56 protein-coding genes (1 of these 56 cut by a window edge) are annotated in these 55,983 nt (G+C 62.8%); 35 read left to right on the top strand and 21 right to left on the bottom strand.

Annotated features, from left to right (window positions below):
- Nucleotides 1-8: 8 nt before the first annotated feature.
- The 6 genes from thiS to thiC are packed head-to-tail and all read left to right on the top strand — an operon-like array spanning nt 9 to nt 4,621.
- Nucleotides 9-206 carry a sulfur carrier protein ThiS gene (gene thiS, locus Q362_RS0102790; RefSeq protein WP_028317441.1) on the top strand — a complete coding sequence of 66 codons (198 nt, stop codon included), beginning with the start codon at nt 9-11 and terminating at the stop codon, nt 204-206.
- A 3-nt stretch (nt 207-209) separates the two neighbouring features.
- On the top strand, nt 210-986 hold the full coding sequence (locus tag Q362_RS0102785) for a thiazole synthase (protein WP_028317440.1): 777 nt from the start codon (nt 210-212) through the stop codon (nt 984-986).
- Nucleotides 987-1,012: 26 nt separating this feature from the next.
- Nucleotides 1,013-2,122, top strand: a complete 1,110-nt coding sequence (gene thiH / locus Q362_RS0102780) for a 2-iminoacetate synthase ThiH (RefSeq protein WP_028317439.1) — start codon at nt 1,013-1,015, stop codon at nt 2,120-2,122.
- On the top strand, nt 2,119-2,670 hold the full coding sequence (gene thiF, locus Q362_RS0102775; protein WP_035215324.1) for a sulfur carrier protein ThiS adenylyltransferase ThiF: 552 nt from the start codon (nt 2,119-2,121) through the stop codon (nt 2,668-2,670). Before thiH ends, thiF begins: the two co-directional genes overlap by 4 nt.
- On the top strand, nt 2,651-3,313 hold the full coding sequence (thiE, locus tag Q362_RS0102770) for a thiamine phosphate synthase (RefSeq protein ID WP_028317437.1): 663 nt from the start codon (nt 2,651-2,653) through the stop codon (nt 3,311-3,313). The genes thiF and thiE overlap by 20 nt, the downstream gene beginning before the upstream one ends.
- A gap of 21 nt (nt 3,314-3,334) precedes the next feature.
- Entirely contained in the window at nt 3,335-4,621 is a 1,287-nt protein-coding gene (gene thiC / locus Q362_RS0102765; protein ID WP_028317436.1) for a phosphomethylpyrimidine synthase ThiC, read from the top strand.
- 42 nt (nt 4,622-4,663) lie between these two features.
- Here thiC and msrB read toward each other — a convergent pair whose 3' ends face one another.
- Complete coding sequence (gene msrB, locus Q362_RS0102760; protein WP_028317435.1) at nt 4,664-5,743, bottom strand: peptide-methionine (R)-S-oxide reductase MsrB; 1,080 nt, start codon at nt 5,741-5,743, stop codon at nt 4,664-4,666.
- A 179-nt stretch (nt 5,744-5,922) separates the two neighbouring features.
- Nucleotides 5,923-7,053 (bottom strand): D-alanyl-D-alanine carboxypeptidase family protein, encoded by a 1,131-nt coding sequence (locus Q362_RS18805; RefSeq protein WP_245590134.1) that lies wholly within the window; start codon nt 7,051-7,053, stop codon nt 5,923-5,925.
- Nucleotides 7,054-7,446: 393 nt separating this feature from the next.
- Between Q362_RS18805 and Q362_RS0102750 the strand changes: the two genes are divergently transcribed.
- Together Q362_RS0102750 and gltA are read left to right on the top strand one after the other, a co-directional pair.
- Nucleotides 7,447-8,307, top strand: a complete 861-nt coding sequence (locus Q362_RS0102750) for a sulfide/dihydroorotate dehydrogenase-like FAD/NAD-binding protein (RefSeq protein ID WP_028317434.1) — start codon at nt 7,447-7,449, stop codon at nt 8,305-8,307.
- A gap of 18 nt (nt 8,308-8,325) precedes the next feature.
- On the top strand, nt 8,326-9,729 hold the full coding sequence (gltA, locus tag Q362_RS0102745) for an NADPH-dependent glutamate synthase (RefSeq protein WP_028317433.1): 1,404 nt from the start codon (nt 8,326-8,328) through the stop codon (nt 9,727-9,729).
- Between the two features lie 87 nt (nt 9,730-9,816).
- Here gltA and Q362_RS0102740 read toward each other — a convergent pair whose 3' ends face one another.
- The 6 genes from Q362_RS0102740 to Q362_RS0102715 all read right to left on the bottom strand — a co-directional run bounded on the left by Q362_RS0102740 (nt 9,817) and on the right by Q362_RS0102715 (nt 16,457).
- Nucleotides 9,817-10,635 (bottom strand): CoA-transferase subunit beta, encoded by an 819-nt coding sequence (locus Q362_RS0102740; RefSeq protein ID WP_028317432.1) that lies wholly within the window; start codon nt 10,633-10,635, stop codon nt 9,817-9,819.
- 15 nt (nt 10,636-10,650) lie between these two features.
- The gene (locus tag Q362_RS0102735; protein WP_028317431.1) at nt 10,651-11,604 is read right to left on the bottom strand and encodes a CoA transferase subunit A; all 954 of its coding nucleotides are present in this window, start codon (nt 11,602-11,604) and stop codon (nt 10,651-10,653) included.
- Between the two features lie 21 nt (nt 11,605-11,625).
- Nucleotides 11,626-12,786 carry an acyl-CoA dehydrogenase family protein gene (locus Q362_RS0102730; protein ID WP_028317430.1) on the bottom strand — a complete coding sequence of 387 codons (1,161 nt, stop codon included), beginning with the start codon at nt 12,784-12,786 and terminating at the stop codon, nt 11,626-11,628.
- Between the two features lie 88 nt (nt 12,787-12,874).
- Nucleotides 12,875-14,122: a hypothetical protein gene (locus Q362_RS0102725; protein ID WP_028317429.1), complete on the bottom strand. Its 1,248-nt coding sequence runs from the start codon at nt 14,120-14,122 to the stop codon at nt 12,875-12,877.
- 281 nt (nt 14,123-14,403) lie between these two features.
- Nucleotides 14,404-15,579, bottom strand: a complete 1,176-nt coding sequence (locus Q362_RS0102720) for an acetyl-CoA C-acetyltransferase (protein ID WP_028317428.1) — start codon at nt 15,577-15,579, stop codon at nt 14,404-14,406.
- Between the two features lie 95 nt (nt 15,580-15,674).
- Nucleotides 15,675-16,457: an enoyl-CoA hydratase/isomerase family protein gene (locus Q362_RS0102715; protein WP_028317427.1), complete on the bottom strand. Its 783-nt coding sequence runs from the start codon at nt 16,455-16,457 to the stop codon at nt 15,675-15,677.
- A gap of 65 nt (nt 16,458-16,522) precedes the next feature.
- Here Q362_RS0102715 and Q362_RS23395 point away from each other — a divergent pair, with 65 nt between their 5' ends.
- On the top strand, nt 16,523-16,717 hold the full coding sequence (locus Q362_RS23395; RefSeq protein WP_157469840.1) for a hypothetical protein: 195 nt from the start codon (nt 16,523-16,525) through the stop codon (nt 16,715-16,717).
- Between the two features lie 439 nt (nt 16,718-17,156).
- On the opposite strand, the gene Q362_RS0102705 is transcribed toward Q362_RS23395, so the two are convergent.
- The 5 genes from Q362_RS0102705 to Q362_RS0102685 form a co-directional block, all read right to left on the bottom strand.
- Nucleotides 17,157-17,525 (bottom strand): MerR family transcriptional regulator, encoded by a 369-nt coding sequence (locus Q362_RS0102705; RefSeq protein ID WP_028317425.1) that lies wholly within the window; start codon nt 17,523-17,525, stop codon nt 17,157-17,159.
- A 77-nt stretch (nt 17,526-17,602) separates the two neighbouring features.
- Entirely contained in the window at nt 17,603-18,787 is a 1,185-nt protein-coding gene (nrfD, locus tag Q362_RS0102700) for an NrfD/PsrC family molybdoenzyme membrane anchor subunit (protein ID WP_028317424.1), read from the bottom strand.
- Nucleotides 18,788-18,832: 45 nt separating this feature from the next.
- Nucleotides 18,833-19,066, bottom strand: coding sequence for a hypothetical protein (locus Q362_RS0102695; protein ID WP_028317423.1), 234 nt, complete (start codon nt 19,064-19,066; stop codon nt 18,833-18,835).
- Between the two features lie 632 nt (nt 19,067-19,698).
- Nucleotides 19,699-20,406 (bottom strand): c(7)-type cytochrome triheme domain-containing protein, encoded by a 708-nt coding sequence (locus Q362_RS21920; protein WP_051553542.1) that lies wholly within the window; start codon nt 20,404-20,406, stop codon nt 19,699-19,701.
- A 21-nt stretch (nt 20,407-20,427) separates the two neighbouring features.
- Nucleotides 20,428-21,195 carry a 4Fe-4S dicluster domain-containing protein gene (locus Q362_RS0102685; RefSeq protein WP_028317422.1) on the bottom strand — a complete coding sequence of 256 codons (768 nt, stop codon included), beginning with the start codon at nt 21,193-21,195 and terminating at the stop codon, nt 20,428-20,430.
- A 336-nt stretch (nt 21,196-21,531) separates the two neighbouring features.
- On the opposite strand from Q362_RS0102685, the gene Q362_RS24705 reads away from it, so the two are divergent.
- Nucleotides 21,532-23,937 (top strand): sigma 54-interacting transcriptional regulator, encoded by a 2,406-nt coding sequence (locus Q362_RS24705; RefSeq protein ID WP_084312213.1) that lies wholly within the window; start codon nt 21,532-21,534, stop codon nt 23,935-23,937.
- Between the two features lie 200 nt (nt 23,938-24,137).
- On the opposite strand, the gene Q362_RS18795 is transcribed toward Q362_RS24705, so the two are convergent.
- Nucleotides 24,138-24,581, bottom strand: coding sequence for a MerR family transcriptional regulator (locus tag Q362_RS18795; protein ID WP_157469838.1), 444 nt, complete (start codon nt 24,579-24,581; stop codon nt 24,138-24,140).
- 81 nt (nt 24,582-24,662) lie between these two features.
- Nucleotides 24,663-25,856, bottom strand: coding sequence for an NrfD/PsrC family molybdoenzyme membrane anchor subunit (nrfD, locus tag Q362_RS0102670; protein ID WP_028317420.1), 1,194 nt, complete (start codon nt 25,854-25,856; stop codon nt 24,663-24,665).
- 1,046 nt (nt 25,857-26,902) lie between these two features.
- Between nrfD (Q362_RS0102670) and ftsH the strand changes: the two genes are divergently transcribed.
- The gene (ftsH, locus tag Q362_RS18790) at nt 26,903-28,702 is read left to right on the top strand and encodes an ATP-dependent zinc metalloprotease FtsH (protein ID WP_035215322.1); all 1,800 of its coding nucleotides are present in this window, start codon (nt 26,903-26,905) and stop codon (nt 28,700-28,702) included.
- A 67-nt stretch (nt 28,703-28,769) separates the two neighbouring features.
- Here the strand turns inward: ftsH and Q362_RS18785 are convergent, their stop codons facing one another.
- The gene (locus Q362_RS18785; protein WP_051553540.1) at nt 28,770-29,258 is read right to left on the bottom strand and encodes a thermonuclease family protein; all 489 of its coding nucleotides are present in this window, start codon (nt 29,256-29,258) and stop codon (nt 28,770-28,772) included.
- Between the two features lie 181 nt (nt 29,259-29,439).
- Here Q362_RS18785 and Q362_RS0102650 point away from each other — a divergent pair, with 181 nt between their 5' ends.
- Both Q362_RS0102650 and Q362_RS0102645 read left to right on the top strand, forming a co-directional pair.
- Nucleotides 29,440-29,952 carry a cyclic nucleotide-binding domain-containing protein gene (locus tag Q362_RS0102650; protein WP_028317419.1) on the top strand — a complete coding sequence of 171 codons (513 nt, stop codon included), beginning with the start codon at nt 29,440-29,442 and terminating at the stop codon, nt 29,950-29,952.
- Complete coding sequence (locus Q362_RS0102645) at nt 29,942-31,033, top strand: sigma-54 interaction domain-containing protein (protein WP_028317418.1); 1,092 nt, start codon at nt 29,942-29,944, stop codon at nt 31,031-31,033. The genes Q362_RS0102650 and Q362_RS0102645 overlap by 11 nt, the downstream gene beginning before the upstream one ends.
- Here Q362_RS0102645 and Q362_RS0102640 read toward each other — a convergent pair whose 3' ends face one another.
- The 5 genes from Q362_RS0102640 to Q362_RS0102620 form a co-directional block, all read right to left on the bottom strand.
- A complete protein-coding gene (locus Q362_RS0102640; protein WP_028317417.1) occupies nt 31,034-32,875 on the bottom strand; it encodes a hypothetical protein in 1,842 nt (613 codons plus the stop codon).
- Nucleotides 32,876-33,055: 180 nt separating this feature from the next.
- On the bottom strand, nt 33,056-33,511 hold the full coding sequence (locus Q362_RS0102635) for a chemotaxis protein CheX (protein ID WP_028317416.1): 456 nt from the start codon (nt 33,509-33,511) through the stop codon (nt 33,056-33,058).
- A gap of 47 nt (nt 33,512-33,558) precedes the next feature.
- A complete protein-coding gene (locus tag Q362_RS0102630; protein WP_051553537.1) occupies nt 33,559-34,026 on the bottom strand; it encodes a chemotaxis protein CheX in 468 nt (155 codons plus the stop codon).
- A 58-nt stretch (nt 34,027-34,084) separates the two neighbouring features.
- Entirely contained in the window at nt 34,085-34,456 is a 372-nt protein-coding gene (locus Q362_RS0102625; RefSeq protein ID WP_028317414.1) for a response regulator, read from the bottom strand.
- Between the two features lie 166 nt (nt 34,457-34,622).
- Nucleotides 34,623-36,398 carry a cyclic di-GMP-binding domain-containing protein, MshE-related gene (locus Q362_RS0102620; RefSeq protein WP_157469836.1) on the bottom strand — a complete coding sequence of 592 codons (1,776 nt, stop codon included), beginning with the start codon at nt 36,396-36,398 and terminating at the stop codon, nt 34,623-34,625.
- A gap of 247 nt (nt 36,399-36,645) precedes the next feature.
- Here Q362_RS0102620 and Q362_RS0102615 point away from each other — a divergent pair, with 247 nt between their 5' ends.
- The 22 genes from Q362_RS0102615 to flhA form a co-directional block, all read left to right on the top strand.
- Entirely contained in the window at nt 36,646-39,078 is a 2,433-nt protein-coding gene (locus Q362_RS0102615; protein ID WP_028317412.1) for a tetratricopeptide repeat protein, read from the top strand.
- Nucleotides 39,079-39,126: 48 nt separating this feature from the next.
- Nucleotides 39,127-39,540, top strand: a complete 414-nt coding sequence (gene flgB / locus Q362_RS0102610) for a flagellar basal body rod protein FlgB (protein WP_028317411.1) — start codon at nt 39,127-39,129, stop codon at nt 39,538-39,540.
- A 45-nt stretch (nt 39,541-39,585) separates the two neighbouring features.
- On the top strand, nt 39,586-40,023 hold the full coding sequence (gene flgC / locus Q362_RS0102605; protein ID WP_028317410.1) for a flagellar basal body rod protein FlgC: 438 nt from the start codon (nt 39,586-39,588) through the stop codon (nt 40,021-40,023).
- A gap of 3 nt (nt 40,024-40,026) precedes the next feature.
- Nucleotides 40,027-40,320: a flagellar hook-basal body complex protein FliE gene (gene fliE / locus Q362_RS0102600; protein WP_028317409.1), complete on the top strand. Its 294-nt coding sequence runs from the start codon at nt 40,027-40,029 to the stop codon at nt 40,318-40,320.
- Between the two features lie 59 nt (nt 40,321-40,379).
- Nucleotides 40,380-42,035, top strand: a complete 1,656-nt coding sequence (fliF, locus tag Q362_RS0102595) for a flagellar basal-body MS-ring/collar protein FliF (protein WP_028317408.1) — start codon at nt 40,380-40,382, stop codon at nt 42,033-42,035.
- A gap of 63 nt (nt 42,036-42,098) precedes the next feature.
- Nucleotides 42,099-43,112, top strand: coding sequence for a flagellar motor switch protein FliG (gene fliG / locus Q362_RS0102590; RefSeq protein WP_028317407.1), 1,014 nt, complete (start codon nt 42,099-42,101; stop codon nt 43,110-43,112).
- Nucleotides 43,099-43,875: a FliH/SctL family protein gene (locus tag Q362_RS0102585; protein ID WP_157469834.1), complete on the top strand. Its 777-nt coding sequence runs from the start codon at nt 43,099-43,101 to the stop codon at nt 43,873-43,875. The genes fliG and Q362_RS0102585 overlap by 14 nt, the downstream gene beginning before the upstream one ends.
- Before the next feature lie 79 nt (nt 43,876-43,954).
- Complete coding sequence (locus Q362_RS0102580) at nt 43,955-45,346, top strand: FliI/YscN family ATPase (RefSeq protein WP_028317405.1); 1,392 nt, start codon at nt 43,955-43,957, stop codon at nt 45,344-45,346.
- Complete coding sequence (gene fliJ / locus Q362_RS0102575) at nt 45,343-45,783, top strand: flagellar export protein FliJ (RefSeq protein WP_028317404.1); 441 nt, start codon at nt 45,343-45,345, stop codon at nt 45,781-45,783. Before Q362_RS0102580 ends, fliJ begins: the two co-directional genes overlap by 4 nt.
- A gap of 48 nt (nt 45,784-45,831) precedes the next feature.
- Nucleotides 45,832-46,347, top strand: a complete 516-nt coding sequence (locus Q362_RS0102570) for a MotE family protein (protein ID WP_028317403.1) — start codon at nt 45,832-45,834, stop codon at nt 46,345-46,347.
- Entirely contained in the window at nt 46,347-48,095 is a 1,749-nt protein-coding gene (locus tag Q362_RS0102565; RefSeq protein ID WP_157469833.1) for a flagellar hook-length control protein FliK, read from the top strand. The genes Q362_RS0102570 and Q362_RS0102565 overlap by 1 nt, the downstream gene beginning before the upstream one ends.
- A 13-nt stretch (nt 48,096-48,108) precedes the next feature.
- On the top strand, nt 48,109-48,798 hold the full coding sequence (locus Q362_RS0102560) for a flagellar hook assembly protein FlgD (RefSeq protein WP_028317401.1): 690 nt from the start codon (nt 48,109-48,111) through the stop codon (nt 48,796-48,798).
- 215 nt (nt 48,799-49,013) lie between these two features.
- The gene (locus tag Q362_RS0102555) at nt 49,014-50,276 is read left to right on the top strand and encodes a flagellar hook protein FlgE (RefSeq protein WP_028317400.1); all 1,263 of its coding nucleotides are present in this window, start codon (nt 49,014-49,016) and stop codon (nt 50,274-50,276) included.
- A 315-nt stretch (nt 50,277-50,591) separates the two neighbouring features.
- Nucleotides 50,592-51,107 (top strand): flagellar basal body-associated FliL family protein, encoded by a 516-nt coding sequence (locus Q362_RS0102550; protein WP_028317399.1) that lies wholly within the window; start codon nt 50,592-50,594, stop codon nt 51,105-51,107.
- A 5-nt stretch (nt 51,108-51,112) separates the two neighbouring features.
- Nucleotides 51,113-52,141 carry a flagellar motor switch protein FliM gene (locus tag Q362_RS0102545; protein ID WP_157469831.1) on the top strand — a complete coding sequence of 343 codons (1,029 nt, stop codon included), beginning with the start codon at nt 51,113-51,115 and terminating at the stop codon, nt 52,139-52,141.
- Entirely contained in the window at nt 52,128-52,508 is a 381-nt protein-coding gene (gene fliN, locus Q362_RS0102540; RefSeq protein ID WP_028317397.1) for a flagellar motor switch protein FliN, read from the top strand. Before Q362_RS0102545 ends, fliN begins: the two co-directional genes overlap by 14 nt.
- A 4-nt stretch (nt 52,509-52,512) precedes the next feature.
- Complete coding sequence (locus Q362_RS0102535) at nt 52,513-52,878, top strand: FliO/MopB family protein (protein WP_028317396.1); 366 nt, start codon at nt 52,513-52,515, stop codon at nt 52,876-52,878.
- Nucleotides 52,875-53,615: a flagellar type III secretion system pore protein FliP gene (gene fliP, locus Q362_RS0102530; RefSeq protein ID WP_028317395.1), complete on the top strand. Its 741-nt coding sequence runs from the start codon at nt 52,875-52,877 to the stop codon at nt 53,613-53,615. Before Q362_RS0102535 ends, fliP begins: the two co-directional genes overlap by 4 nt.
- Before the next feature lie 32 nt (nt 53,616-53,647).
- The gene (gene fliQ, locus Q362_RS0102525; protein ID WP_028317394.1) at nt 53,648-53,917 is read left to right on the top strand and encodes a flagellar biosynthesis protein FliQ; all 270 of its coding nucleotides are present in this window, start codon (nt 53,648-53,650) and stop codon (nt 53,915-53,917) included.
- Nucleotides 53,918-53,937: 20 nt separating this feature from the next.
- A complete protein-coding gene (gene fliR, locus Q362_RS0102520; protein WP_028317393.1) occupies nt 53,938-54,717 on the top strand; it encodes a flagellar biosynthetic protein FliR in 780 nt (259 codons plus the stop codon).
- 163 nt (nt 54,718-54,880) lie between these two features.
- Nucleotides 54,881-55,948 (top strand): flagellar biosynthesis protein FlhB, encoded by a 1,068-nt coding sequence (flhB, locus tag Q362_RS0102515; protein WP_028317392.1) that lies wholly within the window; start codon nt 54,881-54,883, stop codon nt 55,946-55,948.
- A 9-nt stretch (nt 55,949-55,957) separates the two neighbouring features.
- A protein-coding gene (flhA, locus tag Q362_RS0102510) for a flagellar biosynthesis protein FlhA (RefSeq protein ID WP_051553534.1) crosses the window boundary here: on the top strand, nt 55,958-55,983 show its start. The gene runs 2,077 nt beyond the window's last position; the window shows 26 of its 2,103 coding nt (coding positions 1-26); the start codon lies at nt 55,958-55,960; the stop codon falls past the right edge of the window.

Raw genomic sequence — 55,983 nt, 5'->3', positions numbered from 1 at the left:
GAGGCGACATGGAAATCATTGTCAACGGCACGGCGGAAACCGTCCCTGCCCGCACCATTGCCGAGCTGGTGGCATACAAGGGACTGGCGGCCGGAGCGCTGGTGGTGGAACTGAACCAGCGAATCATCAAACAGGAACAGTGGCCGCAGACCCAGCTGCACGCTGGCGACAGGCTGGAACTGCTCAGTTTTGTCGGCGGAGGCTGAATCATGACGACCGATGATGCATTGCAACTGGGAGGCGTGCGCTTTACCAACCGTCTCTTTACCGGCACCGGCAAATTTGCCGCCAATGCCCGGATTCCCGAGATGCTGGCCGCCAGCGGCTCGCAGATGATCACTGTGGCCCTGCGGCGCATCGACGCCCAGGCCGGCCAGGAAAACATCCTGGAATTTATCCCCAAGGGAGTGACCCTCCTGCCCAACACCTCGGGAGCGCGGACCGCCGAGCAGGCGGTGCGCATCGCCCGCATCGCCCGCGAGGCCGGCTGCGGCGACTTCATCAAGATCGAGGTGATCACCGACATGAAGTACCTGATGCCGGATAACTGGGAAACGTTGAAAGCAACCGAGGTGCTGGCCAAGGAGGGATTCGTGGTCCTGCCCTACGTCCTGCCCGACCTGCCGCTGGCCAAGCGGCTGGAAAACGCCGGAGCCGCAGCGGTGATGCCGCTGGGCGCCCCCATCGGCACCAACCGGGGGTTGGAAACCAGGCCGTTGATCGAGCAGCTCATCGAGAACTGCACCGTGCCCGTCGTGGTCGATGCCGGCATCGGCCGGCCGTCCCAGGCCGCCGCCGCCATGGAGATGGGGGCCGATGCGGTGCTGGTCAACACCGCCATCGCCACCGCGGCCGATCCCGAGGCCATGGGTCGGGCCTTCGATCTGGCGGTCAGGGCGGGACGGATCGCCTATCTCGCCCGCCTGGCCGAGGAATCGTCCCTGGCTCGGGCCTCGTCGCCGCTTACCGGCTTTCTCGACGACTGAATCCTGTTGTGATGGAGGAGCAGACCATGTCCTTTTTTTCGATCGTCGAACGCTACCGGGAATTTGATACCGAGCGTTTCTTCGCCCAGGTAACCGATGCCGATGTCGAGCGCGCCCTGGCCAAGGACAAACCAGGCGCCATGGATTTCCTCGCCCTGCTCAGCCCCAGGGCCGCCGGCCACCTGGAGGCCATGGCCCGCAAGGCGCACCAGTTGACCGTGCAGTATTTCGGCCGCACCATCCAGATGTTCATTCCGCTCTACCTCTCCAACCACTGCACCAACCACTGCGCCTACTGCGGCTTCAACCACAAGAATCCGATCCTGCGCCGCAAGCTCAGCCTGGCTGAGATCGAGACCGAGGCCCAAGCCATCGCCGGTACCGGCATGCAGCACATCCTCTTTCTCACCGGCGAGGCGCCGCACCTCACTCCCATGGACTACCTGGTGGAGGCGGCCCGCCTGCTGAAACGGCATTTCGCCTCGGTGGCCATCGAGGTCTACCCACTGGAAGTCGAGGAATATCGCCAGCTCCAGCAGGCCGGCGTCGACGGCATGACGCTCTTTCAGGAAACCTACGACCAGGAAGTGTACAAACGGGTCCACCCGGCGGGCAGAAAACGGGATTATCACTGGCGGCTCAACGCCCCGGAACGGGCGGCCCAGGGCGGCATGCGGGTGGTCAACATCGGCCCCCTGCTCGGCTTGGCCGAACCGCGCCGCGAAATTTTCCTCACCGGCCTGCACGCCCGCTATCTGGACGACACCTATCTGGAAACCGAGGTAGCCGTTTCCCTGCCGCGCTTCAACGCGGCCGAGGGCGATTTCCATCCCGATTTTTACGTGAACGACAAGACCTTCGTCCAGTTCATGACCGCGCTGCGCATCTTCCTGCCCCGCGCCGGGCTCACCATTTCCACCAGGGAGAGCGCCGCCTTCCGCGACCGCATCCTGCCGCTGGGCGCCACCCGCTATTCCGCCGGTTCCAGCACCGGGGTCGGCGGCTATACCGAGATCCGGGTGGAGCAGACGCCGCAGTTCGAGATCACCGACGACCGTAGCGTCGAGGAGGTGGCCGCGGCCATTGTCGCCCGCGGCTATCAGCCGGTCTACAAGGATTGGGACCAGATCGGATGACGGCGATCGGCATCGCCGGCGTGGGCGGCATCGGGTCCAACGTGGCGGTCAACCTGGTGCGCAGCGGCATCGAATATTTGAAAATCGTCGACTTCGACCGGGTGGATGCCGCCAACTTGAACCGCCAGTTTTACTTTGCCGACCAGATCGGCCAGCCCAAGGTGGAGGCGCTGGCGCACAACCTGCGCCGCATCCGGCCGGAGGTGCTGATCGACGCCGTGACCGCCCGGATCGATGCCAGCAACTGCCGCTCGCTCTTCGCCGGCTGCGATCTGGTCGTCGAAGGCTTCGACCGCCAGGAGGACAAAAAAATGCTGCTGGAAACCCTGGGCGCTGACCGGATCGTGGTTTCGGCCTGCGGCATTGCCGGCAGCGATCTGGCCACCATCGGCCTGCGGCGGCTCGGCACCTGTTTCATCGTCGGCGATTTCGCCACCGACTGCGCCGAAGCGCCCCTGTTTGCCCACAAAGTCGGCACCGTCGCCAACCACATGAGCGCGATCGTCCTGCACCACCGAGGTATGGCCCATGACCCTCTCGTCCGCTAAACCCGCTTTTCCCGCCGGCATCTACGGCATCACCGCCGAAAAATTCTCGGCCGGCCGCACCAACGTCGAGGTGGCGCGCGCCATGATCGCCGGCGGCATCCGCCTCATCCAGTACCGGGAGAAACGGCCGGCCAAGAGCTTCGCCGAGATGCTGGCCGAATGCCGGGCCATCCGCGAGCTGACCCGCGCCGCCGGGGTACTGTTCATCGTCAACGATTATCCGGACCTCGCCCTGCTCGCCGATGCGGACGGCGTCCATGTCGGCCAGGACGATTTTCCGGTGCCCGAGGTCCGCCGCCTGCTCGGCCCCGACAAGCTGATCGGGCTTTCCACCCACGAGCCGGCGCAGGCCGCCGCCGCGGTCGAAGCCGGCGCCGACTACATCGGGGTGGGGCCGATTTTCAGCACCCAGACCAAGGAAGACGTCTGCGCCCCGGTGGGGCTCGGCTATCTCGACCATGTGGTCCGCGCCTGCCCCCTGCCCTTCGTGGCCATCGGCGGCATCAAGGAACACAACATCGGCGAAGTGGTGGCGCGGGGGGCTCGCACGGTCTGCCTGGTCACCGAGATCGTCGGCGCCGCCGACATCGCCGCCACCGTCCGCCGGCTGCAGGCGACCTGCCTCGCCGCCGCCGGCGTTTAGCATCCACCCAAGGAGAACGATATGCCTCACGCCACCCAGATGACCGCCGCCCGCCGGGGCGATGTCACCCCGCAGATGCGGCACGTGCTTGCCGAAGAAAAAATCCATGAAGCCGACCTGCTGGCCCGCGTCGCCGAGGGCCGCATCGTCATCCCGGCCAACCGCGAACATAAAAGCCTGGTCGCCAAGGGCATCGGCGCCGGCCTCACCACCAAGATCAACGTCAACTTAGGCGTGTCCGAGGACTGCTGTAACGTCGAGGCCGAGCTAACCAAGGTGCGGCGGTCGATCGAACTCAAGGCGGATGCGATCATGGACCTCAGCACCTTCGGCGATACCCGCGCCTTCCGCCGCCGCACCGTGGAAATCAGCCCGGTGATGATCGGCACGGTGCCGGTCTATGATGCCGTGGCCCGCTACGGCAAGGCGGTGGCGAACATCTCGGTGGACGACTTCTTCGATGTGGTCCGCATCCATGCCGAGGACGGGGTCGACTTCATGACCATCCACGCCGGCCTGACCCTGACGGCAGTGGAGCGGCTGCGCACCAATCCCCGCCTCACCCATGTGGTCAGCCGGGGCGGTTCGCTGCTCCTGGACTGGATGACCACCAACGGCCGGGAAAATCCCTTTTACGAACATTTCGACCGGCTGCTCGAACTCTGCCGGCAATACGACGTCACCCTCAGCCTGGGCGACGGCCTGCGGCCCGGCAGCCTGCACGACGCCACCGACGCGGCCCAGATCCAGGAGCTGATCGTGCTGGGCGAGTTGACCAAGCGCTGCTGGCAGGCCGAGGTGCAGGTGATGATCGAGGGGCCGGGCCATGTGCCGCTCAACGAGGTGGTGGCCAACATGCAGTTGGAGAAGAAGCTCTGCCACGGCGCGCCGTTCTACGTGCTCGGGCCGATCGTCACCGACGTGGCGCCGGGCTACGATCACATCACCTCGGCCATCGGCGGCGCGCTGGCCGCCGCCTCGGGCGCCGACTTTCTCTGCTACGTCACCCCGGCCGAGCATCTGCGCCTGCCGGATGCGGACGACATGAAGGAGGGAATCATCGCCTCGCGCATCGCCGCCCATGCCGCCGACATCGCCAAGGGCATTCCCGGGGCCATCGATTGGGACAACGCCATGAGCGGGGCGCGCAAGGATCTGAACTGGAACCGGATGTTCGAACTGGCCCTGGACCCGGAAAAAGCGAAGGCCTACCGCGCCTCGTCCATGCCCATCGACCAGGAGGTCTGCACCATGTGCGGCGATCTGTGCGCGGTCAAGCGCAGCCGCGCCATCCTCGAGGGCAAGTAAGCCGACAGATTTTCCGGACCGTCGCCTCGGGCGGCAATCGGCTCACTTGGCGAACAGGTGGCTGAACCGCCCCAGTCCTTCCTCCTCCAGCCGCTCCTTGGGCACGAACCGGAGAGCGGCGGAGTTGATGCAGTAGCGCAGGCCGGTGGGCGGCGGTCCGTCGGAAAACACATGGCCGAGGTGGGAATCGCCGCCCCGGCTGCGCACTTCGGTGCGGCGGGCAAAGAGGCTCCAGTCCGATTTTTCGACAATGTTTTTCTCCACCAGGGGCTTGATGAAGCTGGGCCAGCCGGTGCCGGAATCGTATTTGTCGGTCGAGGCGAACAGCGGCTCGCCGGAAACGACATCGACATAGATGCCTTCCTGCTTGTTGTCCCAGTAGGCGTTGTCGAACGGCGGTTCGGTGGCGTTGTTCCGGGTGACCTCGTACTGCAGCGGGGTCAGCCGCTCCTTCAGGTTCTCTGACGAACCGGCCCCGCCGCTCGTTACCTCCTTCCAGGTCCTGCGCAGGAAATCGTCGCGACCGGAGCCGTCGCGATAGTAGGTGTAGCGCAGGGGGTTTTTCTCGTAGAAATTCTGATGATACTCCTCGGCCGGATAGAAGGTCGGAGCGGGCAAGACCGGCGTGACCAGCGGCTGGCTGAAGACACCGCTTGCGGCGAGCGCCTGTTTCGAGGCTTCCGCCTCAAGACGCTGTTCCTCGGTGAAATAAAAGATGGCCGTCGTATAGGCATGGCCCCGGTCGACAAACTGGCCGTCGGCATCGGTCGGATCGATCTGGCGCCAGAAGGTGTCGAGCAGTTGCCGGTAGCCGACCCGGTTGGCATCGTACACCACCTTGATCGCCTCGATGTGGCCGCCGGCAGCGTAATCCTCATACGTTGGCTTGGTGGTGGTGCCGCCGGCATAGCCCGATTCCACGGAAAGCACGCCGGCCAGCTTCTCGAACGGCGATTCCATGCACCAGAAACAGCCGCCCGCGAACAGGGCCGTCTCGCGCCGGATCGCTTCCTGCCCGGCTTCCTGCGGCTGGGCGGCACCGCCGGCCTGAGAGTCGACGACAAACGTCAATCCTGCGGCCATGCAGACAATGAGTCGTGACACACGTTGCAAGGGAAACATACCCACCTCCCGTACATTTTTCTTGAGAACAATTCTCCTTTTCTTACAATAAACCCGTTTTCGGCCGACACCAGAGATATTTTTCCTCTCCCCGGACAGGCGGATTCGCCGCAAATAAAAAAAGCCCCTTCCGCTCCGGAGCGGCGAAAGGGGCCTGACAAATGCTGCAAGAAAAAAGGTCAGTCGCGGATGCGATGCCTGGAGCGGACACTGCCGGTTCGGCGCTTCATCACCACCACCGCCGCTCCGAACAGGGCGAGAAAAAGAAGAAACCCGATCCCCAAGCCGATGAAGAATTTCCCCCAGCCGCCGTCATCCCCGGCCGGCTGGTCCGGCGGCGTTTCTCCCGCCGCGGAAGCAGCGGAGGGGTCGGCGGCCGGAGTCGTGGCGAAGGTCATGCCGCCGGCGGCCGGCTGCGGCTGGATTGCGGCAGGCTTCGGCGGCATGGCGGTGCCGGCGGCTTCCGGCTTGGGCGGGATGAGGGTAAAACCTTTATTGATCAGCTCGATGGCCTTGGCATCCCGGACCTTGCGATCCTTGCTGCCCATGACCACGGCGATCATCCGCACGCCGCCCCGCTGGGCGGTCGCCGCGATCGAAAAACCGGCCGCCTGATAGTAGCCGGTCTTGAATCCGTCGCAACCGACCACCTGGCCGAGCAGCTTGTTGTGGTTGTGCATCATGAACTTGTCTTCCCGAAATCCCCTGCTCTGGGTGCTGGTGTATTTCAGAGCTTCGGGCCGTTTGGCCAAGGCGCGGCAGAGGATGGCGAGATCGCGGGCCGTGGTCACGTCCGCCTCCTGTCCCTCCGAGGGCGGCAGGCCGTGCACCGAATGGAATTTCGAGTTCTTCATACCCAATTCCTGGGCCTTCTGATTCATCAGGGCGACGAATCCCTCCTTGGAACCGGCGACATGCGTGGCCAGGGCCACGGCGGCATCGTTGGCGGACTGCACCATCAGGGCGTAGAGCAGATCCTCCACCGAAAACTGTTCCTTGGGATCGAGATACACCTGGGAACCGCCGGTCTTGGCGGCTTCCACCGTCACCTGCACCATCTCGTCCAGCTTGAGTGCCCCCCGCTCGATGCGGTCCAGGAGCACATACAGGTCCATCAGCTTGAGCACGCTGGCCGGATAGAGTTTGGCGTCGGCATTGGCCTCGAACAGGACCTTGCCGCTATCGGCCTCGATCAGCAGGGCCGAGGCGTAGGGATCCTGGGCAAGGGTTTTCACCGGAGCCCGCGCGGCCCAGGTGGCGGGGACCATCATCAGCACCAGCAGGATACAGAGCAGACAACGTTTCATCATTCTTCACGACTCCCGGTTGCACAACGTTGAACAGGGTTGATGCCACAGAGGCTCGATAAACTGCTGACTGCTTACCACAAAGCACCCGCCGCTACCAGTGAAACCATGCCGCGCCGGAAAAGTCCGGCAGGCCCCATGCCCCATCGCCCGCAACCGGATTCCCCGCGCAACCCCGCGATATTCGAGCGCATCAATTCCTCGTACAAATTCTTGCTTTCCCCAGCCCCTGTGTTTATAAGGATGGTGCATTTCGGCCAGCGTCTCACCCCGCACAATCAATTCGTTGCCCAGCGGCCCTCCTGCTCAGACAACCTCTTGATTTTTGCGTTATTCAAGGCACATTGTCCCTTTCTGCAGGCAAAGCAAGACTAACCATATCGTTCAGGAGCAACCATGTTCAAGATCGTACGGAAAGAAGAACTGGTGCCGTCCTCGGTGATCCTTCACGAAATTGAAGCCCCGAGGGTCGCGCGCAAGGCGAAGCCGGGCCAGTTTGTCATCCTGAAGGCCACGGAAACCGGGGAGCGCATTCCCCTGACCATGGCGGACACCAACCCCGAGACCGGGACCGTGACCGTGATCTTCATGGTCGTGGGCAAGTCCACGGCCATTTTTTCCGGACTCAAGGAGGGCGACGCCTATACGGACCTCATCGGCCCGCTCGGCCGCCCGACGGATATCGAAAAGGTCGGTCACGTGGTCTGCGTGGGCGGCGGCACCGGCATCGCCGTGCTCCATCCCATCGCCCGGGCCATGAAGAAGGCCGGTAATCGGGTCACCACCATCCTGGGTGCCCGCAGCGAGAATTTCCTCATCCTCAAGGAACAGATGGGCGCCCTGTCCGATACCCTGATCGCCATGAGCGACGACGGCTCCACCGGCCGCAAGGGCTTTGTCACCGACGCCCTGCAGGAGATCATGGCCACGGACAAGCCGGATCTGGTGGTGGCCATCGGCCCTGTGCCGATGATGCGGGCGGTCAGCGAATTGACCCGGCCCGCGGGCATCCATACCCTGGTGAGCCTCAATCCGGTCATGGTCGACGGCACCGGCATGTGCGGCGGCTGCCGGGTCACGGTGGGCGGCGAGACCAGATTCGCCTGCGTCGACGGCCCGGAATTCGACGGCCACAAAGTCGATTTCAGCGGTCTCGCCCAGCGGCTGAACGCCTACAAGGCCATGGAAACCGAGGCGATGGCCGCCCATCGCTGCCGCATGGAGGCCCAAATGAACCAACTGGAGAAGCAGGCCTGAGGCCGCCGGAGAAACGCTATGCAGGAATCGAAGAAGACCCCCACGAACCGGCATCCCATGCCTGAACAACCGGCAGAGGTGCGCCGCCACAATTTTCTGGAAGTTCCCCTCGGCTACACGGAAGAGATGGCCCAGGCCGAGGCGGCCCGCTGTCTCCAGTGCAAGACCCCCAAGTGCGTGGAAGGCTGCCCGGTGGCCGTGCCCATCCCCCGGTTCATCCGCGCCGTCGCCCAGGGCCGGTTCGCCGAGGGCATCCGCATCATCTGGGAGAAGAACGGCCTGCCCGCCGTGTGCGGCCGGGTCTGCCCCCAGGAGATTCAGTGCGAGGGCCAGTGCGTGCTCGGCAAGAAAGGCCAGCCCGTGGCCATCGGCAATCTGGAGCGCTTTCTCGCCGACTGGGAGCGCAACCACGGTGACGGCTCCCTGCCGGCAAAACAGCCGTCCACAGGAAAACGGGTGGCCGTGGTGGGCAGCGGCCCCTCCGGGCTGACCGTGGCCGGCGACTTAGTGCTCAAGGGGCATGGCGTCACCCTGTTCGAAGCCTTCCACAAACCCGGCGGCGTGCTGATCTACGGCATCCCCGAATTCCGCCTGCCCAAAGCCATTGTCGAGGCTGAGGTCAGCATCCTCGAAAAACTCGGCGTGGACATCGCCTGCAACACCGTGGTCGGCCGGGCCGTGGACGTGAGCGAGCTGCTGGCCGAGGGCTACGACGCTGTTTTCGTGGGGGTCGGCGCCGGCCTGCCGCGCTTCCTGAACGTTCCGGGCGAAAATCTCATCGGCGTCTATTCCGCCAACGAATACCTCACCCGAGCCAACCTGATGAAGGCCTACGATCCGCTCTACGACACCCCGCTGGTGCCCGGCAAGAACGTGGTGGTGGTGGGTGGCGGCAACGTGGCCATGGACTCGGCCCGCACCGCGCTCCGCATGGGCGCGGAATCGGTGAAGATCGTCTACCGCCGCTCGCGCGAGGAGATGCCGGCCAGGGCGGAGGAAGCCCATCATGCCGAGCAGGAGGGCGTCGAATTTCTGCTGCTCTCCAACCCGCTCCGCTTTGACGGCAACAGCGAGGGCCGCCTGACCTCGGTCACCTGCGAACGGATGACCCTGGGCGAACCGGACGCCTCCGGCCGCCGCCGGCCGGTGCCGCTCGAAGGCGCGGATTTCACCATGGACTGCGACCTGGCCATCATCGCCGTCGGTTCCGGGGCCAACCCCCTGCTGACCAGCTCCGAACCGGCGATCAGACTCAATCGCCGGGGCAACATCGAGGCCGATCCGGCGACCGGCAAGACCTCCATGCGGGGCGTCTGGGCCGGCGGCGACATCGTCACCGGCGCCGCCACGGTGATCCTGGCCATGGGCGCGGGTCGCAAGGCCGCAGACTCCATCCACGACTACCTGATGCGCGGCTGGTAAGACAGGCGATTCACACCGGCAAACGGCAACGGGCCGACGACCGCGCATTGTGCGGTTGCCGGCCCGTTTTCTTTTTGTCCGGGATGATCAGGCCTTCTTCACCTTGGGGATAAAGATCTGGCTCGGATCGAGGACATCGTGGATGAAGTGCAGTTCGTCCGTGGTCGGCGGGGCGGTCTCGCCCTTGACCCGCGAGACGTCGAGGTCGAACTGGCACAGTTCCTTGATCTCCGCCGGGGTCTTGCCGGGATGGCAGGTATCCAGGTACATGTGGCCGTCGTTTTCATCGAAGCGGAACACGCCGGCGGTGCTGATCACCGCCGAGGGCCCGCCACGGAAGGCGGCGCCGTACAGCTCGCGGCGATGCACCCATTCGCCGCCCGGCCACTTCTTCACCCGCCAGCCGGGGCTGGTGATGTAGCTCACGTGTTCGACGAAGCGGCGCTTTTCGTGCACCATGATGAACACCGTCCGCCTGGCGAACGAGTTGATGTCCGGGTTGCCGCCGCTGCCGGTGAGCCGGAGCTCCGGTTCCAGATAGTTGCCGATGCAGGTGGTGTTGACGTTGCCGTACTGGTCGATTTCGGCGCCGCCGAGGTAGCCGAGGTCGACATAGCCGCGCTGGGCGATGGAAAAGGCGTCGTAGAGGCCGGAGGAGCGCGAGGCGCCGGTTTCGCAACGGGCGTCGCCGACCGAGGTCGGCAGTTCCGGCGGCCGGCCGTCGAGGGTGCCGGCCTCGAAGATCAGCTTCAGGTTCGGGGCATGGGTCTTCTGGGCCAGCATGATGGCCACCATGGGCAGGCCGGTGCCGGCGAAAACGATCTCGTTGTCCTGTACCTCACGCGAGGCGGCGCAGCACAGCAGATCCGCCAGGCCGTATTCTTCGGGCGATGCGTACTTGCTCATCGTATGTCCTCCCTTCTAGTTGCGGGGTCTGTAGTTGAGGGCGGTATTGGCCCGGAGGTTCAGCATGCGCGGCCAGCCGAGTTTCTCCAGATAGCCCATGTGATCGAGCCCGTAGATCCACTCCTCGGCAAAGGCGTTGAACCCTTCCTGGGTGCGGGTACCGGCGTAAAAGTCCTTGAGAAAGGCGCCATCGACATCGTAGCAGCCGAACATGCCCGTCGGATGCCCGCCGAAGGGACATTCGAGGATGTAGTCGACCTCGAAGCTGGGGATGGTGTTGTGGTCGGCATCGCGGCGGAGATACTCCTCGGGCACGATCTCCTCGGCCATGGCGATGGTGATGTCGGCGGCGCGGGCGGCCTCGGGGTCGGAGTAGAGCTGGCCGGCCACCCGGACCGTGCCCTCCTCGCCCACCTGCTGGACGCAGAGGATGGCCACGTCGATCTTCACGGCCGGCACCAGCACCTGGGGTCCGGCGCCGAAGAAGGGATCCTCGGTGAAGATGTACTTCTGCTTGGCGATCCGCTTGCCGTCGCGCCTGCCGGCGCGGCCCAGCACATCGTACTCAGGATTGTGGATGTCGGTGCCCAGCGAGGTCTGGGTGACCGCGTAGGGCGCCCCTTGGGCGGCGGCGGCGAAGCGGAACATCATCTCGGCGTGGCTGTAGTCCTCGACCAGGATTTCCTTCTTGCCAACCTTGCGCGACAGGTTGGCGCCGTATTTCCCGTAGAGTTCGTGTCCGACCCAGCAGGACTCCCAGATGTCGACACAGCCGGCGCCCACCAGGAACTCGGTCTGGGGGCCGCCGTTCACCTCGATCAGGTGCAGGCCGCGGCGTTTCTGGCGGATCAGCTCGTAGACCACGGCAAAAGGCCGCCGCCAGATGGTGAAACCGGAAAAGGTCAGGCTGGAACCGTTCTTGACGATCTCCGCCGCCTGTTGCAGGGTGATGCGTTTGTTCGTGCTCATATTCTCCTTTCTCCTTTCTGTTCAGGCGGAAAGCCCCCGGAGAATCTCCCGGGAGACGATCAGCCGCTGGATTTCGCTGGTGCCTTCGTAAATGGTGGTGATGCGGGCGTCGCGGGTGTAACGCTCGATCGGGAAGTCCTTGGTGTAGCCGTAGCCGCCCAGCATCTGCAGGGCGTGGTAGCAGGCCCGGTTGGCGCTCTCGGTGGCGAACATCTTGGCCATGGAGGCTTCCTTGGCAAAGGGGCGGCCCTGCTCCTTGCGGAATGAGGCGCTCAGCAGCAGCAGCCGGGCCGCTTCCAGCTCGGTGTAGGAATCGGCGATCATCCACTGGATCGCCTGGAAATTGCTTATCTTCTGGTTGAACTGCACCCGTTCGTTGGCATAGCGGGTGGCGTAGTCCATGGCGGCCAGGCCGATGCCCAGGCCGAGCGAACCGATGCCGATCCGGCCGCCGGCCAGTTCGGCCACGGCGATGCGGAAGCCGTCGTTGAGCCTGCCCATCAGGGCGGAGGCCGGCACGCGGCAGTTGTCGAAGATCAGTTCGTTGGTGGCCGAGGCGTGCTGACCCATCTTCTGCTCTTCCTTGCCGATGGTCAGCCCCGGCGTGCCGGCCTCGACCAGGAAGCAGCTGATGCCCTTGCCCTTGGGCGCCTCCTTGTCGGTGACCGCCCAGACGACGAACACACCGGCGTAAGGGGCGCTGGTGATGAAAATCTTCGAACCGTTGAGGACGTAAAAATCGCCGTCTTTGGTCGCGGTAGTGCCCATGCCCGAGGGATCGGAACCGGCGCAGTTCTCGGTGAGGCCGAAGCTGCCGGCGGCGTACTCGCCGGAACAGATTTTGGGGATGTACGCCTTTTTCTGCTCTTCCGTGCCGATGGCCTGGATCACCTCGCAAACCATGTTGTTCACCGAGACCGTCACCGCCGTGGAGGCGCAGGCCCGGGCGATTTCGGTCATGGCCAGGCTGAAGGCGACCACGCCCGCCTCGGAACCGCCGTACTCCTCGCGAACGTTGAGGCCCATGAATCCCAGCTCCGCCAGCTTCCTCAGGTTGGCCAGCAGGGTTTCCCGATCCTTCTCCTGATCGAGCCGGGCGGCCACCGGTTCCAGTTCGGCCTTGGCGAAATCGCGGGCCGTCTCCTGGATCAGCTTTTGCTCCTCGGTTAAATCCAAATTCATTGTGACTCCTCTTGATTGTAGTGTTTGTGTTTCCGGTTCAGCCCGGCCGATGACGGCGTACCCTTGCCGGCGCCGTCACCGGGAAAAATCAATGCTTCTCCACGTAAAACGGCCACTTGTGGAAAAACCATTCGTTCCACAGCAGAGGAATGATCCACCAGAAGTTCCAGACCAGCGACTCGCCGTGGATAAACCGCTCGGCAAGATCGGTCATGTGGTGGTTGCCCAGCCCCCAGTGACCGAAGTTGCCGAAGTAGAAAATGGCGTAGCTGATCGCGGCGAAAACGCCGACACCGATTGTGCGGAAGAGAAAGCCGCCCCAGTTGTCGGGGTTGGCGCCAGGCACCATGTCGTCGAAGTAATGGTGCCAGATCAGAAACGGGATCAGGGTGAACCCGGCGATCTCGGCGGCGTGCAGCCAGAGGAACCGCTGCACCTCGGCGGCGCCCTTGGCGGCCTCGAGATGGTGGAAAGTCTCGGCCGGAACCCACAGCGGGGTCAGCTGCCGGCACAGCAGGGCCACGGCGTAGGCGCCGACAAAGGACAGGAGCATGCACGCCAGCCCCTTCCAGGGTTGCGGCAGGTCGATCAGGGTCCACGGTTTCATCCGCCAGACATTGGGGGTCATGAACAGGATGATGATCGCCCATTCCCACCAGCCGAATACCCAGTGGACATGGCCGGTGCCGCCGAGCGCCGCCCACCAGGAGGGGTTCAGCACCGCGCCCGGATAGACCGAGCCGAAAAAGGGCACGATCAGCACCGCGTAGAAAAAGAGGGTGACCAGCGAGGCCCAGCCGATCTCCGCCAACCCCTTGGCCGGCTGCTTGAGATCGGAGGGCATCACCGGCCACTTGCCGAAGAAGATGGTGAACACCGGATAGGAATAGAAGCCGATCAGGACGAAGCAGACCACCGCCACCCGGGCCAGTTGCCCCGATGCCCCGGCAGCGGCCACCTTGGGCAGTTTGCCGGCGGCATTGGCGGCCTCCATGCCGTAATAGCTGAGGAAATTGAAGCCGGTGCCCAGCACCCGGTAGAAGAGGACATCGATCACGAACCAGACGATGACCAGGTTGGCGATGGTCATGATCACCCCGCGCAGGGGCTGGCGTATGTTCTGGAACGGCCAGTCGCCGAGAAACATGTGCTGCCAGAGCCCGACCAGAATCATCATGGCGAGATACATGACGAACGGATAGGGAAACCACCCGATCGGACCGCGCGGATCGCTGAAAACGAACCAGGTGACCATCGCCACGACGAAAAAACAGCACAACGAGACAATGCCGGTCAGGGGCTGTCCCCAACGTGGTTGCAATCCTCCTCCTGCCATACGCCCTCCTCCTTTCTTTAAGATACAAACACCCTTCTCCTCTCCTGACAGAATGGTGACGGGCCCGCTTTCCAGTCCCCCCGAACCCGCCACCACCAAACGATCCTCCTGCAATGGCTTTGCTGGACAATGAAGCCCTGTTTTTTTGTGTGCGCCTCCGATGGCCGCAATGACGGCCGGAACGGTCTCTCAACGAATAAAAAAAAGCCTTGTGTCTTCCCCACCGCCAGTGCGGTCGGAGACGGCTCCTGCCCGCCCGCGTACGCGAACAAGAGACGGGATCACCGCTTGACGATCATGGCCACGGCCTCTCCGCCGCCGAGGCACAGCGAAACCAGGCCGCGCTTCTTGTCCCGGCGGACCATTTCATGCAGCAGGGTGACCAGCAGCCGGCAGCCGCTGGCGCCGATCGGGTGCCCCAGGGCCACGCTGCCGCCGTTGACGTTGACCTTGGCCGGATCGAGTTCGAGCGTCTTGAGCGCGGCCAAGGTCGAGCCGCTGAAGGCCTCGTTGATTTCGTACAGATCGATGTCGTCCTTGCCGATGCCCTCCTTGTCCAGGCATTTGGGCACGGCCCAGATGGGGGCCACCAGCACGTACTTCATGTCGATGCCGTAGGACGCCTGGGCGCCGATGGTGGCCATGATCGTGCATCCCAGCGCCTCGGCCTTCTCCCTGCTCATCACCACCACCGCCGCGGCGCCGTCGGAGATGATCGAGGCATTGCCGGCGGTGGTGACCCCGCCCTGCTTGAAGGCCGGCTTCATCTTGGCCAGCTGTTCGTAGCTGGTCGGCTGAGGACACTCGTCCTGCCAGAACACCTTGGGTTCGCCTTTGCGCTGGGGAATTTCCACGCCCACGATCTCGGCCTCGAAGGTGCCGGCGGCCTGGGCGGCCAGTACCCGCCGGTAGGATTCGGCGGCGTACCGGTCCTGATCCTCGCGGCTCACCTGGTAGCGTTCGGAACAGAGTTCGTTGGAAATGCCCATGTGGAAGTCGTTGACAATGTCCCACAGGCCGTCGTGCACCATGTGGTCGTGCATGGTGGCATCGCCCATGCGATACCCGAAACGTGCCTTGTTCAGGTAATAGGGGGCCATGCTCATGTTCTCCATGCCCCCGGCGACCACCACGTCGGCATCGCCGGTCTGCACCGCCTGGGCCGCCAGCATCACCGCCTTCAATCCGGAACCGCAGACCTTGTTCACGGTGATCGCCTCGACCTCCCAGGGCAAACCGGCCTGAATCGCCGCCTGCTTGGCCGGGTTCTGCCCGTAGCCGCAGGGCAGCACCATGCCCATGATCGCCTCGTTGACCTCCTCCTTGGCGATACCGGCGCGGCGAACCGCCTCCGCAATGACGAGGGCTCCCAATTTGGTCCCGCCCGTGGTGGCCAGGGTGCCGTTAAAGCTGCCCAAAGGGGTCCGGACCGCACTGACAATCACTGCTTCTCGCATATGTTCTCCTTATAAATGATGACGATTTCGTCCTGATTGCATGAATGGAGGCGCCGTCGCGTTCAAAGAGGGCGGCCGCGCTCGTGTTCCTGGTTCTACGGTTTGTTGAAGACCGGCTTTCTCTTTTCCATGAAGGCCAATATCCCTTCCTTTCGTTCCTGGGTCGGGAACAGGGCGTCCAGACAACGGGCCTCGTGGGCCATGCCTGCCTTGATATCCATGTGGATGCCGCCGTTGACGGCAAGTTTCGCGGCCTTGACGGCGCCGTGCGAATGCTGGAGGATTTTATGGGCCAGGGCCTTTGCCGCCTCGAGCAGCGACGCAGCGGGAACGACCCTGTTCACCAGGCCGATCCGCTCCGCTTCCGCGGCATCGACATAGTCGCCGGTCAGCAGCAATTCCTTGGCCCTGGTCATGCCGATCAACCGGGGCAGCCGCTGGGTGGCGCCGCCACCGGGAATCATGCCGATCTTGATTTCCGGCTGCCCGAACGAGGCGTTGTCAGTCGCGATTCTCAGGTCGCAGGCCAGCGCCAGTTCGCACCCTCCGCCGAGACAGAGGCCGGCGATGGCGGCAATGACCGGTTTTTCCAACTCTTCCAGACGCTCGAAAACGGCATGCGCCTCCCGGAAAAACCGGCGCAGATCGGCAACGGTGACACATCCGCTGATTTCGCCGATGTCGAAGCCGGCGGAAAAACACTGGGCCCCGCCGGTGAGAATGACGCCGGCCATTCCCTCTTCCCGTTCGATGTCGGTCAGCGCCGTGCCCAATTCGATGAGCATCCGGCTGTTCACCGCATGCAGGGCGTCGGGCCGATGCAGGGTCAAAATGGCCAGACCGCTTTCCTTCCGCAGGCTGATCGTCTGATACTTCATGTCCTCACTCCGTGCGCACACGGGTCGCGTCCTCACCCTGCACCGGCTGTTTCCGGAAGCGGGCGATGAATGCCGAACCGCTGGGCGATGCGGAATACGCCACCGGAATCCTGGCAATGCACGCGGCGTACCAACCGGTACGCAACGAACAACTTGTTAATATATCGAATAAAAATATGAGGCCGAACGGAAACGGCGGCAAACGGTGCAGCAAATGGTGCAGCATGCGCCGCGCACGCGGCGGAGAGAACGGGATATGAGGAGCTAATATGTTGAAACGAAAAGATAATATCGATTGAAGGATATGCTACACACGCCCATCAGGAAAACTGGGAAGATGATGGTGCGCATGCGTGCGTGCGGGCTTGACCGGGTGGGAGGGTGCGGGGGAAAGAGGTGGACGGACACGTCGTCTGCCTGGGCGGCGAACAAAGACGGTCCGACCCGCGCCAACCGGGAGGAGGCGGGATCGGACCGGATGGCTGGCGGGTATGCTGTCGCCGGCGGCCGCAAGCCGGCAACAGGACTTTTTTTTACCGCGCGCCGCACGGCGTCAGGCACGGGTGCGCCGGACCTGGTCGCCCATGTCTGTTCATGAGGGGGCGTGGTTTGGAAAACATCCGCCGTCGGGCGGAGCGCGGGCCTTCGTTGGGACAGCGCCGAGGGATCAGGGCAGGGCAAATCGCCCGTTCACGATCTTCATGCGGCCTCGCTCTCCACGTTTTGCACCTTGCGCACCCGCTGTTTGTCGATTTTGCGCGGGATCAGGCCGTTGGCCATGAAGGCGGTGCATTGCTTGCGCTTCTCAAAGGGGCAATCGGTAATGTTCCAGCAGGGCGTGTATTGGAGCAGCTTTTTCACCGCGGCGATGGATACGCCGTGTTCGTGGATCATTTCCCGCAGGCATTCGATCCACTTGATGTCATTCATGGTGAAGTAGCGCCATTTGCCTTTGCGCAGAGGGGCAATCAGGCCCTCCTCCTCGTAGATCCGAAGCGTTCGCGGATGCACGCCGAGCATCTGCGCCGCCACACCGATCGTGAATATTGCTTTCTGTTCATCAACCATGGTCAATCCTCACGCGACATGGACGGGACGCCGGAGCGCGTGCGCTCCGGCCGCCGTCCGTGCCCGGTTGTTTCTTGTCAATGGGCGGCATGTTCGGTGAAACTCTTGCCAAAGAATCGCTCGCCCTGCAGGAACGCGAGGCCGCAGAAGCCGATTCCGGCAAGGACCACCAGCCATTCATAGCCGGAGGGGGTGTAATCAAGATAGGCGGGCAGGCCGTCGAAGCCCAGGTACTGCGGCACGATCTGCCCTCCGACGACCATGTCGAGCCGGGCGACGAACATACCGACCAGACTCATCAGGGCGGCCGTCGACATCGCCCACACGCTCTTCATGCGGGTCACCACCAGAAGAAAAGCGGGAGCGGCCAGACCGACACCCACCTCGAGGCCCCAGAAGTTGAATGCCAGGGGGCCGGAATACAGGGCATCGGCCGCGATCCGGCCGTCGGTCACGCCGCCCACGTAAAAGGACGCCATGCGCCAGAAGGTGGCGACCGTTACCAGGACAATCATCAGCAGCAGGATCTTGCCCGCACCCTGAACGCCGGCAAGGACATGGGGTTCCATCGCCCGGCCGCGGAGAAGATAGGCATAGTGCGTGAACAGGATGGCGGCCGCCGCTCCGGAGAGAAAGGCACAGGCAAGAAAATAGACCGGCAGCTGCGCGCCATACCAGAAGGGCCGTGCAGCCAGGGTGGAAAAGACGCCGCCCAGACAGGTGTTGGCGGCCACTTCGGCTAGGGCGCCGAGAATGCCGAGCGCCAGGGCCAGGGCGAAGTGCCGGGTCAGGATCAGCCAGAACTCCAGCAGGATAAAGGCGAGTGCCAGCCCGTAAAGCGTTCCCATCCACCAGATGTTGGAGGTGATGTTCGGGGAGATGACGTTGTAGATGGCCATCCGCCAGGGATTCTCGATTTCCATGCCGATGACGGTGAAGGCGCTGAGAATGGTGATCAGTGAAATCCACACCATCCTGTTGGCCAGCGGCGCCAGGTTGTTGCCTCCGAACACGTGGCTGATCGCGGCGAGCAGGCACAGCCCGGTGGACATGATGGCGAAAAAGGCATAGGTCGCGATCAGCAGCCCCCAGGGGACCTCGCGGGTATTGTTGAAGATATGCTCATGACCGATGAAAAAGCCGGCCAGGCCGACACCGACGCCGATCACCAGCATCAGGCCGAAGACTATCGACATGCCCTTGACCAGCGAGTTCGCCACCTCCGGTTCCGCCGTCGTGGCCAGGGAAAATCCGTTTGCCATACTCTACCTCCTCGTTTTCTTTACTCAATGGAATGAATGCAATGGTTATAGCCGTGCCGGTTCCCTCATCCGCTCCCTCTTCTCCTCGCTGGCCAGGGACCCCAGACCGATCAGCACGACGACGGCCGAAAACGGTCCCATGAGCAGGAACAGAATAAAGCTGAGACAGAACCAGAAAAATTCGGTGATCTGGGACAGGTGCGCCCTGACCCAGGAGAGACGGAAACGACCGCCATCGTTTCCGTCCGGGGTGATGTGCCGCTGCAACGCGATGTTCATGGGTGGCCTCTTGTTCGTGGGCAATGGTTGGCGCACTGGTTGGCGCGCCTGTTGCCCTAACCAAGGCAAGGGGTGTGCCATTCGGCCGAACACGGGGAGACTCGGCGAACATCGAAGTCAACCATCTGAACTCATGGAATAAAAATTATATGCAACAGTGGATGTGTATCTTTGGCGGGGAATACGGCTTGGCAGAATATTTCCACAGATGGCGTAAAACAATCCAACAACCCGCCAGCAAATGGCGCAAAATGCGCCATGTCGACACGATTTCCCCGGCCGCATCGTCACAAGGATAACTGGTCGATCTTCCGGGAAGGATACGGCATTGGCGGCCCTGCGCCTAGGGGAGCGGCTCGTCTGGACAGGTTCTGCCGCCCCTCGCCACAGCATCCGGCATCGCCCGAAACGCCTCAGAAAAAATAGAGAAAAATCATTCTATTACGAGATAGACTCACGAAAATGGCGCATAATACGCCCACAATAAGCACCACCACCGCGCCGCGACGGCGTGTTTATCGTCCAGGGAGAAAAATTGTCAGCAGGAAGTGCTGGAAAAACGGACAGCGGGAAGGGGAAAGAGAAGGGGGAAAACCGGGGCGGGTCCAGAACCCGCCCCAGGAGGTGATCAATCAGTGTTTCTTTTCGTCGGCGGCTGCCTTGCTGGACATTTTCTCCAGTCCCTTGACGCCGATATGGCAGGTTGTACAGCGGGTATTGGCGGCAAAGGCGATGTTGCCGTTGTGGCAGACGCCGCAATACTTACCGGCATAGAAGGCCCGCATGGTAAACTTGCCGGGGGTTTCCTCGGCCGCGCCCTTGCGCATTTCAAAGGCACTGTCATGGCAGCTGGCGCAATCCAACCCCATGTCGACATGTTCCTTATGGCTGAACACCACCCCCTTGACCGGCCGATTGAACACGATCACCTCCGGCTGCTTCATATCGCTGCCATGGCACAGTTTGCAGGTTTCCGGCCCGGTGGTATTGAAGGCGGTGCTGCCGTCATGACAGGCGCCGCAGTACTTGCCGGCCTCCAGCGAGGCCATGTTGTAATCCCCCTTGGCCTTGGCGGCGCCCCATTTGCGCTCGAACAGGCTCGGATGGCAGCTGTCGCAGGTCAGGCCGGCGGTCACCACATGCGACTTGTGACTGAACATGTGCTTGACCGGTTCCATGTCGACAATCTGCGTGTCGCCGAAGGATTCGTACTGTTTTGCCGGCGCCGCATCGCCGGCGGGCTCGGGCAGGGCGGCGGTATCCTTTTCCGCCGTCGCCAAGGACGTTCCCGCGACCGCGACAAAACACAGAGTAGCCATCAAAAGCGCTTTCATTTTCATGTTCTTCTCTCCTTTTATCCTTTATATATCCAAGGTCACATTCATATAGAATACGTTCGGCAGAGCGCCGGTTTCGGGCCGCAGAACCCACACCGTGGTCTCCGGTTGATGCACGAGCTTATAGACCTCGCTGTTCGGGTCGCTGAGATCGCCGAAGACCCGGACGTCGGCGGGGCAGGCTTCGACGCAGGCCGTATCCTTCATGCCCTTGGTGAGGCGGGTATCCCAGCAGAAATTGCATTTATCCACCGCCCGGGTCTCCTCATTGAAGTAGCGCGCGTTATAGGGGCAGGCGGCCATGCATGTTTTGCAGCCGATGCATTTCTTGCTCTCCATCATCACGATGCCGGTGGTCTTGTCCTTGTAGGTTGCCACGGTCGGACAGACGCGGACGCACGGAGGCTCGTTGCACTGGTTGCAGAGAACGGGCATGAAAATTGTTTCTTTCTGTCCGGGGCCGATGTTGCGTGCCCGTTCAAGGATCTTGGTCCGCCAGCCATAGGACGGCACGTGGTTGGTTCGGACGCAGGCCTCCATGCAGCGTTCGCAATCAACGCACAGGTTCTGCCGCATGACCATGCTGTAATGCGGTTTATAGGGGTATTTCTCATCCTTCGGCATGGAACCCACGGCGCCCTCGACGTTACGGGCGGAGGTGAGCGACAGCACCGTCCCCCCCATAAACAATCCGGTGATGACGAGGCCGGCGCGCAAAAAGGTACGGCGTTCGAGGGAAGGCAGGTTGTCCACCCCTTCATTGGTTAATTTTTCCAGCTCCTTAATGTTCATTCCATGCCCTCAACAGAAAAAAGTAATAAAGACGACTTGAGCACCGTGTGCTACAATACCCTGTTCCAGCAAAAGAAAAGAAAGCCCGCGAATGAATGGTCACTCATTTATCCTCAAAAAACAACACGGGAACATACTCCAAAACCTTGAGAAGAGCAAGTTTTCAAATACATGGTGGCACGCCGTTTCTCCGCCGGGGAACAGCCGGCGTCCAGAACGGCCGGTCCGCAGTCGTACGCCACAATGCGGCATCGTTTCCTGACGCGGAACCGGATCCCCGTGACACTTCCCCTGTCCCTGCCGTGAACATCTCCTCAGCCAAGAGCCTCACATCCCATGCGTGCTAATCTCGTCAAGCAACTCAACCTGATCCACAATGCCCTCGCCCTCTTTCACCTGGACCGCAACTGCCGGATCGTCGGGCTCAACAAGAATGCCGAACTCCTGACCGGCAGGCCGTTGAGCGATCTTTTCGGCAGGTCCATGGACGAGATCATCGTTTTCAAGAAAACCGCCGGCAATATGTTCGACCTCATCAACCAGATCGGTTGGGAGGATTCGATTTCCCTGCAATCGGTCCTGTTCGACGACAAGAAGGACCAGCGGCGGCTCGATGTGCTCGCCACGGTCACGCCGCTGTGGGACAAGGACCGGGCGCTGGCCGGCGCGCTGGTCACCCTCGACGACAACAATGAACTGCTGTACTGCCATCTGCTGCTCGATTCGGTGTCCGAAGGCGTGCTCACCGTCAACCGGGCCCTGGAAGTCACCTCGTTCAACCGGGCGGCCGAGCAGATCACCGGCTGGCAGACCGAAGAGGTGATCGGCAAAAAATACCAGGAAATCTTCCCGCCGGAATTCTGCGAAAACCAGTGCCTGATCAAATATTCGATCGAAGAGGAGAAAACGTTCATCGCCCACACCGTTTTCGCCACCCACCGGGACGGCCGTTTTTTTCCCCTTTCCCTGACCCTGTCGCCGCTCTACGATCTCAACAATCAGGTGATCGGCGGGGTGCAGACCTTTCACGACTGCTCCGAATCGCTCCACAACGACCTGATCCTGGCCTCGGTGGCCGACGGCGTCTTCACCATCGATCACAACCGCATCATCACCTCGTTCAACCGGGCCGCGGAATCCATCACCGGCTGGACCCAGGACGAGGTGATCGGCAAACCCTGCCGGGACGTCTTTCATTCCAGCGTGTGCGGCAGCGACTGCTTGCTGCAGAAAGCCATCGATGGCAACAGCAGGTTCGTCGACCGCGCCATCTTCATCAAGGGCAAGGCCGGCAACTCCATTCCGGTCACCATCAGCTCGGCGCCGCTTTTCGACGACTTCGGCAACATCATCGGCGGCATCGAGACCTTTCGCGACAACACCTCGTCCATCCGCGAGAGCCTGATCCTCGACTCGATCGCCGACGGAGTGTTCACCGTGGACCGCAACTGGAACATCACCTCGTTCAACCGGGCCGCCGAAGAGATCACCGGCTGGACCAGGGAAAAAGCCATGGGCATGTCCTGTTCGGACATTTTCCACTCATCCATCTGCGGCAAGAACTGCGCCATCGCCGAAAGCCTATACACCGGCGCGCCGGTGGCCAACCGCTCGATCACCATCCGCAACAGCCGCGGCGACAAGGTGCCGATCAGTATCAGCGCCGCCCCGCTCACCGACCACGAAGGCAACATCATCGGCGGGGTCGAGACCTTCCGCGACCTCACCGCCATCACCTCCCTGCGCCAGCAACTGAGCCAGAAATACACCTTCGACGCCATCATTTCCAAGGCGCCGGCCATGCAGCGGCTGTTCAACATCCTGCCTGAAATAGCCCGCAGCCCCAGCACCGTGCTCGTCCTCGGCGAATCCGGCACCGGCAAGGAGCTGATCGCCCGCGCCCTTTACAACGCGAGCGAGCGCTCGGACAAACCCTTTGTCATCGTCAACTGCGCCGCCCTGCCGGAGACCCTGCTGGAATCGGAGCTGTTCGGCTACAAGGCCGGCGCCTTCACCGACGCCCGCAAGGACAAGATCGGCCGCTTCGCCGCCGCCGAGGGCGGCACCCTCTTCCTCGACGAGATCGGCGACCTGCCCGGCAGCGTCCAGGTCAAGCTGTTGCGGGTCCTGCAGGAAAAGGTATACGAACCGCTGGGCTCCAACATCCCGGTCAAGGCCGATGTCCGCATCATCACCGCCACCAACCGCGATCTCGAGGCCCTGGTCAACGAGGGATCGTTCCGCAACGACCTCTTCTACCGGCTCAACGTGGTCAGGATCAGCCTGCCGCCGCTTCGCGAGCGCAAGGAAGACATCCCCCTGCTCATCGACCACTTCATCAAGAAGTACAGCGCACAGCAGGGCAAGGACATCGTCGGCATCTCCGGTGCCGCCCTGTCGCTGCTCATGCGCTACGATTATCCCGGCAACATCCGCGAACTGGAGAACGTCGTCGAATATTCGTTCATCCTGTGCGAGGGCGGATACATTCAGCCGCACCATCTCCCCGAACCCTTTGCCGCCGGCCATGAAGCCGCCGCTCCCCGTGCCCGCGCCGACGCAGGTCCCCAGACCTTGGAGGAGATGGAGAAGCAGGCGATCGTTCTGAGCCTTGACCGCAACCGGTGGCGGAAAATGGCCACCTGCCGCGAGCTGGGCATTTCAAAGGACACCTTGCGCCGAAAAATCGAGCGCTACGGCATTGCCAACCCGCTGAACAACGAGAGCGATCAAGACGATTAACCCCAGGGCTTCAGGGCACAAAAAAAAGCATTCCGTCTCAACGGAATGCTTTTTTTATGGGGAAACGATCGGCCGCATTTCAGCCGACTCCCCGTTCCGGACGGCGATGTCCCACGCGCCGTCCATCTCGTCTCAGCAGCAGAAGCGGCGCGCGGCGTCCCCGATGGCGCGGCGTGCAGACCATGCCGCTCTCGCCCCATTCAAGCGGAAGACCGGCGCTTTTTTTTTTGCCCAGCCTGTTCGCGGTTCTGCCGGTCCTGCTCCTTGGCCTCCGCCTCGGCGGCCTTGTCCCCGACCCGGTGCAGGGTCCGCGGGACCGCACGGTCGACCCTGGCCGCGCACCGCTCATGGACCGCAGCCGGGCAGCCGGCCACCTCCCAACAGGGAATATAGTCCAGCAATTTCTTCAACCCCGGAATGCTGATGCCTTCCTCGTGGATGAATGTCCGCAGACAGGTGATCCACTGAATGTCATCGGCGGAAAACATCCGCCGGTTGCCCACCATGACGGGTTTAATGAGGCCTTCCTGTTCGTAAATCCGCAGGGTTCGGGGATGCACGTTGAGCAATTTGGCAGCAACGCCAATCGGGTAGATCGGCACGTCGGACCGAATCGCCTGAATTTCCGTTCTCTTTCTCGCCATACCGCCCTCCCTGTCAACGAGGGGCGCCGGGGACGGACGGCGGGCCGCTGCCGACCGCCCGTCCCCTGGACACCGTTGCCATCAATGATCCTCGGACAGATGACCGCGGAACAGCCGCTCGCCCATCATGAAGAGGATGCCGCAGAAGGTGAACCCGGACAGGGTCACCATCCATTCGTGCAATGTCGGCGCATAGGGCAGGATATGGGGGAGCCCGACGATGTTGAGTTCATGGAATCCGGGAATGATCTGGCCGACGATCACAAGGTCGTAGCGCATGACGAAGATGCCGACGATGCTTGCCGCCGAACCGATGGCCATGGCGGTCAGGTTCCTGGCCCGGACCGCGAGAATGATCGCAAAGGGGATCACCAGCCCCAAAGCCACTTCTCCATACCAGAAATTATGGGCGAAGGGACCGTTGAGCAGGGCCATGAAGGCTTCATATTCTCCCGGCGGATGCCCGGAAAGACCGGCGATGAACTTCCAGGTGGTGAAAAACATGATCACCACATAGAGCAGGGCTCCCAGTTTGGCCACCGACCGGAGCGATTCCTGCAATTGCTCGCTCATCCGCCAGCCGTTGATCTTGTACCCGAGCCAATGGAAGAAGATGACCGTGGCACAACCGGACATCATGGCCGAAACGATGAAGTAGATCGGCATGTACGGACCGTGCCAGTATTCCCGGCCGTTCAGCAGGCCGAAGACCGCGCCCAGGTTGGAGTGGGCGGCGATACCCGAAATCACGCCCAGCAGGCCGCACATCCCGGCGAGCCTGTGCTTTCCCGCCTGGAGCAGGGCGAACTCGATCAGCATGAAGAAGAGATACGCCCCGTACAGCGTCCCCATCCACCAGATGTTGGAACTGAGGTTGGGCGAAATGACGTTGTAGACCGCCATTCTCCAGGGGTTCTCGATCTCGAAGAAGATCACCATAAACCCGGAAACGATGGTGGCGATGGCCAGATAGACCGACCGTTTGGCGATCGGCTTGAAGGCTTCAAAACCGAAGACATGGCCGATGGACGAGACCAGGCAGAGCCCGGTCGAGGTGACGACGAAAAACACATAGGCCGCGAGCATCAACCCCCATGGCACTTCACGGGTGACGCCGTAGGCATGCTCATGGCCGATGAACATCGCATGCACTCCGAAGGCAACCCCCACGAGGGTAAACAACCCCATCAGGCCGATCACCCCGTTGTACAGCCCCGAGCTGCTGCCCTCAAGCCCCCCTTCCTGGGGCAAAACCTTGGCTAAAATCGCATTCATGACACCTTTTCCTCCTGTACCGAGGCCGACATGCCCGCACGCCGTCGCCTCTGCTGTTCATTGCTTGCCCAACTGACCCATGCAGACGATTCCGGTCAGGGCACGTCGCTTTCTTCCCTGGCCGACCGAAGAACCGGCTTGATTCTCAGGTCGAACAACGTGTGCAGCAGTGCGCCCCCCAACCAAATAACGAAAAACAGAACCGCTTCCATACCCACCTCCGTACTCCGGCAGTCCATACCTTCATCGCACCCCGGACGCTGTTGGCGGACACCGCCCGGTTTGTGCCCCACTGTTCATGCCGTCCCCCTCCTGTCCACCGGCACCCCTGGCGCTTCCCATGGAGCCCGACCGACGCCGCTTCGATTCCTGTATGATCGTTTTTATCCGGCCCCCGGTCGCCTGTCAAGAAAAACTCGTCTCAATTGTCAAAATAAATGTAAATTACATGCTCATTTTGATCCCATTAAATAAATATAGCTTAATGTTAAAATAATTATTTATGAATTATGCCATGACCACACACAGCATCATTGTGATATTTCGAACTTTAATACCCAGCCGCATGCCGGGCCGTCCGTCACTTTTTTCCGGGACACTTCTGCAACATAAGAAGCAAAACGATTCCATAAACACTCCCGCATGAATCAAAATGCGTCGGATGTCGAAGTCAGGTCGCACCCGATCGAGAAACCATCCGTTGTCATTTTATAAAAAATAATGTAATATCGGCAAGTTCAACAAAGCAACCGAAACCACGCCACCCAGCTAGTTATGGAACGGTTCGTGCAACAACAGCGGTAGCTACTCGCCTTTTCCAGAAAACGAGCATGCTTCCCCCTACCCCTCCGAGGTGGCGGCCTCGGAGGGGATTTTCTCGTCTCCCCCCTCGTCTTTACCTTTTCCATAAATTGTGGTAGCTCTAAAAAAAGCTGCGATGGCGCGACCGCGGCCATGTTCCGCCGTGCTGTCTGGCGGCAGGTCGACAGGCCGCCCGTCCCTCGACTCGTTTCATTTCCGCCATCCCGACCAGGAGGCCCGGATTTATGCACCAATTCTATAAAAACCTCTCCATCTGGTTGCTCGTCGCCCTGGCGGTTCTCCTGCTGTTCCATTACTGCAAGCAATCGCCGGAACGCGCCCATACCGTCTCCTATACCGAATTCCTGAAAAAGGTGGACAGCGGCCTTTTGGCCAACGTCACCGTTGTCGGCGACACCGTTCTCTGGAAAAACACCGACGGAACGCTCATCAAGACCGTGGTGCCCCAGGCCAGCGACGCCCTCGAACGTCTGCTGCGCGGCAACGTGACCATTCAGGCGGAAGAGCCGCCGCAGACGCCGTGGTTCCTGCACACGCTCCTTTCCTGGTTGCCCCTTCTTTTCCTCGGTTTCCTGTGGCTGTTCTCTCTTCGCAGGGGTGGCGGCCAGACCCCGGGCGGCAGCGGCCGGGCCCTGGCCTTCGGCAAGAGCAGGGCCCGATTGATCAATCCGGAGGAGTCGAAAATCAAACTGGATGATGTCGCCGGCATCGACGAGGCCAAGGAGGAGGTGGCAGAACTGATCGATTTCCTCAAAAAACCGGAGAAATTCACCGCCGCCGGCGCCCGGATCCCCACCGGCGTGCTCCTCTACGGCGAGCCGGGAACCGGCAAGACCCTGCTGGCCAAGGCCATTGCCGGCGAGGCGGGAGTGCCGTTCTTCTCGATCAGCGGCTCCAATTTCGTCGAAATGTACGTGGGCATCGGCGCCTCGCGAGTACGCGACCTATTCAACGAGGGAAAGAAACGGGCTCCCTGCATCATCTTCATCGACGAGATCGATGCGGTGGGCCGCCACCGCAGCGCGGGCGGCGCCGGTTCGAGCGGCAACGACGAGCGCGAGCAGACCCTGAATCAGTTGCTGGTGGAGATGGACGGTTTCGATGCCAACGACCATGTGATCGTCATCGCCGCCACCAACCGCCAGGACATCCTCGATCCGGCCCTGCTGCGACCGGGACGATTCGACCGCCAGGTCATGGTTCCCCTGCCCGACGTCGGGGGACGGGAAAAGATCCTCAAGGTGCATGCCCGCACCGCCAAGATCGATCCGGGCGTGAATTGGCAGGTGATCGCCAGGGGAACGCCTGGCTTTTCCGGGGCGCAACTGGCCAGCCTGGTCAACGAGGCGGCCCTGATGACGGCGCGGGGCAACCGGCCGGCCATCACCATGGCGATTCTGGAGGCGGCCAAGGACAAGGTGCTGATGGGAGCGGAACGGCGCAGCCTGATCATCACCGACCGTGAAAAGCGGATCACCGCCTGCCACGAGGCCGGCCATGCCCTGGTGGCCTGGATGCTGCCCGGCGCCGATCCGGTGCACAAGGTGACCATCATTCCCCGGGGGCGGGCTCTGGGCCTGACCATGCAGCTCCCCGAGGAGGAGCGGGTTTCCCATGACCGCGCCTATCTGTCCGCCACCCTCTGCACCCTGCTGGGCGGCCGGATCGCCGAGGAAATCGTCTTCAACCAGATGACCACCGGTGCCGGCAACGACCTCGAGCGGGTCTCGGACATCGCCCGGCGCATGGTCTGCGAATGGGGAATGAGCGAAGCGGTGGGGCCGCTCACCTTCAAGGCCGCCAACCCGCTGAGCGGGCAACCCGGCCAGATTCTGAGCGAACAGACCGCCATCCTCATCGACGTCGAGGTCAGGAAACTGGTGCAGACAGCCTACGACACGGCGCGCCACCTGCTCACGGAGCATCGTGGTCTGCTCGACGCCATCACCGCCGCCCTGCTGGAACGCGAAACCATCTCCCGCGATGAGATCGAGGCAATCGTCCGGACAGGCGCCGCCAACTGAGCGGATATACCCGTACCCGGCTTTTGCCGCCGCCCGGATCGGCCGCCCCGATCCATCTCGATGCAGCTCATCGGCGATGTTTCCATACCCAGGGCGGCACCGGCCGCTGCTCCCGCCAGATTCCCCGCCGTTCCGACCTGGCGATCTCCTCCAACGATTCAAGCCGGCGGCATACCGGCTGGGCCGTGCAGTAATGGCGATACACCCAGGCAAGGCCGCGACCGACCATCTCCGCATTGATCAGTTGCCCCCGGAAACCGACCAGGGCCACGGTGCGGCCGTACCGATCCGTTGTCACCGGCTCGACGTTCACCTGTTTCCGAAGCAGTAATGCAGCGGCTCCATCCTTGGCCTCCCGCCAGCAGGCCTGCCCGTATTCGGGACTGTCGATGCCGTACAACCGGATGGTCACCAACTGCTGCCCCCGCCTGATCCGGAACGAATCGCCATCGAGCACCCGGGTGACCACACCCTCCCAGACCTCGGCCGCTGTTTTTCCAGGCGCGACACACACCATCAGGCCGCAACAGAGCACCACCGCGCACATTCTCTTCATATGGCCTCACACGACGGATCGTCGCTGCCCGACATCCTGCGGTGTATTGTCAAGATAATGACACTTTTTGCGAAAGGTGCTTGTCTTTCGCAACCCTCTTGTGGTAACATTACAAAAAATTGTACCGGGCAGCACAAAAAACTGTACTTTTTCGGCACTCCTGGCACCCTTCTCCACCGGCATGAAAAAAATCGTCGCCTCCGAGCGGAACCTTTCGGAAACCGAAGAAAAAACCAGGGATATCATGCTGGCGCTTCCCCTGTTCGACGCATTCAGATCCGACGAACTCGACACCCTCGCCCGCCATATGCATTCCGCCGAAATCATGCGGGGCGAACATCTTTTTATCGAGGGCGACCGGGGTGACTTCATGTGTTTCGTCGTCCGTGGACTGCTCGATGTCCTGAAGAAATCCACCGACGGCGACCACCGGGTCGTTGCCTGTCTCGGCAAGGGCAATACCATCGGCGAGATGTCGGTCATCGATCGAGCGCCGCGTTCCGCCACGGTGGTGGCCCGCCAGCCCTCGGTTGTCATAATCTTGACTAAAAAAGGCTTCGAAATTCTCACCAAGGACCACCCCTCCCTGGGCGTCACCCTCCTGAAATTGATCATGCGCCTGTTGAGCCGCAACATGCGCCTGACCACCAGTCAACTTGCGGACACACTCCCCGACGAACGCCATGGCCCCTGACGCATTGTACGGAATCATCGGCCGAAGCCCCGCCATGCAGCGGCTGTTCAGACTGATCGGCAAACTTGCCGAGGACGACGACAGCACCGTGCTCATCCAGGGTGAATCGGGCACCGGCAAGGAACTGGTGGCGAAAGCGATCCACGCGCACAGTTCGCGTAGCGAACATCACTTCGTCCCGGTCAACTGCGCCGCCATCCCCGACGATCTCCTGGAAAGCGAGCTGTTCGGCTATACCAAGGGGGCGTTCACCGGGGCCACCGGCCCGAAGATCGGCCGGATCGAATACGCCAACGGCGGCTCCCTCTTTCTCGATGAAATCGGCGACATGAAGCCGGTGCTCCAGGCGAAGCTCCTGCGTGTGCTCCAGGAACGGGAATTCGAGCCGGTCGGCGGCCTCAAACCGATTCCGGTGGATGTCCGGGTCATTGCCGCCACCCACTGCAACCTGGAGCAGATGGTGGCCGAGGGAACATTCCGCGAAGACCTGTATTACCGGCTCAACGTGATCCCGCTGTCCATCCCGCCCCTGCGCGAGCGATCGGAAGACATTTCCCTGCTCATCGACTATTTCGTCCAATTCATCGGCAAAACCAAGAAAACCCCCCTGTTGGGATTCGACCAGACCGCAGTGCAGACCCTCGCCACCCTTCCCTGGCGGGGCAACGTCCGGGAGTTGGAGAATCTGGTGCAGCACATGACCATCCTGCATGGCGGATCGATGGTGCGGCATCACGATCTCCCGGAAAAATACCGCACCGCCCCACCCGCCGCGGCACTCGAAGGGAACACCTCGCACCACCGGCAGGATGACGTCAGCCGCCCCGAGCAGATGCTGTTGTTCTCGTCCGCACCTCCCCCTGTCCCCACCGAGACATGGCCGGAACAGGGCATCGATTTCAACGCGCTGGTGAACGATTTCGAAACCCAGTTGATCGTGCAGGCCCTGAAGCTGACCCAGGGCAACAAAAAGGAGGCGGCCCGACTGCTGAACCTGAAACGGACCACCTTGCTGGAAAAAATCAAGAAGAAGGAGCTGTTCGCCAGTTGGACGGAAGACGAGGAAGGGGAGCAGGGCTGATCAGGCAGCTTTCCGCACCAGATTGACCTCGATTTTTTCCCGGATATCCTCAGGTGAGGCCGGGGTGACCAGGATGTCGCAGGCACCGTATTTCACGGCCTTGAGCACCAGGGTCCTGGTCCAGGCCGGACCGGCGGCCACCAGGGGCACCGGCAGGCCCGCGCTGCTGATTTTGATGGCCATCCCGAATCCCTGCTCGCTCGCCTCCCGCATGACCAGAAACACCATCCGGATGCGCGGGGTCAGGACACTGTGGACGGGATCCTTGAAATGGAGGCGGCGGCAGATATAGCCCAGCGTGGTCAGCGTTTCGGCGATGCGGCCCGCTTCGCCGTCATCGTCGGTGAACAGGAGGATATCGGGGCTCTCCTCCGGTTTCTCGCGCAGACGGCTGGGCTCGACAGGTGCCGCTGCGGGCGTGGCCGCAGGCGTGCCGACCGTCGGCTCGACCTTGACCTCGGCGGACGCGGCCGTCTCGCCGGTCAGGAGCAGGTCTTCCAAGGCGAGCGCGCTGGCGGGGATCAGCAACTGAAACCGGCCCAAATCGCGGCCGTTGTACTGGATCTGACCGGGGGAGAGATAATAGGCCTGGTTGGCGAACACCTCGTCCGAGTCCGGATCGATCTTGACGGGAACGACCTGCTCCATCGAGACCTTGACCAACCCGATCTTGCCGGCGTACTGTTTTTCGAAAAGGGCCGTATAGACGCCGGCGATGATATTGGTCACCTCCCCGTAGGCGTCATGGGCATCGTCCCCGAAATCCTCGTTCCGGACCGTTTCCTCCAGTTCGCCCTCGGGCAGCATGATCAACGTACCACCCAAATAAACCGCTGTCTTGACGTCGACAAACAGATAGGCTTCTCCCTGGTTCTCGCCCCTGATCTCCATCCGGGTCATAATCTGCCTGCCGCCGGCCTGATCGAGGAAATCGCCCTTGGTGACCACCCTGTTTTTTTCAGGCACGACCGTCAAGGTACCGCCGAGCAGGGCGCTCACTTCCTCACCCATCCTGGCCATACCGTTTTCCAGCAGATGGTCGACAAGTTCCTTTTGCCGGGCCACATCATGCCTACGTGGAGCCCGCACTCCGGGAGAAGACGCCGGCTCGGCCTGTTCCTCGACCGGCCGCTCCAGCACCCCGACTTCCTCGGAGGTTTCCACCGAGGATGGGCGCTCGACGACGCCGACCGGTTCCGCCGGCGCGGCATCGCCACGCTGCACCGTGGCCGCCGGCGCCTTGGCGGAGTTGGGTGCGGCGGTGGCAGCCTGGTCCGCGAGGCCGAAGGGAGCCGCGGGCAAAACCAGGCGGAACGGCCCCATATCGTGCCCCTCCATCTGCATGGGTGCGGTCATCAGGTAATACGGGATATCGGGGATGGGCTGATCCGACTCGATCTCCACCTTGACCGGCACAACGATTTCCTGCTCGCTCCGCACCAGGCGCACGTTTTTCGGGTACTGCTCCTCCAGGGTCACCGTGGCGGCCCCACAGATAATATTGGCAACCTCCCCGTAGGAATCCCTCACCTCCTCGGAATACTGCTGTTCGGCCAGCACAACTTCCAGTTCCGATTCAGGCAGCATGATCAGGGTGCCGCCGATATGGATGGCGTCCTTGATGCCGACCAGCACGCATGCATGCCCCTGAAGATCGCCTTCCAGGCGGATATGGGCCAGGACCTGCTTGCCGCTGGGTTCGGAAAAGAGTTCCTCCTTGCTCACCTGACGGAATTCCGGCTCGCCCAGTTTAAACGGCTTGCCGATCAGGGCCGAGACTTCATCCTGAATCCGCTCATGGCAGGAGAGCAGTATTTTGTCGAAACGTTCTCTGGCTTTCATCGCAGAAACAAGGCGAAATTCATCCCTCACTCAGGATCATGCGCGGTGCCGCGCCCGTGGTGCAGCAAACGATACCTCACCCGCATCGGCGGGTGTCGGCGGCAACCATCCCTGCAAGCCGCGCACCAATCTTCCCACCTCATGTTTCGGCATCCGCGCGGAAAGAGTTAACCCTTGCCCTCACGAAAGGACAAAGCGGACTTCAACGCCGAACCGGCCGAGCGGGGTGGCAAAGGCGACCGCAGCCCTGTCGGCCCCGGAAAGACCGCCGGTGCGGAGGGCTTTTCCCACGACGGTGGTGGCGATGGCCAGGCCGATCTTTTTACCCTCCGTGGCCACGCCGATCTTGAGACCGCCGGCAACCATGTTGGCGACCTCGCCCAGGGCGTCTTTGACCTCGTCGTCCACCGCCGTCACCTCCATGCCGAGCATGGCCGAGGTGATGCCGAGCGCCACGGGCTCCGGGCAGTGAACGGCAAGAAACCCCTTGAAATCACCGGCAAGGCCGATAAGGCTCGATATGTCCGCCGCCACCGCCGGGAGCCCGCCTCCCTTCGGTTCCGGGGCTATATCGATGGAAATCATGGAGGCGAACACCTCCATCGTGGCGTCAACGAGATACTGTTCCAGTTCCAATGACAGGGCTCCCGCAGCAAAGTTGGCGTCAGGGGTGGCGAGGCAACTCAACGTTCGAGCTCGACTTCGACGTAGAACATGCCGTTGGGGGATTGAAACGGCAGGATGACCTGCTCGCTTTCCGCCTGCGAGGAAAAGGCGTATTCGTCGCCGAATATGGTTGACGGCAGGGAGAGCTGAATATCCCTGCCCCGATCGGAAAGGATGGTTTTCAGGTTGCCGCCGAGCATGTTGGCGATCTCGCCGATGGCGTCCTGAACATCTTCATTGATTTCACCGACTTCCATCCCAAGAAAGTTACTGGTGACCGCTAGCGCCACTTCATTGGGAAAATGAACCGCCAAAACGCCCTTATGGGTTCCGGCGAGGCCGACCATGCCCGTGATCGATTTTTTGAGCGGCCCTATCTTTTCCAACGGGTCGCCGGCCGACGCGACCTCCATCATCACCATGCCGGTGAAAATCTCGATCGTCGACTCGATAAGCTTGTCATTGATTTCCGCGAAGCTGTTCAAACTGTCCCCCTTCAGGATCGTCCGGATAAAAGTGTGGACACCGGCTGCGCCGAATCCGTCACATCAGTGGCCCGAGCACTTCGTTGACCTTCTCCGGGGTAAAGGGTTTCTTCAGGGCGCCGATGGCCCCCAGGCTCTTGGCTTCACCGATGATGTCCTCGCCGGTTTCCGTCGAGATCATGAACACGGGAATATCCTTGATTCCCGGACGATTGGCCTTCTCGCGCAGGAACTCGATTCCGTTCATATTCGGCATGTTGATATCGCTCAGCACGATGTCGATGGCTTCCTTTTCCAGCATGGCCAAGGCCTCCTGACCGTCGCCGGCCTCGTAGATCTCGCCGAAATCAAGACCGGCCTGGCGCAGCGATCGGCTGATGATCTTGCGCATGGTGCTGGAATCGTCGACAAGCAGTACATTCTTTGCCATTCTGTTCTCCTCTTTTCGTTTCGACACGCCACCGGCCCAATCTTGAACAGCCCTGCTTCAACTGCCGGTGAACAAAGCAGGATTTCTCGTGGAGATCATTCTATCAACAGAAAAAAGGGGAACGCAAGGTTTCTTCGTGCCGTCCCGGTATTTTCCCCCGAACGGATCACCGCCGCCGCGGCACCCGCAGGGTCACGCAGGCACCCCTGGCCGGGCGGCTGGTCACATGCACGGTGCCGCCGATTCCCCGCACGGTCCTGTGCACGGCGACAAGCCCTCCGTCCCGCTGACCGGCTTCCGGCAACGGAAGCGGCGGTTCCCTGAGCAGAAGGGAGATGCGTTCCCGGCCGGTCAGACCGGCGATGGTGTCGGCGGTGGCCAGGCCCCGCCCGATGAGGAGAGCGGCCACCCGCCCGTCATCGAATCCCCGGCCGTCATCCTCGACGCTGATCCAGACCTCCTCCCCCTGGCACAGGGCCAGCAGATGGAGTCTGCCGGTCGCCCTCTTCCCCGATCGCGTCCGCTCCTCAACGGGTTCCAGGCCGTGCTCGACGCCGTTGCGGAGGAGATGGTGCAGGGCATCGGCCAAGACAGCCGTTGCGCCCGTTTCCCGGAGCGTCTCGATCCCTTCGACGACACATTGGACGCGCTTGCCGCTCCGGCGGGAAAGGTCGTGGACCATCCGCTGCAACCGACCGGCCAGGGAGACGAGAGCGCTGCGGCGGCAGGAGTCCACGATTGTCCGCAATTCGCCCAGCAGGGGCAGGTATTCGTCCGGAGGCCCCATGGCCAGCAGTTGTTCGAGCACGAAGTGCATCCGGTCGAGCCTGTGGTCATCGCTGGCGTCCTCCGGCGGAGTCCGAACCGCCGACGGCATCGCCGGAGCCGTCTCCCCCCCAGTCTCGCCAGCCGCCGCCGGTCCGGGGGCCTGCGCCCGTCTGTCGCGCTGTTCGCGCAGTGCATGCGCCACCTGCTCGGGGCTCAGCCGGCCCATGGCGACCAGGACCTCACCCAGGCGGCGCGCATGGCCGACCGGCTCGGAACGCTGCATCTCCAGGGCCTGGTCGATTGTGGCCGGGTCCACCAGCCCCGCCTCGATCAGCAGCTCGCCGAGCGGTTGGTGCATCAGCCCCTGGATGGCCGCCAGATGCTGTTCGACATCGGGCACGACCAGATCGTTGGTCAGCGGCAAGGCGGCGAGCGCCGAGCGAAGCGCGCCGAGACAGCGCAAAAGGGTCCGCTCGGGATACTCGGTCTGCAAGCGCTCGCCCCGTGCACACCGGATGAGCATTGCAGCCAGGGCCTGGCAGATCCGTTCCGGGTCGTGAAAATCGTGCAGGGCAAAATGCTGCTTCAACCGGTGCAACAGGCGCGACAGCTCCGCCACCCGAACCGGATCGACCGCAATGAAATGCCACAGGACACATTCCCGCTCCGCGGCGGCCACCAGGTGCACCATGTCCCGAAAGAACGCCTCCCGCGCATCCGCCACCGCCCCGGTGCCCGGATTCCCGGTCGGAAAGCCCTCCTGTTCCGGGGAAGCGGCCAGTCGCACGGCCGAGGCCAGTCCGGCGGCGGAACCGGCCAGGCGTCCGTCGGACTGCTCCTCCAGCGCCAATGTCAATCCGTGTTCGAAAAAGGTGCAGGTTTCGGCCAACAGGGCGATGCGGCAGGGGCTCAGCACAACAACGCCGGACCGGACCCGGTCGAGCAGAGATACCATGGCCGCCGCCGGTGCGGCCAGGTGATCGAACCCCAGGGTCGCAGCGGTTGCCTCGATGAAATGAAACAGGCACACCCCGCGCCCGATGACTTCGGCCGGGAGATCCCCGCGGTCCGGCTGCGCGACCAGGGCGCGGACACAAGGATGCAGCCGGCGAAGCATCGCCAGGGATTCGTCGATGAAGGACGCGATCAACCGCCGTCTGTCTTCCGCCGCCACTGTCCCTCCCCGGTCATGCATCCCACGGGCAGACCTGGACGAACCGCCCCGGCCCTTGCCAAAAAAATGACACCAATTCCTGCCATCGCACCAGCCCGCCCGACGGCGGCCGCGCCATCTCCTGCCGCAGCGCATGGACGCAGGCACGGCCCTTCTTTCAGAACGCATGGAATGTTTATTGCTTAAAGCAAACCGGGCGTCGCCTCCGCATGGAGCGGGAGGGCGCACTCAACCGAACGAATACACCATGCGCCATTGCCTGTTCATCATCACCCTGGTGCTGCTCGCTGTCAATCAGTTTTCCGGCGCCAGCGCCCGGGCCGAGTCGATACTCAAGACGATCAGCCGGACCGACGATGCCGCCCGCCTCCAGCTGGCGTTCGAGTTCGACCAGGTTCCGGGATTCAATCTCGCCACCACCGGGCGGCGGATCGACCTGGTGCTGCGGGACGTCACCCCGGGCAATGCGCTGTCGCCGCCGGCCACCGACGACAAGATGATCAAAATGGTCAGCAGGGTCGAAAAGAACGGCATGCTGCTTTCCTTCTACTTCCGGTACCCGCCGCAGCGAGTGACCAGCGAGAGCCGCAGGGATGCCGGCCGGATCGTGCTCGACATTCTGCTCGGCGATCAGCAGTCCGCTTCCCAGCCGGAACTTGCCGCCCCGCCGCAACCGACCGGCACGGTCCGGCGCCCCACGGCCGGCATGCCACCCAATCCGGTCACCACTTCGGTGTACGCCAAAAACTGGCGCTCGTTTTTCACCGACTACGAATCGCCGCTGGAACTGCTCCCCGCTCCCAGACTCCATCTGCCGCCCTTTCCCCTGGCCGCGGTCCTGCCGCCGCAGATGGCCGTGGCCGATTGGCTGCCCGAGGAAACCCTGGCCCAGGCCAGGGACGGCAAATGGTTCCAGGCCTGTCTGCTGCTGCGCGAACAGGTGACCCGGCAGCCCGCCGAACAGCTCAAGGAGCGGCTCGTTCTCACCTATGCCGAAGCCCTGGTCAGGGCCGGAGAATACCAAGAGCCCTACGTGCTGCTGCAACGGATCGTTCTCCAGTATCCCGACTCGCCCATGGCCGGAATCGCCACCCTGCTCCAGATCTACCAGCAGGCCGATCGCGGCAATCCCGTCGACGCCTACTACGAACTTCGCGGCTGGCGGCAACACAACGGCGCCACCCTCCTGCCCGGCTCGTCCCATCTGTTGCAAGCCGAACTGGCCCTGCTGGCCAACCGGTTCGAGGACGCGGAACGACTGCTCAACGACCCGGCCGTGGCCTCCGACCCGTCGCTCGCATCCCTCCGGCAACTGCGGCAGGCCGATCTCCTCGCGGCGACGAATCGGCAGGACGAGGCCTTGGCCGCCTATCTGACCCTAGCCGGCCAATCCCCCCTGATCGAGACCGACCCCATGTCGCTCGCCCGTTTCGCCAACGCGCTGTATGTCGCCCGGCGCTACCCCGAAGCGGCCACGCGCTATCAACAACTCGTCGACCTGCTCGCCGGCCATCCCCGGCAACTGGATCTCGCCCTGTTCCGACTGGCCATGGCGCAGCTCCATGTCCCGGCCACGGCCAAGAAGGCCCGGATCGACCTGCAGCAGATCAGCAACGCCTTCCCCGGCACCCGGGGCGGATTGCGGGCCCTGCTCAAACAAACCGACGTGGATTTCATCGCCAACAAAATGGCTGCCCACGAGGCGGAAACCATCTACGGCACATACGCGGTCCAGTCCGATTCGCTGGACCTGCGCGAGGAATGCGGATTCAAGCAGGCCCTGGTGAACGCCCTGTCCGGCGACGGCGAGGCGAGCGTCAACCAGAGTATGCAATTGCTGCGCGGCTTTCAGTCGGGCAAGCTGCGCACCGAGACCACGGCCCTGCTCATCCAGCAACTCCCCGGCCTGATCAAGCGGCTGGTCAAGAACGGCGAGTATGTCAAGGCCCTGGTGCTGGCCAAGCAGAACAAGCACCTCTTTGTCCGCGGCTGGCTCGACACCGGCCTGCTGTACGATCTGGCCCTTGCCTACAGCAAGCTCGGCATGACCGAGCAGACGGCCGATATCTACCAGTATCTGTTCGAAGTTTCCGACGAGGCCGGCCAGGAAAGGATCTATCTGCCCCTGGTGCAGTCGCTGTCTGCCTCCGGTCACTTCGTGCAGGTGGAAGACTACGCCGACCGGTACCTGACCCGGTACCCGAAGGGTGCCGACCGCCCGGCAATCTTCGCGTTCAAGGTCAAGGCCCTGTACGACGGCGGCCAGGCGGACAAGGCCCTCGCCCTGATGACCGACGCATCCAGTCCGAAGGTGGGGGAACTGGAATCCCTGAAGGCCCGGATCTACTTCGAACGGAAGGACTGGCCCAAGGTGATCGACACCCTGACCCAGCCCGAAATGCGGGACACGCCGGCCCAACGGGCCATGCTGCTTCCCCTGGCCGAATCCTACTTCCAGGCCGGGCGGGACGACGAGGCCGCCCCCCTGTTCCGGCGGCTCGCCGGCCGCACGGAGGCGAGCGAGCAGGCCCGCTTCCGGCTGGCCCAGATCGTCCAAAGGCAGAACGACAAGCAAGAGGCCCTTAATTTGTTCAAGGAGTTGGCCGAAAAAGGCACAGACCCGTTGTGGACCAAACTGGCCGGCGAGGAAGCGGCCATTCTCGAACTCGACAAACGGTGACACCGGCCAGCGCCCGATCCATCCCGCACGACCGACGGAGGAACCCCCATGCCCGGCATTCAGCAATTCGACACCACCATGAGACTCCTGCACAAGGTGCTCGATCTCCGCTCCAAAAACCAGGAAGTCATCGGCTCCAACATCGCCAACGCCGAAACGCCGGGGTATGCGGCGCAATCCTTCAGTTTCGAGGAACAGTTGCACAGCGCCCTGACCGACAGCGGCCTGCGGCCGGCGACGACCCATCCGGCCCATATCCCGCCGGCCCCGCCCAGTTTCGAGCAGGTCAACGGCACGCTCACCGTCACCAGGGACACCGCCGGCCTCGGCGACCGGAACACCGTCAGCGTGGACCAGGAGATGGTCAAGCTCTCGGAAAACGAGATCCTGTACGAGGCGGCGGTCACCATGCTCAACAAAAAATTGTCGATGCTCAAATATGCCGCCAACGGTGGCGCATAATTTGCTTGAACAAAACACACACCATCATCAGGACAGGAATCTGGCATGGATATTTTCACCACCTTCGACATCGCCGCCTCGGGACTGAGGGCGCAAACGACCCGGCTGAACACCATCAGCTCCAATCTGGCCAATGCCGAGACCACCTCGACGCCCGAGGGCGGTCCCTACAAGAAAAAATCCGTGGTGTTCCGGACCGAGCCGCTCCCGTTCCAGCAGCACCTCGCCGCCTCGGTGCAGGACCAGCGGCACATCCAGGGCGTCAAGGTCGCCAGGATCATCGAGGATACCGAGCCGCCCCAGCTCGTCTACGACCCCTCGCACCCGGATGCCAGGGAGGACGGCTACGTGGCCATGCCCAACGTCAGCGTCATCAAGGAAACGGTGGACATGATGTCCGCCACCCGTTCCTACGAAGCCAACACCACTACGATCAAATCGGCCAAACGCATGGCCATGAAAGCCCTCGACATCGGGAGGTAACGGATGGAAGCGATGAACGGCATCGGCCCGGTGCCCGCCCCGGCGGCATCTGCGGCCTCTCCGGTCCGCCAGGCCGAGACCACCTTCGGCGACATTCTCGACGCCATGGTGGCGAACACCGGCCAGCAGCAGCGTGCCGCCGACCTGGCCATTCAGCAGGTGCACGGCGGCGGAGAAAAGAACCTGCACGAGGCCATGATCGCCATGGAGAAGGCGGACATTTCCATCCGCTTCGCCGTCCAGGTCCGGAACAAGGCCATCGAGGCCTATCAGGAAATCATGCGGATGCAGGTGTGACCCGCACGACGACGCCGGCCGTTCGCACCAGGGAATAACCAACGCAGGGAAGCACCACCATGGCTGAACAACACCCAGAAACGGATGCCACTTCGACCTCGAAACTGAAAAGCGGCTGGCAGGCGCTGGCGGCGACCGTCGCCGCCTGGCCAAGGCCAAGGAAAATCGCCCTGGCCGCGGTGACCGCCCTGATTCTCGGCCTGTTCGCCCTGATCATCGTCCAGGGGCGCACCGCAGACTATCAACTGCTGTACGGCAACCTCACCGACGCCGACGCCTCGGCCGTGGTCAACTGGCTCAAGGGGCAGAACATCCCCTATCAGCTGGGCAACAACGGCCACAATATCCTCATCCCGGCCAAGGACGTCCACGAAACCCGCCTGAGCCTGGCCTCGCTCGGCCTGCCCCAGGGGGGCGGCATCGGCTTCGAGATTTTCGACAAGCAGTCGTTCGCGCTCACCGATTTCGTGCAGAAGGTCAACTATTCCCGGGCGCTGCAAGGCGAGCTGGCCCGGACCATCGCCTCGCTCGGGCCGGTGGAAACGGCGCGCGTGCATCTCGCCCTGCCGGAAAAACGGCTGTTCAGGGACCAGCAGAAACCCGCCACCGCCTCGGTCATCATCAAACTCGCGCCGGGCAAACGGCTGAACGAACCCCAGATCGAGGGCATCGTCCACCTGGTGTCCAGTTCCATCGAGGGGCTGGATCCCCAGCACGTCACGGTCATCGACCAGAACGGCAACGTGCTGTCGCGGCTGGGCGAGAAGGGGATGACCAGCGGCCTGTCCCCCGACATGCTGGAATTTCAGATGCAGGTGGAGCAGCGCCTCGAGGACCGGGCCCAGGCGCTGCTCGACAAGTCGCTCGGCGCCAAGAACGCCATGGTGCGGGTCAGCGCCACCCTCGATTTCGCCAAGACCGAAAAAACCGAGGAGACCTTCGATCCCGAGGAACCGGTCATCCGCAGCGAGCAGCTGAACGAGGAAAAATCGGGCTCGGAACTCATCGGCGGCGTGCCCGGGGTCCAGTCGAACCTGGAAGGCGCCACCGCCCAGAACGCCGGGGTCACGCCGCCCACCAGCCGGTCGCAGCGGACCACCAACTACGAGATCAGCAAGGTGGTCTCCAGGACCGTCAATCCGGTCGGCACGGTGCACAAACTCTCGGTTTCGGTGCTGGTGGCCGACAAGGTCGTCCCGGCCAGGGACAGGGAACCGGCCAAGACCGAACCCCGGACCGCGGACGAACTCAAGGCCCTGGAAACCATGGTGGCCTCGGCCCTGGGGCTGGACGCCGCCCGCGGCGACAAGATCGAGGTCACGTCCATGCCGTTCATCGCCGACGGCGAAGGCATCGACGGCGTGGGGGAAACCGCCGGCTGGCTGTATCCGTACCTGCCGTTCATCCGCTACGGCCTCCTTGCCCTGGGCGGCCTGCTGCTCTACTTTTTCTTCATTCGACCGCTGATGAAAACCCTGAATCGCGAAGTCACCCAGCATTACAAAACCGTGCAGCAGATGGAAGCCGAACAGATGCGGGGCGCCGCGCCCGGCACCGGGCACACGGCCGTGGATTCCCTGATCGGCGGGGCGGCCTACAAGGCCGCGATGGAATCGCCGCCGGTCGACACCTTGGAAAAGGTCAGAAAGGGTGTGGAAAACGACCCGGTGTTCAGCGCCCATGTGCTCAAGGGATGGATCCATGAGCAGAGTTGAGCGGGCGGCACCCCGTGTTTCTGACCGCCCGATTCCTTGTCTTTCACCCGGACAGCAGGTGCCATGGCAGCGGCGGACAAACTGACGGGGCTGAAAAAGGCGGCGATCCTGCTCATTTGCCTGGGCGAGGAAACGGCGACCAAGCTGCTGCGGGAACTGACCGACGAGGAGATCTTCAAGGTCACCCGGTGCATGGCCAACATCGAGCACATTCCCGACGAGGTCAAGGCACGGATTCTTGAGGATTTCGAGCTGTCCGCCGAAAGCCAGGCCGGCCTGGTGGTCAAGGGGCAGGAATTCGCCAAGAAGCTGATCGCCGGCTCCGGCAGCAAGAACCGGGAGACCAACCTGATGCGCCAGTTCGTCACCGGCACCGAGGCCCGCCCCCTGGAAACCATTGCCAAGATGCACCCTTCCATGGTGGCCGAACTGCTCGAACGCGAACACCCGCAAACGCTTGCGCTGGTGCTCTCGACCCAGGCCACGGAACACGCCGGCGCCATCATCGCCAACCTGCCCGAGGAAAAACGGGCCGATGTCGTGCACCGCATCGCCACCCTGGACAGGGTTTCGCCGGCGGTCATCGACCGGATCGAGGAGGCGCTGAGCAAGGAGATCGGCATCGTGGTCGGCTCCGTGGAACAGCGCCAGGTCGGCGGATTGAAGAAGGTGGTCGACATCCTCGACAGCATGACCAACAATCTCGATTCGGACATCCTGGAGAGCCTCGAGCAGGTCGACCCGGACATGGTCGAGAACATCCGCAAGATGATGTTCACCTTCGAGGATCTGTGCGCCCTGGACGGCCGCTCCATCCAGCTGATCCTGCGCGAGGTCAACAACGACTCCCTGACCCTGGCCCTGAAGACCGCCTCCGACGAGATCAAGGCCAAGATCTTCGCCAACATGTCGTCCCGGGCCGCGGAGATGATCATGGACGACCTCGAGGTCATGGGGCCGGTGCGGCTCTCCGAGGTCGAGGCCATGCAGCAGACCATCGTCAAGATCGCGATGAAGCTCGAGGAAGAGGGCAAGCTGGTGCTGGGCAACAAGGGTGGCGGCGATGAGTTCGTCTAAGGTCTTCAAACAGGACCCCTTGTTCACCCCCACGACGCTCGTCCGCCGCAGCATTCCGCTCCCCCGGAAAGAGGAACCGCCCGCGGTCGAGGAACCCGTCGCCGACGGGCCCGGCGTCCGGGATACACCAGTCGAACCGGAACATCCGCCGGAGGACCGGGGCCGGCATGAGCCGGAACCGGCACCGGCCGTCGATGCGGAGGCGATCCGCCAGGAAGCGTACAACCAGGGCAGGGCCGACCTGGCCGACCAGTTCCAGATGGACGTGCACCAGGCCGTCGCGGCCTTTGCCGAGAGCTGTCAAAAACTCGACGGTCAGCGCACGACCATGTTCCGGCACAACCGGGCCGAGCTGATCAACCTGGTCGTCCTGATCAGCGAAAAGATCCTGCGCCGGGAATTGGCCACGCCGCGCAACGTCATCGCCGCCACCCTGGAGGCGGCCCTGGAACAGGCCATCGAGAGCGAGGAATACTACGTGACCCTGCATCCCGACGATCTCGCCGTGGCCGAGGCCAGGGTCCCCGAACTGATCGCCGCCATCCGCGGGCTGGCGCACCTCGTCTTCAAGACCGACGAGGGCATGACCAGGGGGGGCTGCCTGCTGGAATCGGCGGTCTGCACGGTGGATGCCTCCATTGAGACCCAGTTGGACAGCATGAAGGAATTGCTCGAAGAACAACCTTTTTTCGTGCCGGCGCCCGGCAGCGACTTCGCGGCGGCGCCCGAACCGCCGGACGGGGAACCGCCCCCCGAGGCATGAACGCCGCCCGTTCCCGCCGCCGGTGCCGCTTTCCCGGACCCCTGCGCGCGCGCTCCGGCAACCCGTGCCCCCAACTCCGATGACCCCCTCCCTCGCCGCCCGCCTCGACGCCTTTTCCCCCATCCGGATCTACGGCAAGGTGCATCGCATTGTCGGCCTGGTGGTCGAGGGCTCCTGCCCCCGCTCCTCCATCGGCTCCCTCTGCGAGATTTCGCCCCTTCAGGACGAGAGCGAGGCGGTGCCGGCCGAAATCGTCGGCTACAGCGACAACCGGGCCCTGCTCATGCCCCTGGGCGAACTGCGCGGCCTCGGACCCGGCAGCCGCATCCGGGTCAAAAAGGAGCAGGCCACCATCGCGGTCGGCGACGCCCTGCTGGGCCGGGTCCTCGACGGCATGGGCCAGCCGCTGGACCAGGGGCCGGCCCTGTGTCTGCCCCACGAAAAACCGTTGTATTCCCTGCCGCCCGGCCCGATGCGGCGCGACGCCATCACCCGGCCGCTCGATCTCGGCATCCGGGCGATCAACGCCCTGCTCACCTGCGGCATCGGCCAGCGCATGGGCATCATGGCCGGCTCCGGCGTGGGCAAGAGCGTGCTCTTGGGGATGATGGCCAAGTTCGCCAAGGCGGATGTCAACGTCATCGCCCTGATCGGCGAACGCGGCCGCGAGGTCAAGGAGTTCATCGAACGCGACCTGGGGCCGGAGGGGCTGGCGCATTCGGTGATCATCGCCGTCACCTCGGACCAGTCGCCCCTGCTCCGAATGCGCGGCGCCTTCGTGGCCACCGCCATCGCCGAATATTTCTGCCAGCAGGGCAAGGACGTCCTCCTGATGATGGATTCGATCACGCGCTTTGCCATGGCCATGCGCGAGATCGGTCTGTCCATCGGCGAACCGCCGACCACCAAGGGCTATACCCCGAGCGTCTTCGCCACCCTGCCCAAACTGCTGGAACGGGCCGGCAATTTCCAGGACCAGGGTTCGATCACCGGCCTGTATACCGTGCTGGTCGACGGCGACGACCTGACCGAGCCGGTCGCCGATTCGGTCCGCTCGATCCTGGACGGCCATATCGTGCTGTCGCGCGCCATCGCCGCCAAGAACCACTATCCAGCCATCGACGTGATGCTCTCCACCAGCCGGGTCATGCGCGACATCACCAACCCCCGGCACCGCGAACTGGCCGGCAAGACCCGCAGCGTCCTGGCCGTGTACCGGGAATCGGAAGACCTGATCAACATCGGCGCCTATGCCGCCGGCAGCAACAAGAAGATCGACTACGCCATCTCGCGCATCGATGCCATCAACACCTTTCTCACCCAGGGATACGACGAATCCTCCACCCTCGAGGAAACCATCGCCGCCATGGGGGAACTGGTCAGCGACCGTCAGGTTTCCGACCGGAGGCGGGCGGGCCGCAAGGGGTTTGACCGCCGGAAAACCGATCAGGCCGGGGACGACGCCGAATGAAGCCGTTCACCATGCACGCGGTGCTCAACTACCGCCGGCAGCTCGAGGATGCGGCCCGGCAGGCCCTGCATCAGGCCCTGGAGGCCGAGGCGCGGCTTCAGGAAGCGCTGCTGCGGACCGAAAAGGAATTGGCCGACCTGCATGCCGACCAGCGGCGGGACCAGGAACAGGGAACCACGGTCGACCGGCTGCGCCTGTTCGCCTCCCGGATCGACCTGGTGCACGAATTGATCGAGTCGCGCCGCACCGAACTCGCCAAACAACAGGCCCAGGTGGCCAAGAAACGGCAGGTGCTGGTGAAGAGGAGCAAGGAGAGAAAGATCATGGAAAAATTGCAGGAACAGCAGGATGCCGCCTATGCCAAATTCCTGGAGAAGAAGGAGCTGGCCATGCTCGACGAAATCGCCGTGCTTTCCCACGAGCGCAGGCAGCGCTAGCGCCGGCCTTCCGAACCGCCTTCCCCGCATCATCGCCCGGAGCGTCCCATGAACAGAATGTTTTTCCTTGCCGGCCTGGTTCTTTTCTCCTTCCTGCTGCCGGCGTTCGCCGAGGAAAAGAACGCCGCCCCCGATCCCCAATCGTCCCAGGAACAACAGTACGGCTCGGTGGAGGAGCGGCGGATCATGGAGAGCCTTCAGGCCGGCGGCGCGCCCTTTGCCCGCGAACGCGAGGAGTTGGAGAGCAAGAAAAACGAACTAAAGAGATTGGAAGGCGAGGTCGATAAGAAAATCGAACAGCTCAACCAACTCCGGGTTCGGGTCGAAAAACTTCTCGAGCAAAAAAGCGTCGAGGAGCAGAAACGGATCGGGGAGCTCGCCAAGGTTTACGAAAAGATGACCGCCGAAAAGGCCGCCATGGTTCTCGGTTCGGTGGATCAGGAACTGGCGATCGCCATTCTGGGCAAAATGAAGACCAAATCCGCCGCCAAAATCCTCGGCAACATGGAACGGGACAAGGCAGCCAAATTGACAACCGGCTTTTCCACCCTGGACATCCGATAATGCCCCAAGCACTTGCAAGCGTTCCCGTCGACATGCCCTCCGCCGCCCCACCGGCGGCGGCATCGGCCAAAACGGGCAAGGAAGGCATGTTTGCCTCCCATCTGAAGGCCGCGACGGATCAGCAGACCTCCGCTTCATCGTCCCGGGCCGGTGCCTCCACGAAACACCCGCGCAGCCGCCATGCCCAGGACTCGTCTCCGGAGACGGAAAAAACCGGCGCGGACCAGACGGCGGCCGGCCAGGGCGATTCCTTGCTCACCGCGACAGGCCTGAACGGAACGACCGCCGATGCGGCGGGGCCGCCCGCTGCGAATCCGGATCCCGCGTCCGTACCGCCAGCCGATGCCGCGGTGACGGCCACCAATCAGGGGGCCGCCCTTGCCGCCGGCCAGGGCGCCGAATCGGCCATGGCCCGACTGCTGGCCGACCTGACCGCCGGCAACGCCTCGACCGCCACCAGTGCCACCACCAGCACCGCCGACGTACCGCCGATCGCGCAAACGGCGGTCCAGCCCCCTTCCGTCCCGCAGATCGGCATGCCGGCCGGACCGGAGCAGCCATCGACCCGCGCGAACGGCCATCCGGTGGCACCGGAGCTACCGACGGTGGCACAGGAGCTGCCGACGCCCCAGACGGACGGCAGCCGGGCCATGCCCGTTGCCGCCGGCCAGGCCGCTGATACCGGCAACCGGGCCGCTGCGTCGCCCGCCGCCGGTTTCGTGATCGACAATACCGGCAAAAGCGCGCCACAACCCCAGCAAACCGCGACCACGGCCACCGGAGCGCAAACGGCCGGACCGCACACCGGGACCGCACCCCTTCCCGCCGCCTCGTCCGCCGAGGCCGGGCTGACGCCGGATGGACAGGCGAGATCCGGCAATCCCCTGATCGTGCAAAACACCTACGGCCAGATCATCACCATCCACCAGGGGAATGCCCAGGACGAAGAAGCAGCCGGCAGCGACAGCACCGGCTCGACCCTGAAGATTTCGGAACAAGAGCCGCTCGACGTGAACGGCAACTACATCCGTTCCCGCCTGCCCAAGGAGCCCGGCGGCACCGCGCCGGAAGGGGAAAAGCAGCCGGCAGCGGCCGGCACGCCCCAGACCGGGCAGCAGGAGACGGTGAACGCCGCCGATACGGCGAAGACGGCCGCCACGGCCGGTGAACACGGCGCAGCCCCGAAACCGCAGCCGGTTACCGGCCAGGAAACGGCGTCGCTGCTCTTCGCCCATCAGCAGCCGGGGCCGAGCCAGCAGCCGACCGGCAGCACCCCGATCTCCTCGGTCGCCTTGCACCTGCCGTCCGGGATGACCGTGCCCGACGGGACCGTGGTCGACCAGATCATCGCCCGCTTCTCGGTCAACAAACAGCTCGAGACCGGAACGGTCAACCTCCGACTCTATCCGCAGGAATTAGGGGAGTTGCGGCTGGAGATCAAGGTGGCCCAGGACAACATCAAGGCGCATATCGTGGCCCAGAGCCCCCAGGCCCAGGAAATGATCGACCGGCATCTGCCCCGGTTGCGCGAGGCCCTGGAGCAGCAGGGCCTGCACCTGCAGCAGGTCGAGGTCTCGGTCGCCGCGCACGGCCAGACCGGCGGCGAACGATTCCAGGAAAGCAACGCCTGGCGGCAACCGGCTCCGTCCCCGAGCCACACCGCCGCCGGCCAATCGGATTTCACCCAGGAAGCTGACGACATCGCCGGCGACGAAGCCGCCGTCGGCACCCTCAGCGTCCTTGCCTGAACAGGGAGGAAGTATGTCCACCGTCAACGGAACCAACAGTGCCACCTCATCCACCGGTACGAGCAGCACCACCTCGAAAAGCACCGCCCTCGGCCAGGAACAGTTTCTCACCCTGCTGGTGGCCCAGCTCCAGTACCAGGACCCGCTCAACCCGTCCGATCCCACCGAGTTCACCTCTCAATTGGCCCAATACAGCCAACTGGAGCAGTTGTTCAACCTCAACGACTCGATGGATCAGTTGGCGGCGGCCACCAACAGCTCCGAACGGTATTCCGCCCTGAGCCTGATCGATCAGGACGTGGTGGTTGAAAACAGCGACTTCACTTTCGGCGGCGACCCCGTCCAGGTCGGCTACCGCATCGACGGCACCGTGACCGACGCCAGCCTGGTGATCAAGAACAGCTCCGGCAAAACCGTGGCCACGCTCGATGCGACCGATCTCTCGGAAGGGAACCATTTCCTGACCTGGGACGGCAAGGACGCCTCCGGCAACACCCTGGCCTCCGGAACCTACTCGATCACCATCAACGCCAAGAACGCGGACGGCTCGAGCGCCACCCTCACTCCCCTGGTGCGGTCCAGGGTGACCGGCATCGATCTGAGCGGCACCGAGGCCAAAATCATCACCGGCCTGGGAGAATACAAAATTTCCTCCCTGTACGGCGCGTACAAGAGCAACCAGAGCGGCAGCGGTTCCAGCTGATCTCTGGTGCATGCCCGGCGGCTTCCGGCTGCCGGCGCAGTCTTCCCGCCGCCGAGGGACCGGTGGCTTCCGGGAGGCGAACTCCATCTCTGGGCAACGGACGGCGCGGGGATAATTGAGGAAAGCGGTTCTGCAGCCCGCGTTCGGGCGGTTGCCCGCTTTCCATGAAACAGCAGTACATTCAATTATTCACACCACCCACGCAGGAGGTTGTCATGGGTATTTACAGCGCTATGTTCAGCGGCGTCAGCGGACTCAACACCAATTCCGAGGCGATGAGCGTCATCGGCAATAACCTGGCCAACACCAACACCCTGGGGTACAAAAGCGCACGCTGTATCTTTTCCGATCTTCTGGCGAGCAGTGTCTACGGTTCGGGCGGCATGTCCCAGGTCGGCCGCGGCGTTGGGCTTTCCACCGTCGACTCCATCTACAAGCAGGGCACCTTTGAAAACACCTCGTCGGACACCGATGTCGCCATCGAGGGCTCGGGCTTCTTCGTGCTGAAGGAGCCGGGCAACAGCACCACCTTCTACAGCCGGGCCGGCGCCTTCAGCTTCAACGAGGACGGCTATCTGATAACCCCCGAGGGCCTGCGGGTCCAGGGCAAGCAGTTCAGTTCCGTGAACAACGACGAACTGCTCCCCAACGATCCCACGGACGTTCGGGTGGCCAACATCGGCCTGATCGCGGCCAGCCCCACCACGGAGCTGTCCTTCACCACCAACCTGAGCGAGAACTCGCCGCTCGTCGACACGATCACCTATCCGGCCATCGACCCCACGGTGCGGGCGAGCTACAACTATTCCGCCTCGGCCGAGATCTTCGATTCCCTGGGGGTGTCGCACCTCATCACCGCCTACTGGCGCCTGACCGATGACCTCACCAATACCTGGGAGGCGGCCTACAGCGTCGACAACGCGGCAACCGCCACGGCGCTTCCCGGCACCATGGTGTTCAACAGCATCGGCGAGGCATCGGCCCCGTTCGACTATACGATCTCAATTCCGGCTGCCGACTGGGGCAACGGCGCCGCTTCGTCCACCATCGACATCCATTTCGACTGCACCCAGTACGACAGCGCCTCCATCGTCATCGGCCAGGAACAGAACGGCTACGGCACGGGCGAACTGACCAACGTGGCGATCAACGACGAGGGCATCGTGGTGGCCTCCTATTCCAACGGCCGCCACATCAATATCTCCCAGCTGGTGCTGGCCAAGTTCCAGAATCCCGGCGGCCTGCTCCTGGCCGGCTCCAACCGCTATACCGCCCCGGCCGAGGCCGGCGCCGTCCTGATCGGCCTGCCCGGACCGGAACGCGGCAAGCTGATCACCAACTCCCTGGAGCAGTCCAACGTCGACATGGGACAGGAATTCGTCAAGATGATCACCACCCAGCGCGGTTTTCAGGCCAATTCCAAGATCATCACCACCGTGGACGACATGCTGAGCGACCTGATCAATCTCAAACGATAACCGAAGTCATTTTTTCGACACACGGTCCCGTCGCCCTGAGGCGGTGGGACCGTGGCATTTCGGCCATCCCCCATCTCCGTCCCCCTTCCTGCCCTCCCCCCTCCGCCCCTCTTCTTGCCACCCATTCCCTGGCATTTTACTTGCATAATCAGCGGTGGGCTGGAGAATCGGAGCCGGTATTCCGACCTCTCCATCCTTTCAGTTCGGCGGCAGCCCCCGCGGGCACAACGGTCGATCCATTGGCCCGGTCCCCATCGTTCCGGGAAAATCGCTCCCCTTTTCCGGTGAACGACTCAGATTGCAAGGAACACCATCATGGCGGAAAAAAAAACCGACAAAGCGGACGAACCGAAAACCGGCGGCAGGAAAAAGCTGATCATCATGATCGCGGCCGCCCTCATCCTCCTGCTGGCGGGCGGTGGAGGCGGCTATTACTTCCTGGTGTACCAGCCGAAAAAAGAGATGCAGCGCAAGCAGGAAGAGAGCAAGGCCGCCGCCCTGATCAAGCCGATTCCGGATGACGCGAAGATCGGTCCGATGGTGGAGATCAGGGAGTTCATCGTCAACATCATCGGCACGGATGCGCCCCATTATGTCAAGGCCTCGCTCTCGCTCGAACTGGACAGGGACGGCACCGTGGACGAGGTCAACAGACGGATGCCCCAGATCCGCGACGCCATCCTCCTGATCATCGGCAACAAGACCTTCGAGGAACTCCAGGATATCCAGGGCAAGAACCAGGTGAAGGCCGAATTGAAGAGCAAGATCAATTCGTTTCTCAAAACCGGCAAGGTCAACAATATCTACCTGACCGATTTCGTGGTGCAGTGACCCCCGTGGAGCCGATACTCACCAAACAGGAAATCGCCGAGTTGCTGGCCGCCATCAGGGCGGGCAGGATTTCGACGGATCTGATCGACACCGACCGACCCTGGCCGCCGCGCCAGGCCACGCCGGCGTCGAATCTCGATCTGTTCAAGGTTTACGAACGATTCCGGACCAGCGGCGAGTTGCGTCTCCCCAACCTGGACATCATCCTCGACAGTTTCGCCCGCAAGTTCTCCACCTGCCTGACCAATGTCATGCTGCGCAACTTCGGCGTCGAGCGGGAGGACATCGCCACCACCGATTTCCAGCAGAGCCTGCTCGATCTCAACAGCCAGGGCGCGGTGGGCATCTACAGCATCTCGCCGTTGAAATACGGCTGCCTGTTCCATTTCGACACCCTCATGGCCTTCACCCTGCTGGAGATCATGCTCGGTTCGTCCCAGTCCAACGAACCCCTCGCCCTGAACCGCAACCTGACCACCATCGAAATCTCCCTGCTGAAAAGCGTGATGGACGACATCTGCACCGAACTCGCCAACGCCATGCGGCCGGTAATCGACATCCGGGTGCTGCTGAGCAAGGTGGAAAACAATTTCCGGCTGGTCAGCATCGTCGAACCGGACACCGAGGTGCTGGTGACACGCTTCAATATCCGCCTGGCCGGCGAACTGTGCGGCCAGATGCGGTTCATCATCCCCTATCTCACCCTCGAGCCGCTGCGCGAAAAATTCAAGGCCCTGGCCACCATCACCCAGGGCGCCAACACCTGGACAGACCAGATCGTCCAGGAGACCATGGAGATGGAAACCCTGGCGGTCGCCCGGTCCGGCCTGGTCGACATGACCATCCGGGAGATTCTCGCGCTTCAACCCGGCGACATCGTCGACCTGCAGTACAACCCCGATCAGCCGCTGACCATCCTGGTCGAGGATCAACCGCTTTTTCAGGCCATCGCCGGCGAACGAAACGGCAAGAAGGCGTTTCACGTCACCGGCACCACCATCAACCGATTAGGAGGCATTCATGGCAACACCTGAACCGCCTGAACCGCAGCGATTCAATCCCCTCGACCCCGAGGAAACCGCCGAGCTGCTGAAGGAAAACAAAGGCGGCCCGGCATCCCAGGGCGGTCAGGTCAATCTGGTGCGGGAGTTGGAATTCCTCTACAACGTGCCCCTGCAGGTCTCGGTCGAGGTCGGCCGGGCGCGGATCCTCATCAAGGATCTCCTGCAGATGGGCGAGGGCTATGTGATCGAGCTCGACAAACAGGCCGGCGACCCCCTGGATCTCTACGTCAACTCCCGGCTGATCGCCCGGGGGGAGGCGGTCAAGGTGGGCGACAGGTTCGGCATCAAGCTGACCGAGGTGGTCAGCCAGTCCGACCGGATTGAAAACCTGGTGTGACGCCATGGCACGGATGCCCGTCCTTCTCCTGATCCTCTGGCCGGCGTCGGCCTGGGCCGCGGAACCGCCGGACATGACCTCGGCCCTGCTGCGGACCGGCTGGGCCCTGCTGGTGGTGGTCGGCCTGATCTTCGCCCTTTACGGCCTGTCAAAAAAACGACTGCTGCTGGGCAGAATCGGCGGCAACGCCATCAGGCTCATCGAGGTGCGGCCCCTGCAGCCACGGGCGACCCTGGCCCTGGTGGAGGTCCGCGGCCGGGAATACCTGCTGGGCATCAGCGCCAACTCCATTCACCTCCTGGCCGATCTGTCCGGCGATTCCGGCCAAAAACCGGCCGATTTTTCCACCGTGCTGGCGGAACAGTCGTGAAACGGTTCCGCCTCTGTCTCGGCCTGTTCCTGCTGCTGACGCCGACATGGGCGCAGGCGATCGATCTGCCCACCCTCTCCCTGGGGATCAAGGAGGCCAGCACCCCGGCCGAGGTCTCGACCGCGCTCCAGGTCGTGCTGGTGCTCACCATCCTCACCGTGGCCCCGGCCATTCTCCTGATGACCACCGCCTTCACCCGGATCATCATCGTCCTGGGCTTCGTCCGCCAGGCCATGGGCACCCAGAACACGCCGCCCAACCAGGTGCTGCTCGGGCTCGCCCTGTTTCTCACCTTCTTCGTCATGGCCCCGACCTTCAACACCATCAACGCCCAGGCCCTGCAACCCTACATGCAGGAGAAAATAACCCAGCAGCAGGCGTTGACGCGCTCGGTGGACGTGATGCGCGACTTCATGTTCTCCCAGGTGCAGGAAAACGAACTCCAGCTGCTGATCGACATCACCAAGGAGGAGCAGCCGGCCGACAGGAAGGACGTGTCCTCGTCGATTCTCATCCCGGCCTTCATGCTCTCGGAACTGAAACGTTCCTTTCAGATGGGGTTCATGATCTACGTCCCCTTCCTGGTGATCGACATGCTGGTGGCCTCGGTGCTGATGTCCATGGGCATGATGATGCTGCCGCCGATCGTCATTTCCCTGCCGTTCAAGCTGCTGTTGTTCGTGCTCGTCGACGGCTGGCAGCTGGTGGTCGGCTCCCTGATGAAGAGCTTCGGCTAACCCCGGCCGCAGCCGCCGTCCGCGCCAACGCCATGTCCCCTGACGCCGTCATCCATATCGGCAAGCAAGCGGTGGAAGCCATTTTGCTGACCTCGGCCCCGATGCTGATCGCGGCCATGGTGGTCGGCCTGGTGATCAGCATCTTCCAGGCCGCCACCCAGATCAACGAGCAGACCATGACCTTCATCCCCAAGATCGTCGCGGTCTTCGTCACCCTGCTGATCTTCGGCCCCTGGATCATGGACCTGCTGGTGACCTTCACCACCGGCGTCATCGCCCAGATCGCCACGGTCGGCCGGTAGAGCCCGTACCGCACGCGCCCATGGACCTGCCGTTCATTTCCCTGCAGCAGTTCCAGGATTTCCTCCTCTGCCTCGCCAGGATCATGGCCCTGGTGGCGGCCATCCCCGCCTTCACCGGCAGCCAGATCGCCGGGCGGCTCAAGATCGGCCTAGCGGTGACCACCACCCTGCTCCTCTTCCCGGCCCTGGTCCCCTACACGCCCAAGACGCCCCTCTCCCTGACCTGGTTCGCGGTGCTGCTCGTCAACGAGGTCCTGATCGGGGTCCTGGTCGGCCTGATCGCCCAGATGGTCTTTGCCGCGGTGAGTTTCGGCGGCACGGTGATCGGCTACCAGATGGGGTTCGCCGCCGCCAACATCTTCGATCCGCAGACCACCCAGCAGCTCTCGCTGATGAGCCAGTTCGCCAATATCCTCGCCCTGATGCTCTTCCTGGCCCTGGACATGCACCATTTCTTCTTCCGCGCCATCGTCGAATCCTTCGCGCTCCTGCCGCCGGGTCCGCTCGATTTCTCCCAGGACGCGATCGACAACCTGATGCGCCAGGCCAGCCACATGTTCGTCCTCGGCGTCAAGTTCAGCGCCCCGGTCCTGGCGCTGCTCCTCCTCGCCAACCTGGTGCTCGGCGTCCTTGCCCGGGTCTTCCCCCAGCTCAACGTCTTCATGCTCTCCTTTCCCCTCAACATCGGCATCGCCTTCCTTGTCATCGGCCTGACACTGCCGGCCACCTTCGCCATTCTGCGCCGTGAATTTGACACCATGGGGGAGAACATCCTCACCATGCTGCACCTGCTCAGATAACCACTGGAATACAATAGGAATATAGTCGTCCGCCCCCCCAAGGGTGCGGGCCGTCGTTCAGGTGCGTTTGTTGCAAAGGCTCGCGGCAGGGACGCCGCATGGGGCGGCGACCCGCTCCGGAAACGACGTCCGCCGCGCGGATGTCCCTGCGCAATGACGGACCATGGCTGAAGAGACCAGCACCGGGGAACGGACTGAATCCCCATCGGCGAAACGGCGGGCCGATTTCCGGAAAAAGGGCCAGGTGGCCCAGAGCCGCGAGGTGCAGACCGCGGCCATGTTCACCCTGCTGCTGCTCTTCTGGATGTTCTATGCCCCCATCTTCTGGGACAAGCTCAGGGAAATGCTCACCGCTGTCTGGCGAACCAGCGGCGAGTTCGCCGTCACCGCCAACTCCCTGATGCAACTGGCCTATTACCTCGGCGCCGTCCTGGCCCTCATGCTGGCGCCGCTGTTTCTCGCCGCCCTGCTCGTCGGCTTTTTCGCCACCTTCGTCCAGATCGGCTGGCTGTTCACCACCCAGCCGCTCGTCCCCGACCTGACCAAGCTCGACCCCATCAAGGGGATGGGCCGGTTGTTCTCCAAGCGTTCCCTGGTCGAGGTGATCAAGTCGCTGCTCAAGGTGGGGCTGATCGGCTGGGTCGCCTACAGCACCATCAGGGGGGAATTCGACCAGGCCCTGCTGCTCATCGGGATGCCGGTGGACAGCACGGTCCTCTATCTCGCCAAGACCGCCGCCCTGGTCATGGCCAAGGTGGCGGCGATCATGATCGCCCTGGCCATTCTCGACTACGCCTTCGTCCGCTGGGAGATGGAGGAGAAGATGAAGATGACCAAGCAGGAACAGAAGGAGGAGATGAAGGAGACCGAGGGCGACCCGCACATCAAGTCAAAAATCCGTTCCATCCAGCAGCAGATGGCCCGCAAGCGCATGATGGCCGCCGTGCCCACCGCCGACGTGGTCATCACCAACCCGACCCATGTCGCCGTGGCCCTCAAGTACGAGGCCGGCACCATGGAAGCGCCGGTGGTCCTGGCCAAGGGGCAGGAACTGGTGGCGGCGAAGATCCGCGAGATCGCCCGCGAGCACCGCATCCCCCTGGTCGAGAATCCGCCGGTGGCAAGGTTATTGCATTCCAAAGTCGAGGTGGGCCAGACCATCCCCGAGGAGCTGTTCAAGGCGGTGGCCGAGATCCTGGCCTACGTCTACTCGTTGCAGGGCAAGAGATAAAGAAAGGACATGGAAGCGACAGAGAACAGGACACT

The organism is Desulfobulbus elongatus DSM 2908, assembly GCF_000621145.1.
GTDB lineage: Bacteria > Desulfobacterota > Desulfobulbia > Desulfobulbales > Desulfobulbaceae > Desulfobulbus > Desulfobulbus elongatus.
The sequence above is the reverse complement of the archived record's forward strand: the minus strand, read 5'-3'. Positions and strand labels throughout refer to the sequence as shown.

Excerpts from the sequence above, each read along its gene's own strand:
- thiS (WP_028317441.1), top strand. The coding sequence starts at position 9 with ATGGAAATCATTGTCAACGGCACGGCGGAAACCGTCCCTGCCCGCACC.
- Q362_RS0102785 (WP_028317440.1), top strand. The coding sequence starts at position 210 with ATGACGACCGATGATGCATTGCAACTGGGAGGCGTGCGCTTTACCAAC.
- thiH (WP_028317439.1), top strand. The coding sequence starts at position 1,013 with ATGTCCTTTTTTTCGATCGTCGAACGCTACCGGGAATTTGATACCGAG.
- thiF (WP_035215324.1), top strand. The coding sequence starts at position 2,119 with ATGACGGCGATCGGCATCGCCGGCGTGGGCGGCATCGGGTCCAACGTG.
- thiE (WP_028317437.1), top strand. The coding sequence starts at position 2,651 with ATGACCCTCTCGTCCGCTAAACCCGCTTTTCCCGCCGGCATCTACGGC.
- thiC (WP_028317436.1), top strand. The coding sequence starts at position 3,335 with ATGCCTCACGCCACCCAGATGACCGCCGCCCGCCGGGGCGATGTCACC.
- msrB (WP_028317435.1), bottom strand. The coding sequence starts at position 5,743 with ATGTTTCCCTTGCAACGTGTGTCACGACTCATTGTCTGCATGGCCGCA.
- Q362_RS18805 (WP_245590134.1), bottom strand. The coding sequence starts at position 7,053 with ATGATGAAACGTTGTCTGCTCTGTATCCTGCTGGTGCTGATGATGGTC.
- Q362_RS0102750 (WP_028317434.1), top strand. The coding sequence starts at position 7,447 with ATGTTCAAGATCGTACGGAAAGAAGAACTGGTGCCGTCCTCGGTGATC.
- gltA (WP_028317433.1), top strand. The coding sequence starts at position 8,326 with ATGCAGGAATCGAAGAAGACCCCCACGAACCGGCATCCCATGCCTGAA.
- Q362_RS0102740 (WP_028317432.1), bottom strand. The coding sequence starts at position 10,635 with ATGAGCAAGTACGCATCGCCCGAAGAATACGGCCTGGCGGATCTGCTG.
- Q362_RS0102735 (WP_028317431.1), bottom strand. The coding sequence starts at position 11,604 with ATGAGCACGAACAAACGCATCACCCTGCAACAGGCGGCGGAGATCGTC.
- Q362_RS0102730 (WP_028317430.1), bottom strand. The coding sequence starts at position 12,786 with ATGAATTTGGATTTAACCGAGGAGCAAAAGCTGATCCAGGAGACGGCC.
- Q362_RS0102725 (WP_028317429.1), bottom strand. The coding sequence starts at position 14,122 with ATGGCAGGAGGAGGATTGCAACCACGTTGGGGACAGCCCCTGACCGGC.
- Q362_RS0102720 (WP_028317428.1), bottom strand. The coding sequence starts at position 15,579 with ATGCGAGAAGCAGTGATTGTCAGTGCGGTCCGGACCCCTTTGGGCAGC.
- Q362_RS0102715 (WP_028317427.1), bottom strand. The coding sequence starts at position 16,457 with ATGAAGTATCAGACGATCAGCCTGCGGAAGGAAAGCGGTCTGGCCATT.
- Q362_RS23395 (WP_157469840.1), top strand. The coding sequence starts at position 16,523 with ATGAATGCCGAACCGCTGGGCGATGCGGAATACGCCACCGGAATCCTG.
- Q362_RS0102705 (WP_028317425.1), bottom strand. The coding sequence starts at position 17,525 with ATGGTTGATGAACAGAAAGCAATATTCACGATCGGTGTGGCGGCGCAG.
- nrfD (WP_028317424.1), bottom strand. The coding sequence starts at position 18,787 with ATGGCAAACGGATTTTCCCTGGCCACGACGGCGGAACCGGAGGTGGCG.
- Q362_RS0102695 (WP_028317423.1), bottom strand. The coding sequence starts at position 19,066 with ATGAACATCGCGTTGCAGCGGCACATCACCCCGGACGGAAACGATGGC.
- Q362_RS21920 (WP_051553542.1), bottom strand. The coding sequence starts at position 20,406 with ATGAAAATGAAAGCGCTTTTGATGGCTACTCTGTGTTTTGTCGCGGTC.
- Q362_RS0102685 (WP_028317422.1), bottom strand. The coding sequence starts at position 21,195 with ATGAACATTAAGGAGCTGGAAAAATTAACCAATGAAGGGGTGGACAAC.
- Q362_RS24705 (WP_084312213.1), top strand. The coding sequence starts at position 21,532 with ATGCGTGCTAATCTCGTCAAGCAACTCAACCTGATCCACAATGCCCTC.
- Q362_RS18795 (WP_157469838.1), bottom strand. The coding sequence starts at position 24,581 with ATGGCGAGAAAGAGAACGGAAATTCAGGCGATTCGGTCCGACGTGCCG.
- nrfD (WP_028317420.1), bottom strand. The coding sequence starts at position 25,856 with ATGAATGCGATTTTAGCCAAGGTTTTGCCCCAGGAAGGGGGGCTTGAG.
- ftsH (WP_035215322.1), top strand. The coding sequence starts at position 26,903 with ATGCACCAATTCTATAAAAACCTCTCCATCTGGTTGCTCGTCGCCCTG.
- Q362_RS18785 (WP_051553540.1), bottom strand. The coding sequence starts at position 29,258 with ATGAAGAGAATGTGCGCGGTGGTGCTCTGTTGCGGCCTGATGGTGTGT.
- Q362_RS0102650 (WP_028317419.1), top strand. The coding sequence starts at position 29,440 with ATGAAAAAAATCGTCGCCTCCGAGCGGAACCTTTCGGAAACCGAAGAA.
- Q362_RS0102645 (WP_028317418.1), top strand. The coding sequence starts at position 29,942 with ATGGCCCCTGACGCATTGTACGGAATCATCGGCCGAAGCCCCGCCATG.
- Q362_RS0102640 (WP_028317417.1), bottom strand. The coding sequence starts at position 32,875 with ATGAAAGCCAGAGAACGTTTCGACAAAATACTGCTCTCCTGCCATGAG.
- Q362_RS0102625 (WP_028317414.1), bottom strand. The coding sequence starts at position 34,456 with ATGGCAAAGAATGTACTGCTTGTCGACGATTCCAGCACCATGCGCAAG.
- Q362_RS0102615 (WP_028317412.1), top strand. The coding sequence starts at position 36,646 with ATGCGCCATTGCCTGTTCATCATCACCCTGGTGCTGCTCGCTGTCAAT.
- flgB (WP_028317411.1), top strand. The coding sequence starts at position 39,127 with ATGCCCGGCATTCAGCAATTCGACACCACCATGAGACTCCTGCACAAG.
- flgC (WP_028317410.1), top strand. The coding sequence starts at position 39,586 with ATGGATATTTTCACCACCTTCGACATCGCCGCCTCGGGACTGAGGGCG.
- fliE (WP_028317409.1), top strand. The coding sequence starts at position 40,027 with ATGGAAGCGATGAACGGCATCGGCCCGGTGCCCGCCCCGGCGGCATCT.
- fliF (WP_028317408.1), top strand. The coding sequence starts at position 40,380 with ATGGCTGAACAACACCCAGAAACGGATGCCACTTCGACCTCGAAACTG.
- fliG (WP_028317407.1), top strand. The coding sequence starts at position 42,099 with ATGGCAGCGGCGGACAAACTGACGGGGCTGAAAAAGGCGGCGATCCTG.
- Q362_RS0102585 (WP_157469834.1), top strand. The coding sequence starts at position 43,099 with ATGAGTTCGTCTAAGGTCTTCAAACAGGACCCCTTGTTCACCCCCACG.
- Q362_RS0102580 (WP_028317405.1), top strand. The coding sequence starts at position 43,955 with ATGACCCCCTCCCTCGCCGCCCGCCTCGACGCCTTTTCCCCCATCCGG.
- fliJ (WP_028317404.1), top strand. The coding sequence starts at position 45,343 with ATGAAGCCGTTCACCATGCACGCGGTGCTCAACTACCGCCGGCAGCTC.
- Q362_RS0102570 (WP_028317403.1), top strand. The coding sequence starts at position 45,832 with ATGAACAGAATGTTTTTCCTTGCCGGCCTGGTTCTTTTCTCCTTCCTG.
- Q362_RS0102565 (WP_157469833.1), top strand. The coding sequence starts at position 46,347 with ATGCCCCAAGCACTTGCAAGCGTTCCCGTCGACATGCCCTCCGCCGCC.
- Q362_RS0102560 (WP_028317401.1), top strand. The coding sequence starts at position 48,109 with ATGTCCACCGTCAACGGAACCAACAGTGCCACCTCATCCACCGGTACG.
- Q362_RS0102555 (WP_028317400.1), top strand. The coding sequence starts at position 49,014 with ATGGGTATTTACAGCGCTATGTTCAGCGGCGTCAGCGGACTCAACACC.
- Q362_RS0102550 (WP_028317399.1), top strand. The coding sequence starts at position 50,592 with ATGGCGGAAAAAAAAACCGACAAAGCGGACGAACCGAAAACCGGCGGC.
- fliN (WP_028317397.1), top strand. The coding sequence starts at position 52,128 with ATGGCAACACCTGAACCGCCTGAACCGCAGCGATTCAATCCCCTCGAC.
- Q362_RS0102535 (WP_028317396.1), top strand. The coding sequence starts at position 52,513 with ATGGCACGGATGCCCGTCCTTCTCCTGATCCTCTGGCCGGCGTCGGCC.
- fliQ (WP_028317394.1), top strand. The coding sequence starts at position 53,648 with ATGTCCCCTGACGCCGTCATCCATATCGGCAAGCAAGCGGTGGAAGCC.
- fliR (WP_028317393.1), top strand. The coding sequence starts at position 53,938 with ATGGACCTGCCGTTCATTTCCCTGCAGCAGTTCCAGGATTTCCTCCTC.
- flhB (WP_028317392.1), top strand. The coding sequence starts at position 54,881 with ATGGCTGAAGAGACCAGCACCGGGGAACGGACTGAATCCCCATCGGCG.